The sequence below is a fragment of the Rhizocola hellebori genome (assembly GCF_016862955.1).
Taxonomy (GTDB): Bacteria; Actinomycetota; Actinomycetes; order Mycobacteriales; family Micromonosporaceae; genus Rhizocola; species Rhizocola hellebori.
The window spans coordinates 1-55,040 of record NZ_BONY01000041.1; the positions used below are offsets into that span (position 1 = coordinate 1).

The window sequence follows — 55,040 nt, forward strand, 5'->3', positions numbered from 1 at the left end:
CCCGGCGCCGCAGGTAGGGAAACTCGTCCCGGTCGCCCACCTCGCTGCGGCCCCCAGGCATCGCGGTGGCGACCAACTCCAACACATCGAGGGCTTCGTCGCACACACTCTCCTCGGGCCGCTGCGCGATCTGGGCGAGGAATCGCGGCAGCAGCGCGCCCGCCTCGGAAACCATGCCGTCGTCAACGACCGACTGTTGCACCTCTCGAAGCGCCGCCACGGCCTGCGGCGCGTAGACAGCCGGGTCGGCGGCGGTGGCGAGCAGGGCGGCCACTTCCTCGCCGCTGCGCCGCAAGGTGCGCACCTGCGCCCACGGCACGGTGTCCAGGCCCGTCATTTCCGTCACGGGCGCGATTATGGCAGAACGCGAAAGAACCTCCGTCAGAGTTTCCTGGGTGGTGGCAGAATGACGGCCTCCTCCTCACCGGGGTTGATCTCGTCGACTATTTCGACCATCACTCCGACCTGCCCACGCTGGATCTGATCACCGCCTCGGTTTCACAATGGCGGCCGGGCCGAAAGTTTGACCTGATCACCTGTGGGCACGGGCTGCACTATGCCGGTGACAAACTCGGCCTGATCTCACGGGCATTTGACCTGGTTGACGCCGAGCGGAAACGATCATCCACAGTAGACGATGGGTCGACCCGTCTTGGGCACCCGCATCGACGATCGCCGTACTATCCTCCTGCATCAGTGACCACCAATGCGGGAGGAAAGTGTGAAACGAACGGCGATCATGCCAGCCATGCTTGTCGACACGTCCGGCCGGCTGCGCATCGCCGATCGCCTCTGGCTTGGTGCCACCTCGGAACAGCGGGACCGGACGTGGCGGATTCTTTCCTGGTCCGGGCCTGCTGTCGTGATGGCGGTGCTGGGGTTCCTTGGCGCTTCGTCGCCGGGCCTGTGGGCCGATGAGCTGGCGACGTGGGCTCTGGCAACTGCCCCGCTCGATGACCTGTTGCGGGTGCTGAAAAACACCGACGCCAGCATCGGCCCGTACTACCTGTTGATGCATGGGTGGATCGAGGTGTTCGGCGACTCGGAGTTGGCCATGCGTGCGCCATCGATTCTGGCGATGACCGGTGCGACCGCGCTGACCGTTGTGTTGGGGAGTCGACTGGCCGGGCGGAGGGTGGGCGTGATCGCCGGGCTGCTCTTCGCGCTCATCCCGGGTGTTTCCCGCTACGCACATGAGGCAAGGCCTTACGCGCTGGCCGTCTTCTTTGCCGCGCTGGCGACGTACCTGCTGATCCGTGTCCTCGATCGCCCTAGCGCGGTCGGGCTGGTGTGCTACGCGCTGGCGGTGCTGCTTCTCGGCCTGGCGCATTTCGTGGCGCTCATGCTGCTTGCCGCTCACGGATTGACGGTGCTTTCCATGCGTCGCAATCTGATCTGGCGTTGGCTGGTGGCCACAGTGGTCGCGGTCGCGGCCATCACCCCGCTGTTGTATATCGGGCTGCGGCAACGAGGCCAGATCTCGTGGATTCCGGAGGTGGACGGCCTGCGCCTGCTCCAGACCCCGGTGGTGTTCACCGGTTCGCTTCTCATCGGTGGCATGCTGCTGGGTCTGGGTTTTCTGGCAATCTCCTGGCGTGTACCGGCACTGGTGTGGACGCTGTGGGCTGTGCTGCCGACGATCGGGCTGGGCCTGGTCTCCCTCGCCGTGCCGATGTGGCTGCCGCGCTACCTGCTGTTTACGCTACCGGCCTGGGCGCTGCTGGCAGCGACGGTGGTGTCACGCCAGCGGATCCTGCGCGGGACGGCCTTCCTGGCGCTCGTGGGGGTTCTGGTGGTCTACGACCACGTTCAGATCCGCGGCGCTGCCGGGCACACACAGGACTCCCGGGCGATCGGCACCGTCCTCAACCAGCATGCGTCGCCCTCCGACGCCGTCATTTACGGCAAGTTCGACGAGGACTTCACTCCCCGTCTGGCAGTGGCGCACTACACCGCTGCCGCCCACCTGCCCAACGACGTGCTAGCCCAGGTGGCGGTGACGGCCAACGGCAACTTCCGAGCGGTCGAATGCGCTGCGGCCGCCGAATGCGCCGGGAGTCCCGATCGGGTCTGGGTCATCCGGCCCGGCAACAGATCTGATGTTCTTGCCGGAATTGGCAAGGACCGGGAGACCCTGCTGAAAGCGGGCTATGTCACGGCGCAGACCTGGAACCTGACCGGCTTCACGATGGCGCTCCTGACCCGCAAAGCACCTCCGGCGGGATAGTCAATCGAACATTGGCAAGTATCGGTCTCATCCGCGTGGCTGGCGGCATAAGTCGGCGATCCTGCCCACGTCGATGTTCAGATCGTGTCGCGGGTCGAGGTGACGATCGCGGGTCGCCCGCCTTGCCGCCCGGCCGGGAGGCGGCGACGACCTGATCCGAAATCTCGCTCAGGCCCGGGTCGCCCGCCACGACCTCCTCGCCGACCGGTCCAATGCCGACCACGCCAAGCACCGTGAGAAGGACAACGAACAACACCAGCGCCATCCGGCTCCGGCTTGACACCTCTCTGCGCGCATACAACACGGCCCCGTCCTCCCCAACCACACGATCCGGTGGCGTCACCGTCGCGCCTTCGGCGTGGCAGCAACAGGAAGTTTGACCGGCAGCTTGGATGGCGAGGTTTGCCTTCGCCGTCAACGTCGGGGCGTGCTGAGCCGACGGTCAGGAGTTACGTCCATGCCCAAGGTATGTCAGGCATACGCGGTCACTGGCCTTGGCTGACATTGACCGCGTGTTGATACGCCACAGTCAGGTGACAGGGCTGCCGGCCGGAACGCGGCGGTGGAGCGAGGTCTTTGGCGATCGTCCCGAGGCCGTAGCGTGCAGTCGTGGGGAGTTCCAGTGCCCAAAGTGGATGATCAACTCGGCCGCGCGACGGCGAGTGGCACAGGGATGGGGATTCCCGCATTCGCGGCAGGTTTCGCTGTCGTCGCGGCGGTGTAGACCGAGCAGGTGTAGCCCCAGTGCGGCTTGAGCCGCCGCATAGCCTTTGAACGCCTCGTTAACTCTCGTGCGGTCCATCTCTCCCTCGCTTACGCTCCGAAGCCACGGTGTCAGCATCGTAGGGATGCCACGCCCGGGGGTAGTAGCCCGCGAGGTCTGGGCGGTCGCGCCAATGTCAAGTAATTCATGTTATCCGATGGCTGCCCGACGGCGCCGTAAGTTGGCACAGGCGTCATTGTTGGGCTCAGCCCACGGTGAACCGATGATGCCCGGACGGCCGCTGGCCGCCGGGCATCAGTACCCTGCCCAATTCGATCGGTCACGAGAATGGGTGGTTGCTCGTCTCGCGACCTGGCGCCGGAGGCGCAAGCAGGGTCACCGCCGCCAGCGGCGTCGGTGGTGGTGCTGTGTCGGAGTTTGTGGGGCACCCTTCATTGACTTGGCGTTGGATGAGGAGGACACCTGCCGCCTATGCCCATGCCCATGCCCATGCCCATGAGCTTGCCCACGGCCGGGGGTTCTCAGACAGCCCGGGTGTGCCAACTTTTCCAGTGAGCCCTACCCGTGGAGCGGTGGCGCAGTCGCTCGCCGCCGATGGTGCTCGTTGCCTGGTCTAGGCGTAACCTCAAGGCAGCACGGTCGCTCCAGAAACCTGGCGGCACATCGGAATTGATCACGATGTAGTCCTGGAGCCACGATGCGACCGCTTCACACCAGCACCCGTGCGCACCCGGCTCATTCGCTCGCCGCAATAGCGGGCGTGCACCGCACCCTATCGATCGGGTCGCCACGTATCCACGCCCGCGTATGGCTAAGGCACGCCCGCTACCACGTGTGGAAGCTTGTCACCGCCGTTGTGCTGGCATTCGGCGGATGGACTGGCTGACACCCGGTACATCGAGCCGGGCGGGCCGACGTTCACCACTTCAAGGGAGCAAGAAAAAATGAGACGCAAGACGCTTGATCTGCTATTCAGCATCGGCGGCGCGGTCATCGCCGGGCTGCTGCTCATCGCCGGCCTGGTTCTGTCGGCCAATGCCAGCTTCGCCACCACCTATGTCGCCGACCAGCTCGGCCAGCAAAACATTGTCTTCAAAACCGCCGACACGCTCACGGATGAGGAAAAGAAGGCACCATGCCTGGTGCAGTTTGCCGGGCTGCAACTGACCACCGGCAAACAGGCCGAGTGTTACGCCAACAATTTCATCGGATTGCACCTCAAGACCACTGCGGATGGCATGACCTATGCCGAGCTTGGTGTCCCGCAAAGTGACCTGCGGGCCAAAGTAGCCGCAGCGCAGGCCGCAAATGATCCAGCACTGACGGGCCTGCAAAAGCAGCTCGCTGATCTGAGCGCCTCACGTGAGACCGTATTCAAAGGAGAGACCCTGCGAGGGCTCTTGCTGACCACCTACGGATTCAGCGAATTTGGCACCAAAGCCGGCCAGGCAGCCACTGTGGCTTTCATTGCAGCGGCGCTGATGCTTCTCTTGTCCCTCGCCGGATTCGTCCACGCGGCCCGAACTCCGGCCACCGAAACCTTTGCCGCACCGCAACCCGCTCAGCCACACGACCGGCAAGCCGCCGCAGTCTGATCACCAATACTGGCTACAGGCATGCCTGAAGCCACCGATGAAACTGCGCCAGGCTGGACGGCCTAGGGCCAGATCAGACCACCCAGCGTAGGGTTGACCGCAAGAAGTACTTCATAGGGGCGCTGCCTGTCGGGCAGCGCCCGGAGTTGCCTCCCGCGCCTGGACCCTGCGGCCAACACGTGCTATGTGCGGCGTTTCATCAGAAACGCTTTGGTCTGCCACCCCACGTGGCGCATAGTCACGCCATCGGCACGGCCCGGATCCAATCCGCGGGCGCGTACCCGGCTGTAACGTGACGGAGTATGCATATCACAAGACTTCCCGGTGGCAGATATTCCGAACACCTGGAAGTTCCGGGATCTGTGGTGTGGCTGGATCTGTGCCGTCCAACCGCGGCCGACTTCTCTTCGGCCGGTTTCCTTCCTGCTCTACGGCCTGCTCGACCATCTGGTGGACGGCCACTTCCTCGCAGTGCAGCAACTTGACGATGGCATCGAACAACTCGAACCGGAAATGCTAAACACGTTGCTGCACAAAGATCTGACCGTTGTGGATGATTCGCGATCCTGTCCACACTGCTGTATATGATCTTCAAGCGCAAGGATTGGCTCTGACTCCACCGTGCAGATCCGACAAACGGAACCGCGTCGTGGCCGCAGGCATTGTCAGTTTCTTTGTTGGCATGACTGGGTGTCTGAGAACCGCCACGACGGGGCAAGACAGAGAGTATGGGCATAGGCATAGGCATCTTCCTCATCGCGCTTGGCGCGATCCTGACCTTCGCCGTCGACTGGAGTATCGAAGGACTCGACCTGAACACGGTCGGCTGGATCCTCATGCTGGTCGGTGTTGGCGGGCTGATCCTGTTCTTCTACTTCTGGAACCGGCGCCGGGTACCCCAAGCCGTTACCGCAATCCGGCAACGCCAAGTCGCCGACGCGCCGCGCACCTACGATGATCCCACCCCGCCGCCTCGGCCCACCGTGAGCGTCATGACGCCGCAGTCGCCAGCGCCGGCCACTATGTTCGTGCCACAGCCGCCGGCACCGGTCACCATGCTCGTGCCGCAGCCACCCCAGGCACCGGTCGCCACCGTGACCGCGACCGCCCCGGTCGTGCTGTCGTCACGGGCACGGCCAGACGGCGACTGAGCACAACCCTCAGACCTCACATGGATCCATCATCGAGGACAGTGATGCCCGGCAGACCCACGCTGCTGGGCATCACCGTGCGTGCTCCAACTATTGGTTAGAAAGCAACGCGCGCAAGACTTCCAGGGAGCCGCTCAGTAGCCGCGAAACGTGCATCTGGGAGATGCCAAGCTGTTTGGCGATTTCCCGCTGGGTGAGGTCATCAACGAACCGCAGGTACAGAATGGACCGTTCCCGGGCGGGCAGCTCAGCCACACACTGGGCCAACGCATGCCGGTCGGGCACCGCTTCCAGACGGCCATCCAGCCCGCCCAGCAGCTCGCCGAGTTCGCCTTCCTCGGCGTTGCCCGCCGGCAGGTTCAGTGACCGGGTTTGGTAGGCAAAGCGGCTGTGCAGACCATCAAAGGTGTCCTTTTCAGACAGTTGCAGGTGGATGGCCAGCTCCGGCACGGTCGGGGTGTGGCCCAGCAGCTGCGTCAAATCCGGGATCGCGCGGCTGGTCTGCAGGTGCAGCTCCTGCATCCGCCGGGTGACGTGCAAACTCCAGCCGCTGTTGCGGAAGTGTCTCTTGACCGCGCCGACAATGCACGGATAGGCGTAGTGGGCAAACGCCACCCCATGCGACTCGTCGAACCGGCCGGCGACCCGGACCAGCTCCAGCATGGCGACCTGCGTCAGATCTTCGGGTTCCATACCCCGCCCGGCGAACGAGCGGGCAATCCGCGTCGCCATCGACATATGCAAGGCGATCAGGTCGTCGCGCTGCCTGGCCAGGTTCTGGTCGGAGGCTGCCAGCTGACGGGCGCTGCTGCGCGTGGGCGACTGTGCCGCCGTGGTTGTTCGTGGTTTGCTACCGGAAACCGGCACAGGAGCAGCGCGGCGTCGTGGCACGGTGGAGCTGATCGGACCCATGATCTTCTCCCTAAAACGGGCACACGGTTAAGGGTGCCGTCAGGGTCCAGAACGACTGCCGTGTACTGCGAAGACTACGCCGATTTGCCCAGCGAAGGTGATCTATCGTGACGGCGGTCACCGCAGCGGGCGCTATTTTGGCGATGCGCTGGGAAGGCCGAAGTATGTCCCAAAGTTCCGCCGCCGCTGTTAGGACCCGATGCCCGGCGGGAATTACCAGACCATGAGAATTCTGGTTTGGCTTCTGGCCTTGGCCCTGGTCGGCTCCGGTCTGGTGTTAACGACGCGCAGGCGCATGTTCTGGGGAATCAGTCTCGTGCTCTTCGGAATGCTGGCCGGCATAGCCGCAGCCAGCACCGCCGCCTAATGGAAGTGCAGCCTGCTTGAGCCGCCCGTCATGCGGGCGAAGGCATGACGTACCAACAGATGCCACCCATCACTTCATCAAGGCGTCGTCAGACGACGGGCTGCCGCTGGTTCATGACCGGAAAGGCACGGATCGCCAACGATTTAGAGCCCGCGTCGGGTAGACGCGGGCCCCTCAACTATTCAGCCGGTCAGGAGGTGACGACCAGGTTGTTCTGCACGCTCGTGACGCCCGCCGCATTCCACGCGGTGTGCTCGGCCTGGCGGTACTCCGCGAAGGTGCGCACGTTGCCGCGAAGGACCAAGTCATGGCCGTTGACATCCACATTGATCGACTGCGGCTCAAGCTGCGCATTGCGCTGCAACGCGGCCATGATCGCGGCCTTCGCCGGAGTCGCCGCGGCCGTCTGGTCGAGAACGATTTCGTTCTTGACTGCGGTGATCCCTCTCAGGTTCGTCATTGCCTTGTGCGCTGCATCGCGCTGGTAGCCCCAGGCGACATGGCCAGAGAGGGTCGCTTTGTGATCACGAACAGCGACCTTGACCGAGCTGGCGGGAACGTCGATGCTCCAATCGAGCATGTGACGGGCGGCTTGGGTGATGTCAGCATCGGTGGCGTCGCCACTCACACCCGGGCTTCGCACTGTCATCTCATCGGAAATAGCCTTCACACCCCGCACCCGCATGGCCGACCGCTTCGCAGCCAGCTTCTCACGCAAGCTTGCGACCTCGCCCGAAAGCTTCACAGCTCCGCCCTCGGAAGTCACCTTGAGATGCCCACCCTGGCAGCTCGGGTCGTACAACAGCTCCTCAGTGACGTTGGCCTGAATGTCCTGGTCAGTTTGGTGCGTTGTCTGCATCATGAGTCCAACCATGGACCTCCGCCCACTAGGCACCAAGGGCAATTGGTACAAAACAAAATAAATATTTGAAAAATTAAAAATTGCTCATATTTATTGTGAAATCATCTCCCTAATACGCGTGCCACGATGCGGGCCTCGGGCTTGACTATCGAAATATGTACGCATTCAGTGTTACCTGTGGCAGCGCGGTCGCGTGTGCAGCATGTGACTGAGGCGGTAGCCGAGGATGAGTTCGAAGGTTTCTACGCGGCGCACTTCGGCGGCACCGTCGCGATGACCTATGGCCTCACCGCGAACATGGACGATGCCCGCGACATCGCCCAGGAAGCGTTCTGCCGGGCCTGGAAACAGTGGCATCACGTATCCGTCTACGACAACCCGGCCAGCTGGGTCAGACGGGTCGCCACCAATCTCGCCTTCTCCCGATGGCGCCACCTTCGCGTGGCGACCGTCCACCTGCTACGGCAGAGGGCGGACGACACCATGATGGCGCCCCCGAGCCTGGATTACGTCACGGTGGTCGCCGGGTTGCGCAAGCTACCGCGTGATCAACGCACAGTTCTCGTGCTCCATCACATGCTCGACCTTCCGGTGAAGGATATCGCCGAACAGCTGGACGTGCCTGTTGGCCGGGTGAAGATGTGGCTGCTTCGCGGCCGTCGCGCCCTCGCCGCCGAAATCGGCGATGCCCTCGGAGCTGAGATGCTGGTGACCGTTGAACCGATGGATCCCGCCATCCAAGATCGCGAAGATGCGAAGCGTACCCGCAAAATTGTCACCAAAGCGGTGGCGTTCGTGCTGGCGTTGCTTGCCTCGGCCATCGTCCTGGGCACGCAGCAACCAAGGCGCGGCCCTCAACCCGTCGAATCCTCAACGCCGCAACCAACACCATCCCACCTGCCCCCGCCGACGGCGGTGAAGCTGCAGCGGCAGGGCAGTCAGATCAACGTGAGCTGGAATGATCCATCCGATGGTCATGCTCAACCGATCGTGGTGGGCGGCCGGCAGAATGAGCCCTCGGCCCGAATGGCCGTCCCCAGCCTCGGGTCCACCGACGTGGTCCTTGTCAGTCTCAACCCGTCGTACACCTATTGCTTCAGCGTCATACTGGCCTACACCGCCGACGACATCAGCGAGTCCGAAGTTGTCTGCATCGAAGGCCAGTCCGGCGATCCTAGGTCTGGCTGAGCATCATCGCCGCCGCACCGGAAGCTGACCGGCCGACACGGCACGCGCGGGCCGTGTAGCACATCGCGTAGAGAGCGAAGATCACCAGCGGGTGGGGGTAGTACGTCTCCTGGATGAGCAGCTGTTCGGAGAGGCTGAGCACACCGAACGACTGGCCGGTCAGAGCGTGGATAAACCAGAACGGGGCGTGCTCGGCGAGCGCGGTGTCGTGCCCGGCCATGAAGTCGACAATGATCGCGATGTCGAGGACGGCCAGCCAGGCCACGAAGCCGGCTAGCACAGCGACCCATTCTCGGCGCCCCTGCGCCATCCGGCCCACGACTAGCAGCACCACGGGCAGCGCGGAAATCCATACCGCAGTGCCTACGGCGAACTCGTCGCGGCCGACGGCGGTGCCCATGCTGGTCAACTGTGTTGCGGATATGGAGAACGGGAGCAGGAACGCCAGCAGGACCGGACCGGCAATGACGCTTCGCCTTCCCCACCACCAGCCGACGGCGCCGGCGATGGTCAGCATGGCCGCCAGGAGCAGCCAGCGCTGCATGGGTGGTCGTCCATAGCCCAGGGCTATGCCCACCACGACAGCTGTCAGCACCAGCACGATCGGCCCGGCGACGATCGCCAGCGCTGTGCCCACGGTGCGCTTGGTCAACCCGATGACCGGCGCGTGCGCCGGGCGCACGAACGTCAGCCCGGCCGCGAAACGCAGCGCGTGCAGCGAGCGGCCTTGTGTGGCAAGGAAATCCAGCTCGGCCAGCCACTCCTGGCGTACCTGGCTGTCGGGCGGGAAACGGCGCGCGGCGCTGTTGACCAGGACCCGGCTGATGGCGGCGATCATGCGGGTTTCACCACCCTGCCGGTCACCGGGGCGGGCGCGGTGCTCTGGTGCAGCTCCGCCAGGCGCTGCCTCGCCTGCTCGGCCCCGTGCGGGGTGAGCAGGTAGTAGCGTCGCACCGGCCTGCCCAACTCGGTCGGGTCCTCCTGCTCCCATTCCGAGCTGACCCAGCCCGCGGCCTGCAGCTTCTGCAAGATCGGATAGATGGTGCCGCTACCCAACCCGGACTGCTCCATCAGATCCACGCCGTAGCGCGCATTGTCCACATCGGACAAGAAGACGGCGAGCACCCTCGCCACGTGAAGAGTCATTCTCACCGCTCCACTCTATCGGTTTTCGACATAGGGTCAAGTGAGGCTGCTGAGAGACGCATCCGGCTACGCCGTATCGATCGCCAGGGCGAAACTCAGCCAGAGGACGGCACCACAGGTTCCGGCTTATAGATCCTTGTCACCTTTCCCGCATAGCCCAGCTCCAACAGGCGTCCACAGCCCGGGCAGACCACCAATTCCGGGGGCCTGTTCTCGACCGACAGGAGGTCGATCAGCTGGCTCAATATTTGGCGATCTTCGTTATCCTCGAGCCCCCACAACAACGTCTGAATTTGCAATATCTCGTGTCGCAAAGGCATAGCAAGCTCGGCAATGTCACTCCTCGCGTTCATTACAGAGGCGGCTGCGAGGTCAAGTCGCGGCCTCATCCTATGAGCCTTTCAATTTGACGGGTACCGGTCAGGCGCTGCGGACCGCTTTCAAGGTGGCGCCACCCGCGCTCGCCGGTCCGTGCTGACTGCCTATGGCATAGTCCTGAGTATGCCGTCGGACGAGCTGCCGGACTGGTTGCCGGCTTGGTGTCTTGACCACCTGGGCGGCGAACCCACGGGTGTGCTGTTCCGGTCGCACCAGGTCTCGATGGTGTTCGGTCTGCGGTTGACCGGTGGCAGGGACGTCGTCATCAAGGCGCGCACCGATGATGGCCGGGCCGCGTCGTGTGTGTGGCGGCGCAGGCTCAGCTGGCCGAGCGCGGGTTCCCGTGCGCGCGGCCGCTCACGCCGGTGGTCAATGTCGGTGTGCTGGCCGTGCACGCAGAGGAATTCCGGCCCAGTGGCGAGGTGTTGCATGGCGACTCGCCGGACATAGCCATGCGCTGCGCGGAGATGTTCGCCCGGCTGATGACCGAACTCGCCGACGTGACCCTCGCGCCGCCGCTGCCGAATCCGCCCTGGGTGCGCTGGGACCACACCGATTCCGGGCTGTGGCCGGCGATCGGCTTTCTCGACCGCCGCGACCAGAGTGTGGTGTCGCAACACATTGTCCAGACGGCTGAGCGGGCCCGGCGGCGGCTGCTGGCCGCCGCATTGCCGTGCGTGCTCGGCCACGCCGACTTCGAGGCACAGAACCTGCGGTGGCATGGCAGTCAGGTGTGGGCCGTACACGACTGGGACAGCCTGGCATGGCAGCCGGAGGCGGCGCTTGTGGGAGCGGCGAGCGGGTCGTTCGCCAGTGCCGGGCCGCCCACGCTGGCACCGATCGAAGGCTCCGAGGCATTCCTGGTGGCATATCAAGACATTCGAGGGCGCTGGTTCGCGGCCGAGGAGCTGGAGATCGCCTGGGCGGCCAGCTTGTGGATGGCGGCGTACAACGCCCGGGAGATGGCGCTGTGCGATGGCCCTCAGGCGGGCGGCGATGCGCTGCGGGCGCAGGCCTCCGAACGTCTCCGCCGGGCTGATGCGTAACACTCTTGGCCAGCGGAACCCCCTACCGGAGTTCCGCCGCCTTTATCGATTTCGGCACGCTGTCAGCACGTGGTCCTTACCTCGCCAGATGCTCTGGTAAACGGCTTGTCACCAGCGGTGCGGCCGGTGGCGATCGTCCGATAGGTGTAGGTCCCCTTGCCGGTGCAGTCGTACCACACGGCGTACCACAACCCATCCCCATACATGGTGCGAGAGACGAGAGCCTCCCAGTAGAAACCGCGCCATCGTTGAAGGTGCACGCTGGCGATGATGTTTCCATTTCCACAGCCGTTGAAGCGCCCGCGACCAACCATTTCGTTGCCCGTTCTGTAAACCTGAACCTCGATACTGTTTGGTGTGCAATCGGCCATCGCGGGCGCGGCGGTCACAGCGTTGAAGCCCGCTGCCGCGAGCACCACGATGAGCCCGACAGCGATTTTCCGGTTGATGCCACGCAAGACGTTGCGCATACCCATTCCTTTCAGTCAGCGATCGAACAAAGTGGACGATGGGCCGGCTAGCAGGTCAGCCGGGCTTCCCGGAAGGTCACGACGGTGACGTCGCGGCGCAGGGTTGAGCGGTAGGTGTTGGTTCCGCTTCCCGTGCACACCCACGAGACGAGACTCGCGCAACCGGCGCACAGGGTGGCCTCGTCCAGAACTTCCCAGCCGGTCCCCTTCCAGCGCGAAAGCTGCAGCTTCCAGGAGCCGGCGCAGCCGGTCCCGATTTCGCCCAGTGCCTGTACCCGGTTTGCGGACCGGTGCGGGGCCTCCAGAATCGTGGTACAGGTAGCCGCTGAGGCCGGGGTCGTGGTGAGGACGAGGTTCACTCCCACCACGGCAAGCACAGCAAGCACCACGGCTGCCAACCGCCGTTTGAGTAACCCGTTCAATGAACTCCTCCATCTCTCCGGCCGACCCGGAGATCGCAGTTGGCCAATGTTGTCAAGCAGCGACTTCATTCCGGTTTCAGGCGCTGTAACCGGTCGCTCTTCGGCAACATCTGGCACCAGGGGACTGTCTTCGAGGCCACCGCCTTCGCGGTGCCGTTTCTGGTGGAGATTCTGGATGCGGCGGCCTGGGCAAGACACAAACGCGGTGCGCGAACAGCCGTTGTGGGTGGCGGCGGCCAGGACAGCTGTTGCCGCAGGCTTGCCCACCTATCTGCGTTTGCTGGCCGAGGACCCGGCTGAGGAGGTGCGAGCGGCTGCGGCGCAAACGATCGGTGCCATTGGCCGGTGGGCGCCCAACAACGACGCGACTTCCGTCTTTGAGGCATGCCGCCGCGGGCGACGACAGCGACGTCGTACGCGCGAGCGTCATCCTCACCCTCGGTGCGCTAGACCCGCATCCATCGAGGTGATCAAACGGCTGCCGTTGGCGGTGGACGACCCGCTCACCTGGATAATCAGCGGGCTGGAACCTCGGTGGGAGCTACAGATCCGGCTGCTCAAAGGATGGATGCGGCACCCGGTCGAAGAGGTACGCAGCAGCGCGGTCTACGCGGCGGAACTGCCCATGCGGAGGTGGCGGCCCGCGGCCGCTTCACTGGTGCGGGCCTTGGCAGGCGCACTGACGGATCCGTCCGTGGACGTGCGCAGGTGGGCGGGCCGGCTCCTGGCCGGTGCCGGGCGTGCGAACGCCACCATCGCCGACGAGCTGTGGAACGCCGTCGAGGGCGCACCGATGGGGAACCACACGCCCGGCGCTTCAGCCCTGATCGCACTCAGCCGCCTGCACGACCCCGGTGCCGATGCCGTCTTAATGAAATGACGGAAACCCGCCTTAGTTAGTAACTGGTCGTTCTGCCATAGCTGATGACGTAATCGGTGGTCGCCGCGTAGCCGTCCGCGTATGAAGTGACATTCGCGTCGTTGAGCATCGGGGTATAGCAACTGTAGGCGGCAAGATTGTTGCTCCACGTGGGATTTACGCAGTTGTACCACGCCCCGTCACTGTTGCGATTCACGTAGGCGTGAGCATTGTAGTCGTTGTAATACGCCACGATGCGGCCCCACACCGTCCGGCATGCCGTGCTGTACCTGAGCTGGATTTGACCCACGATGGTGATGCCGTCGTAGCCCCTGATATTCGCCAACCTCGCGGTGATGACCGACGATGCGCATCCACTCGCGATCGGGTCCTGCCCGTCGTATGTCGCCGCGTTGGCGGTACCTGGCACAAGAACCGCGGTCGCGGCAAAAGCCAGCGTGGCCACGGCCGCCACCAAGATCCTGCTTCGGATGAGTCGTCGACCGACCCACTTTCGGACCATAGGAATCACTCCTCACGCTTTGGATCCGCTTTCCTGGCCGAACAAAGAAGTGGAGACTTCTGTGGCGTCAGCATCCAACAGGGTGGAGAGTCACGACAAGGCGCTTCGGGTGCAACCGAATGGCACGTGTAGCACGATCACCCCGACGCCCGGCCAGGTCAACGCCAAACTTCACGAGCTCTGATCTTTCTGGTACGGGGAACGCCCCCACAAAATGGCCTGGGCCGCCTACGATGCATCGGTGGCACGCAACACACCTATACCTCCGCCGACCCAACCGCTGACCGATGAGCATGTGGTGTTGCGGCGGCGGCAAGAAGACGACCTCGACGCGATGGTGGCCGCCAGCCACGACCCCGAAACGCTGCGCTGGCTTGACGATCCGCCGATGGACGACGAGATCCGCCGCACCACACTCAGCCGTGCCGACGAGGCGTGGCGCAGCGGCAGGGCGGCACCGATGACAATCGCCGACGCGGCCACCGGCCGGGCGGTCGGCACGATTAACCTCACATTCCGTGAGGAGCAGGTGGCTTCGCTTGCGTACAGCGTCTTTCCCGCCTACCGAGGTCAGGGAATCGCGCCGCGAGCCGTGCAGCTGATGTCCGAGTGGGCACTGGGCGAGCTCGGCGTGACACAGCTGCTTCTGGAGGCGGATGCGGACAACGCCGCCTCCATCCGGGTGGCGGAGAAATGCGGATTTCAAGCGACCGGGAAGACGCCGGTCACCGACGCCGACGGCACCGTGCGCCACCGGCTGGTGTTCTCCCTTACCCCGCTGATGTGACGTCGCCGGCTCTCGGGCTCCCGTGTCCGGTCACTCTCCGATGAAGCTCACTGTTTCTGTCATGTCTGCGCGCCCTGTCCGTACCCAAGGAACGCCTTCCTTTTCGAATCCCACCGAGACACCGCAGTACAGCAAGAGCCCGTCATGTGCTCCGACTATCTGGCTGACTGTCTTTCTGTACATCGTCCACATCACCTGAGGGCAGCTGTGCAACCCTTCCGCCCTCAGCAACAGCATTACCGTCTGCAAATACATCCCTGCATCCCCCCACTGCCCGGGCCCCATCGTCCGGTCGAGGTAGCAGAACACTACGACCGGCGCACCGAACGCCTCCGAGTTCAAGGCGGCGATCTTCATGGGCCGCGCGGGGTCGTCTCGCTCGATTCCCAGCGCTTTGTACCGCTGGACAGCCGCAGCGGAAAACCGGTCCAGATAAGGCGAGACCAGGTCGGCCGGGTACATCGGATACTCCCGCTCATCACCCGGGTCTCCTGCCAGCGCCCTGGCCGTCGCGCGTCGCTTCAGCTCGGCCAACGGCTCACCTGTCACGACAAACACATGCCACGGCTGCAGATTCCCACTCGACGGAGCCCGCGTCGCTGCGGTCAGCACCCGCCCGAGCACGTCCTTGGGCACCGGCTCACCGCTGAACGCTCTTACCGCCCGGCGACTGTCCACCGCCTCATACACATCCACGCCCGCCATCTTCTCCCCGAACGCTTCACCAAATCTGCACCGATCCCGTGATGCCTTGCCTACCATCGCCGTTGACGGCGCCCTCCAAAGAAGAAGTGACAGCTCACAGCGGGGAGATGCGATGCGCAGAGTCCTGGCCTACACGACGATTCTGATCGTCATGAGCGCATGCGCGCTAGGCGAGCTATGGGCCGACTATGGCGATCCGGTCGACATGAAGCCTGCCGATCTCATAGGAACCTGGACCAGCGGCACAGACAGGTCAATCGTCTTCGGCGAAGATGGCACCTTCACCGCATCCAACCTTCCTTATGAAGCCTTCGACGACTTCGTCCCTGACGATTTCGACCCAACCAGCCAGATCGACGGTTCGGGGACGTGGGCACTGGAGTCGCCCGGGACAGTGGCACTGTCGTTCCTCCGCCTGGCCGGAAGCGACATCAGATCAGCCGGTCCGAGTCCCAATGCGCTGCGCCAAGACGACATCGTTTATCTCGTCTTCTTCTATGTCGGCACCGGAGGCAACAGCTGGACCGCCTACCTCAAGTAGCCAAGCATCCATTCGGCCATCGCGGCGGCGCGACGCGACCACGGCCTACGATCAGCCGCGCTCGCCCTGCGGTCTTGAGAAATCGATCAGCAGGTCCCATACCCGGTCCAGGGCCAGATCCGGGGTGTCCGGCGGCTCGTCACCGTTGTTGAGCGCCTTGGCAATGGTTTGTGCTAGTTGCGCACGGCTCGGCGAGACTCGCTGCATCGCTTGCACCAGTGTGCCTTTGGTGTTCAGACACGGGAGCACAGCCAGCCATTCGCCGATCGGGCCGGGCAGTGGGCCTGCGATGGTCGGCCAGCGGCGCTGCACTTCGTCGTTGAGCTGTGGCAGCTGCTCGATGCCGAGCCAGGTCGGATCGTAGGCGCCGAAGGCGAGGTGACCGACCCGGGCCACCACGGTGGCGCCCAAGCACATCGGGCAGGGGTGCAGTGTGGTGTAGAGCCGGGTGCGCCGGGCAAGCTCCTTGTCGTCGGGCATAGCGGCGAGTGCTTCCATCTCGGCATGGGCGAGCAGCCCGCGCGGTGCCGCCGTGGCGAAGCGCTGGTTGCGGCCACTACCCAGGACGGTGCCCGCGTCGTCGGTGACGACTGCGCCGACCGCCACTCCACCGTCGCGGTACGACTTCCAGGCCATCGCGATCGCATGCTGCCACGGCAGTTCAAGCGCCGACCACGCACGATGCGCAGTGAGTTCCGACATGCCGCGATCTTCGCACGGGCCTATTACGGCGGCTAGGATTCGCCCGTGGGTGATCTCTCCAAGCAGCCTCGCAGCGTCGAGATTGATTTTGGTGCGGGACCGGCGGTGCTCAACGCTGGGATCAAGGTCCTCGATTTGCGCGCGGGCAGGCACGGCATCGTGCCGGCCGACGGTCCGGTCAGGTGGGATGGGCTTGATGCGTTGCCGCAGCTGCTCACGGTGATGTGGGCTGGTCCCGGCCGCGGGATCGTCGAGGCTGTCGCGGCGCATCCGGGCATCAGGTTCCTGTACTGGTCTGATGCCGAAGGCGACATCGACCTCAGGGCGACGAGGCTGGGCACGGTGTGCGTCGACGGTCTGAAGCTGCGCAGTGTGCGCCTGCCAGCCTGCATCGAGTCGCTGTCGCTCGGGAGTGCGCGTGCGAATTTCGGTGCGGCGCCGCCCACCGCCACGGTGAGCGGGACGCTTCGCATCGACGCCCCGGATGCCGGTCATCGGCTGGATCTGCGGCTGTTCCACTATGGTGCCGACGTCGTCATTCCGCAGGGCGTGCGACGCGCGTCGAGTCTGTGGGTGTGGGTCGGCGGGGAGATCTCCGCGGCGGTGCTTTCTACGCTGACCGATCTGGAGACACTGACGATCACCTTCGATCATGCTCCGGGCACCATTACCGATCTCGAGGCCCTGGGAAGGCTCACCACACTGCGCAGTCTGCAGCTCGACGAGGCCTACGGCTTGACGGTGGAAGAACTCCCGGAGCTGCCGGCCCTTCAAACGCTGGAACTCAACGGCACCAGACGCACCACGGCGGCCGCGGTCAAGGCCCGATATCGCGGCAGTGCCGTCGGCGTTCGCGTGTCGGGTGCCAAGACCGATGAATGGCTTGCGCTACATATGGACAACCCCTTCCGCGATTGGATCGAAGATTCGAAAGGTTTCGGAAAGGCTGCCTGCTTGGCATACAACCGTGCACGGCAGGCAGCCGACGCGGAGCGCGCCTTGCGCGGGCTCGTCGCTGACCTCAACACCCTCCACGACAAGTACGAGATGATCGACACTCTTAGGCGCGAACAGGCTTGGGATGCCTACTGCGGCCTGGCTCGACAGCTCGAGGTGCCCGCTGAGCAGGCTGAAAGCTGGTTCGACGACGAGCGAAGATTTTAAAGAATCCGTCTTACAATGCTGCCGGGTTCATGTGAGATGCGCCTTCTGATCGCGGCGATGGCGGTGACCGCCGTCAAGACCCACAGCAGCGGTCCCCACGCCATGACGGCTGGGACCGTGAGATATCCGGTCCAGCCAAGGCTCACCACCATCGCGGCGGCGTGTCGCCAGGTGAGTTGCGTCGCCCGCAGCAGGTGAAACGCAGCGTAGGCGCAGGGCAGCAGCGACAGCATGGCCACCAGCACGGCCGTCCGGGCGGGGGTGGGCCAGGTGCTGGACCAGTTGTTGCTATAGACGCCCACGGCCACACCGAGCGTGAAGTAGGTCGCCGCGCCTATGAGAGATGCCGTGAGCGAAGGACGGCCAAGGAGCAGCCCCAGCAACCCGAGAGCCGTCACGGTGGCAATCGAAGCGCTTGGCCAGGCACCATCGAGCGTCAGCGTGAGGAACAGCGTGTAGCCGGCGCCGCCGCCGAGTGCCAGCCCTGAAGCTCGCGAAGCCGTGCCTGACTGCCTGGACAGCCAGGAAAGCATGGCGATCACGACACAGGTCGCCGTGACGACGTGCGCCAGCCTGCCAAATCGGGCCGCGGTCACATAATCGAGCCCGATCTGCCAGTTCACCGCGTCGATCGGCCCGAACCAAGCTGCCGGCACGGCCAGCAGCAGCGCGGCATAAAGATATGGCCGCCCGCGCCGCAGGGCCAGCGTCATCATCGCCAGAACACCCACTGCCACAACGATTCCGACGCGGGTCAGCACCGGCTGGTAGTAGCCCGGCAACGCTGGTTTGATCGGTGCGCACGTGACCGCGATGGCGGCGGCACTGGCCACGATGTTGAGCCGCTGCTCAGCCGTTGGCTTGAGCATGCCGCCGCAGGTGATGAGCCCCAACACGATCAGCGGGACGACTATCCATAGTGGAGGCCGCTCGGCGCTGGTCGACAGCGCGGCGAACGGGGCTATCGCGGTTATCGCGACGGCCATGGCGACGGCGAACCTCCTCGCCACCATGGCTGCCAGCACCCAGGCCGCATAGACCGCCGGGCCGACTGTCGGGATGAGCGGCTCCACCTGCCACCACACGAACGCCGAAATCCCGGCGGCGATGGCCAGCGCCCAAGGGGCCGCGATCGCGAGCCCAGCATCGAAGTCGGCGGTGACGCCCACCCGCCGCCGAGTCGCGTGGATGAGCAGATCAATGGCGTCGCGAAGCGTGGGGTAACGCTGGCCGGGGCGCGCTTCATCGAGCAGCGTCGACACGATCTCGTCCCCGCGCTCGGCCCGGTAGCCCGGCGGATAGGCCAGCAGCAGACGCCGACAGCGCCGCTCGAGTGGTGTCATGCGGGCCGCTGCTTAAGCCGAGCTGTCGCGGCCGCCGCGTTGTGGCTCAGCCGGCGAGCTTCATCCTCAAGCGCCGTGACGCCGTCATCCGTTAGTTCATAGAACCTGCGGAATCGTCCATCCACGATCTCCTCGTCCCCCACGGAGATGAGGCCCTGCTCGGTGAGCCGGTCCAAGGCGCCATAGAGCGTGCCTGGCCGCAGCTTCACGCGCCCGCTGGACAGCTCGGACACCTCCTGCATCACGCCATAGCCATGCTTAGGCCCGGCAGCCAGAGCGGTGAGGATCAGGAACGTCGGTTCTTGCATCCCCATATCGTACGGTCGCCGATATATAACGGCAATCTCTTGACAGCTATAGTACGTCTGCCGTTATATATCGCTATGCTGCTCGCACTGGCCGTCGGTCTCATCACCGCCATTGCCGTTCCCGTCACTCAACCCGGAATCGGCTGGCTCATCGGCTTCCTCGCCGTCGCCGCGCTGGTATTCCGCCGCCGCCGCAGCTGGTGGCTGATCCCTGCGCTGCTCCTTGCCCTGCTCGCACTGTGGCGCTCGGCTGGCTGGATATTCAGCCTGGCCATGATCGCGGCCTTCGGCCTGCTGGCCGTGACCGTCCGCAACGGACGGTCGCATCGGGAGATATGGAGCGCCCTGCCGCTGTGGCTCACCGCTGGGCTGAGGGCGGTGCCGGATGCCACCCGGGCGCTCGCATCCTCCGGTCACCGGGTGGGCCGGATGATGCGGGGCATCATCATCGGCATAGCGCTGCTAGGCGTGTTCGGCTGGCTGCTCGCCTCGGCCGACCATGTCTTCGCCGGCTATCTCCACGACCTCAAGCCCGACGTCACGCTGGGACGGCTCGCTGGCGGAGCCTTCGTCTTCCTCGTCACGGTCGTGGTCTGCGTGGGAATTCAGGCACCCGATCCGGCCGAGACCACTGCGGCCGAGCGCGCGCCGTGGCGGCTCTCGGACTGGGCCATCCCGCTGGGCTTGCTCAACACATTGTTCGTTGCCTTCTGCATCGTTCAATTCACCGTCCTGTTTGGAGGGCACTACTATGTGCATGACAACGGCCCTACCTATGCGCAGTATGCGCGCAGCGGCTTTCTTCAGCTCGGGCTCGTCACCCTGCTCACGCTCCTCGTGGTGGCCGTCATCATCAGCCGCCTCGACCCACGGCACCTTTGGCACGCAAGGATTCTCGGTGGAGTGTTGTGCTGCCTCACCCTGGTTGTCGTGCTATCCGCGCTGAGACGCATGCAGGTTTACACCCAGGCATTCGGCTTCACCCGAAGCCGCCTCCTGTCAACCGCGCTCATCGTCTGGCTCGCGCTCATCCTGATCGCCGTGGTCGCGGTCGGCTTCAATCGCTGGCGGCCGCTGTTGGCCCGCCTCGTTCTGGGCACGGGAGTGCTTGTGCTGTTCGGTCTGCTGGCGATCAACCCGGATCGCTACATCGCCGAGACCGTCATCGGCCGCTACGAGCACGATGGGCACCTCGACGCGCCGTACCTCACCAGCCTGTCGCCCGATGCGCTTTTTGAGCTCGACCGGCTACCGGAACCCAAACGGTCCTGCATCGCCTCACGCATCCTTTCCACAAGACATGATTCTTGGTACGCATTCAGCCCGCCCCGCGCCGCAGCACGCACACTCTCCATCAGCCGAGCAGCGGACTTCGACTGCGCGCGCTACTTGGCTGTGGGCTACCGCTACGAGGGCAACTGGGTCGATCCAAAGTGAGCATCGCCGGCCGCGACGTTGGTCACCGATTTCCTCGGCCCAATCGCGGGCAGTTGTGCTCGCGGGTCCACTGCAGCGCCTTTTCCACCGCTTCCGCGACATCCTGAACACCGGGCTCGCACGCCTGATGGCATTTGGTGCATTTGACACTCACGCTGGTCGCGTCGATCGCCATGGCTTTGTCGCTGAACAGGAATCGCAGATCCAGCCCGTCTTGCGCGGTCTGGAGCGTGGCCAGGCGAGCACGGCGCAGGCCGACGGTGCCGGGCCGCTCCCGGTGCACCGGCGGGACGAGGAAGCGGGGGCGGTTGAACCCGTTGACATAGACCTGCAGCGCGTACAAGGCCACCCCGACACCCACCACCCAGGTAAAGTTTCTCACGTCAACCGCGGCGACGATCACTCCTATGTAGATCCAGGTGATCGGCAGCAGACCGGTCAAATAGCTACGGTCGTGTATCAGGTACAGCGCCCTGAAGCCCAACCGCGAAGTCCAGGTCACCTCACCCCGCCAGACCCGGGGCACCTGCCACCACTTCCACCCCAGCCAGCCCACCGCGCCGAGCATCAGGATGCCTATCACTGGTTCCACATCTACCCCTCCCGAGTCCGATCGCCACCTTAACGAGACGACGCAACGGAAGGGGTCGACCCTTGTCGCGGATGCAGCGCCGCCCCGCGCAAAACGCGGGGCGGCTGTGTCCGTGAAGCGGCTACGGGGTCCAAGGGGCGGCGATCGCCCAGCTCACGTCGTCGCGCCAGAGGTTGGCGGAGTCGGTGGCCGCGGTGCCGCCGTTGAGGGAGATGTAGAGGTTGTTGTTGAAGTGGCGCACGTAGCGAGCGGGGAAGTTGGACGACCAGAATGAGTTGCCCTGGCCGTTCTGGCCGGCCTGGGCACAGAAGGTGGCATCGGAGGCGAAAAGGGCGGTGCCGTTGTTGCTGTGCATGAACAGCTGGAAGTTCTGATGCCGCAGGAAGTTGCCCGGGGTGTTGCGGGACTCGAACGAGCGGCAGGAGCTGTTGGCCAAGCCGGCCCGCACGATCCAGGTCGCGTTGGCTTTGGCTGTGGCTGAGCTGGACGCGGTGACGACCTGCGTGGTCACGGTCGCGCCCGAGTGGCTGAGGTAGCGGGTGGTGCAGCAGGCCGTGGTGGCCCGTAGCGAGATGGTCGAGCCGACCGCCGGCCCGGCATTGGGCAATGACGAGGGTTGGTATCCGGCAGCGACGATGTTGGCCTGGACGGCGTTCTCGGTGGCGTCCGACGGGTACCCGGCGGTCATCGCGCCCTCGTAGAAGGTGCCTGTGGCGCCGACGCTGTTGTCTCCGCCGATGCCCAGGATGATGGCGCCTTCCTTGCGCATGGGGTTATAGCCGGCGACGTTCGGGCGTGCGCCGTTGTAGAAAGTCGACAGGTTGCCCGACTGCGCGTTGCCGCCACGGATGGCCCAGTGGTTCGGTTCCCCCTTGACGATGGCGGTCAGGAACCGGTGGCTGATGCTCGGGTCGGCGGTGTTCTGGCGCGGGTTGGCACCCGAGAACAGGCCGTTTTCGAGGTCGGCCATGATCCACGGGCCGTTGCCGGAGCCGAAGCCCCACACCGTGTTGTTGCCGAAGTAGATCGCTTCCATCCGCCCGTTGCCGTTGTCGAGGCTGTTGGTCTCGGCGTTGCCATAGTCAAAACAGCAGCCGTTGTTGAAGTGCTGGCCGTTGAAGATGGCGTACATGCCCTCCGGCTGGTCGCCTGTGGCGATGCCGTTGGTGGAGTTGTCGCGGTATCCGGTGCCGGGTGCGATGAAGACGCCGTAGGCTCTGTTGCCGTTCAAGGTGACCGGCGCCGCGACGGCGTTGGCCAGGCTGTCGTTCCCGCCCGGAGCCGGGCCCGGGAACCCACCCGGCGGCGCCTGGGTCAGGTGGTTACCGCGTCCTGATTGGTCATAGATGATGGAGATAAGGCAGCTTGTGTTGGCGCAGAACGAGTCCTGCGCCGCAGCGTTGGCGACGCCGCTCGCGGCCAGAACGCCGATGTTTTGGGTGGCGTTGTCCGACGCTCGCCGGACCTGGTAAAGCGAACCGGAGTAAGAGCTGAGAAGCGCCCTGGTGGTGCTGTGCGCGGCCACGCAGGGCGTCCCTCCGGCCGCGTAGATGTCGCAGGGTCCCGTTGGGGCCGCAACTGAGGTGCCGACGCCCACGAGGACACTCGTGACCAGGGTGCCGACGGCGGTGACCGCCAGGATGGTGGTGCGTAGGCGTTGATAGCGCAGCGGTGATGCCATGGTCGACCTTCTTCCTGTGCGTAGGGCGGCTCGGTCGGACCGTCGCCGGGCACGAATCCACCGGCGCGTCGACCGGGCGGCCCGCAGGCAAAGCCAACTCATCCGTCAACACGGGGGACCTGACGGCGCAAAACATCAATGAATGAACGACCGGCGACCGAACCTCTTTCCATTAAGGGACAAACGAGTCCGTCTATGTTAGCGCTAACATAGACGAAACAATCGCCGCCCACAATGGCCCGAGTCGCCTACCGCGGCCCAGCATCCGTCGCTGCCGCTGGAAGGCCGCCAACGCGAAAGTCAGGGCCCATGGCGGATCCTGCTGACAAGGGTGTCGTCAGGACGGGCGTGGGCTACCGGCAGCACCTCGGTGACCAGTGGACGCAGTTCGGCGCGGTTCTCCTCGACGCGCATGATCATCAGAGCTGCGCGGCCTTGCCAGCTGCGCCGGGCCTGACGGTCGTTGCGCTGCTCACCGGACGGCCGTTCCGGCGGTATGAGACCGAGCAGGTCGAGCACCTCATCGAGGCAGCTGTCATAACGCTCGAACCGATTCTCGTCCACCATCGAACTCCACTGTTGGCAGGGCCACCACTCAAACCCGTGATCCGTTGCGGCGCAACCATCTTGGTTGGTTCTCCGATGGCCGGTATGATGGCCGGTGGCGTGCGTCCGCGCCGAACCTCCGGCGACCCGCCCCAGCCGGGTCACCTCAGGAGGCAAAGGGAGGTCCACCTCTCGGCCGGGTTTATTGTCGATCGTGTGGCCGCCGCACCGGTCGCTGGGGGATCTGCGACGGCACGCAGGAGACGACTATGACCAAGAAGGCCGATTTCAAACAGCGCGTGCGCGCCCGAATGATCAAGACAGGCGAGTCCTATGCGACCGCCCGCAGCCATCTCGTTGCCGGGCAGGCGGGTCTTCCGGCCGCCTCAGCGATGCTGGCAGCTCTGCACGTGAGCAATGGTGATTGCACGGACCTGCCGGGGACAGGGCTGGCGTCCCAGGTGGTGTACTGGCGTGACTCGCTGCACGAGGGGCCGGTGCCAGCGGTAGGCCCCGAGGAGCTTCGCCAGATCAGAGCCGCCTTTCTGGTGGGGGCGCGGGTGGACGACCGCGCGGAGGGCATGGAAATGTTCGCCGAGCGCGACCGCGTTCTGGCGGCCAACCGCGGCGGCGAGTACGTGCTGTGGTTTGAGGCGGATCTGTATGACCAGCTGCAGATCATTCAGATTCTCGCTCGGCTCGCCGGCCTCGGGGTGCCGGCACAACGGATCACCCTGATCTGCATCGGGGAACATCCCAGCATCGCCCGCTTCGGCGGTCTGGGCGAGCTGACCGCCGAGCAGCTACGCGAGCTGCCAGCCACGAACGCACGCATCCAGCTGACCGGTGCCGCGTTGCGGCTGGCAACCGACGCATGGGCCGCATTCTGCGCGCCGACACCCGAAGGCCTGCGCGCCATCGCCGAGAGCCGGTCAAGGGAGCTGCGGTTTCTGGGCGAGGCGTTCGACCGCCTCAGCAGGGAGTACCCGTCGGCTCGCGACGGGTTGTCGCTGACCGAAAGGCGTATCCTGGCCGCGGTCGCCGACGGCGCAGGCAACGCCGGTGCGGCGTTCGTTCGCGCCGCCGCAAGGGAAACGCGCCCCTACCTTGGGGACTCGTGGTGCTTCGCCATGATGGAACGCATGGCGCAGGCCAAAGTCCCGCTCCTTCACACCGAGCCGCCGCAACCACCGGTTGGTCGCGAAACCAGCCTGCGCCTGACAGAAGCAGGAGCACAGGTGCTCGCCGGCACGGCCGACCACGTCACGCTCAACGGCGTCGACCGGTGGATCGGCGGGGTGCACCTGCAAGGCCACCAAATACCTTGGCGCTGGGACGATGCCACCGAAACCATCACCAGCACTCGAAAGCCCGGTGTCTGAAGCCCGTCAACACCGTCTTGGAGCTGTGGCGAGACGGTGTTGACGGGCAAGCCAGTCATCGAATTCGTTTCCCGAGGCTAGTTTGTGTCGTACTTCCAGCCCGAGCAGGTGTCGACCACAGGCCACCACTTGTCATCGACGCAGACCCTGTACTGGATGGCGAAATGGCCCGAGTCCAGGTTCTTGCCCCACGTGGTGGTGCAGCCACCGTCGTTGTAGAACGTCTTCTGATCGGCGACCGTGCCGTCTTGGATCGTGATGTACTCGATGTAGACCTCGTGGTTGTCGCACTTGGCATCGTAGAGATCGAACCACGCGTGACCGCCGTGTGAAGCGGCGCTGCGGTTGAACCAGGCCTCGCCGGCCCGGGTCTTGTCCGTGTAAGTGACAGCGTTGGAGCTCGCGGCGAAAGCCGCCTCACCTGAGCCGAGCAAGGCCATGATGGCCAATGCGGCCACCGCACAAACCCGTGTCAATGCGTTTCTCACAACCATGTCACCTCAACGATTCTGTACGCCTGGGGCCACACGTATCGGGCCACAGCCCGCCGCTCACGCAGGCCCGGTAAGTGATGCTGTCCCCTGTTTCATTGAGGTTGAAGCCACGGGTGGTGCCGCAACCACCATCGTTCTTGAGGCCGTAGGTGTGATCGAGATGCCCACTCCACGAGACGGTGATGGAGACGTACACAAAGTGGCCATCGCACTTGGCGTCGTAGAGGTCGATCCAAGGCAGGTCGGCATGAGTGCCCGCGACGGGCCGGTTGTACCAGGCCTCACCCGCCCGGCTTCCGTCGGTATTGACGACGGAGTAGGAGCTCGCGGCTTGCGCCGCGCTTGGGATGAGGACAGCCAGCCCCAATGCTGCTGCCCCAACCGCTGCGCCCCGTAATGCGCTTCGCATGCGGTTCAACGAATCTGGTTCCTTTCAAGGGGTAGTAAGAATTCGAATTATGGCATGGGAGGTTCAACGCCATGGGGCGAAGTGACTAGTGCTCAGAATCACGGTATCCAAAGTAGACACAGTTTCCCCGGCGGCGAGAAGCGCAGCATGCCTGGGACGCGGGTATGCCGCGTCCCAGGCTGGGATGGTTGTCGTGGTTAGACGGAGCAGCCGACGCTCACCACCTGGGTGAGCACACCAACCTCGTGACGCACGCCGAAATCATCGATGCCGATGAGGAAGGCAAAGCCTTGATACCCGAGGCCCAGGGCGCAAGGCACCGGGTTCGAGTTGCACGGAAGGTAGAAGGTCGACGGAGCCTCACAGGCGTTGTCGCCACCGGGCACCACACTCAGGTAGCCGCCGCGGTAGCTGAACAGTCGCATCTCCGTACGCAATAGCAATGGAATGCCGTTGTAGCACTCGATTGACATACTAAAGTAGACACTGTTCCCACCGACCGGGTTGCCGATGTAGTAGTAGCAGACAATGGCGGTCGCTTCGGTTTGCGCACTGTCGAGGCCGACGGCGGCCTTCTTCGGCAGCACAAGCTTTCCAGCCGGCTTACGCGCGTTGATCTCGTCGAGGTCCGGGGCGCCGGCCCGCTCGGTCACGGTGATGGCCGTACCGGCCGTCTCGGGCTTGCTCACGGCTTGCTGGCTGGCGCTGGCCGGAGTCGTGAAGGCAAGCACGGTGGCGAACGTGGCGAGCACCATCGCGCCACCACGCATCAGGCCACTCAGGGTTCCTGTCATCGTTCCTCCTCGCTGGTTCGGCCCAGCCCGATGTGGGCCAATGCCGACCGCTGGGTTTCAGCGGCCAGACCCAAAGGTAGAAACATAGGCAGTTGTCACCATCAGTAGATCTACGCAACTTTCCTACCTATATCGCGCCCCGGTTCACCACACCGCTGGTCAGCGTGCCCTGACGTTGTCGGCCGCGGCACAAGGCCTGGATGGTGGTTATTCTCGGTTGCCTGGCTGTCGGCTGAGAGGTGCTGTGGTGAAGGGTGAGTTCCGGTTAGCGCGGCAGACTTCCAGTTGGGCGCAGTTCGCCCTCGTTGAGGTCGATGTCGTGCCGGCCGGCCGTGACGGTATGACGCTTGCCGATGATCGAACTGTTGCAGCGGTTGGACAGGCGGCAACGATCGCGGCATGGGTCGCGTTGGGTACGTTGCCAGGGAGCAACCACATTACGATCGCCTCAATCCTGACATCATCGGTGGACACCAACTGCAGCGACGTTTTCGAAGCGACGTTGAAAGCCGTGTGGTGTGCGTATGGCATGCCCGATCACGATGTGAGCCTGCGCCACCCGTGGCTGGCGGAGCAGGTGTTTGCCGAGTTGCGCGGCCGGACGCTCCTAGGGGTGACCGCAGGTCGCTACTGGTTCAAAGGCCGCCTATTTGGCGAAGTAAACATTTGGCTGCACTTCGCATACCAGGCCCCGATCCGGCTCGACGTGGACCCCCTCGGCGCGACGATGGCGATGACCAGAGACGCTCCATACCAAACCCGCGCCGCAGGCAGCTCTGGCGAGTTACGAGTCGGCCCCGCGCAACCGCCGGATCCTCTGGCAACCATTGTCGGGGGTCAATTGTTGTCCAGCACGGTGTTGGCAGCGCCGACCACGCCACCAGATCGTTATGGCGCGATCATGCTTAGTCTGACGACCGGCCAGGTTTTGATCGGCGTGGACGGCGACCGTTTGGTGGTTCACCCTTGCCCGACACGTTGATGGTGCGGGTTCAGGCGACCTCGTAGGCGATGCGCACGCGGTCCAGGTGGGTTTGTTGGAGATCCTCGTCGGGCACGAGGAAGGCGATGCGCACACATTCACCCCAGGCGGTGCCCTGCTCGGCTTCCACCTGCAGGAGCGGACGCAGCTGCGGGTGCGGCGGGTAGTAGCCGTCGCCGAGCCATCCCAGGACTTGGTGCGGGGTGTGTGGCACGAGGTCGCTGATCCGCGAGAGCACATCCAGCGTCCCGAGCGGGTCGGCTGTCATGCTGCTGGACAGCTCGCCGGCCCCCATTTCTGGCAGCGACCAGCATGGCGTCGCGGTGAGCGGCAGCTGGGGGATGACCACGGTGTCGGCTGGGGCCTGGCGCATTGGTGCGTGGCCGTTCACGTGGACGACTCGGGCCGCCTGTTCGTCGGCGCCCAGGGTGGCGTCGTCGTAGAAGAACAGCAACGTTCCCTGGTCGGGCAATGTCCATGCCGGGCCGAGTACACCGCTGAGGACTGCGCAGTCGAGCTGGGCGAGAAGGGTCAGTGGCTGTCCACTCCGATGCGGCCACTCGACGTCGGCTGGCAGCGCAGGCAGGCCGCCGTAGGCGCCCGCGTGCGGGCCAGCATCGTTGACCGTCAGCTGCGCCGAAGGACACGCCAGCGAAAGCACTGTGTCGACGATCGGTGCAAGCTGCGGCGGCAGCGAGTTGTCGAGGGCGGCGCGCAGTTCGTCAAGGTCCACGCCGCCAAGTCTTTCACCGCAGACCTGACGGCCAACGACGCAGACGCCATGAGGGCGGCAAGCTCCTAAAGCCGCTCTCCGGTGCCCGCGGTTGACTTTCTCCCCTTTTGGCGCCGTCGTGCTCGGTAGAACCAGGCGAGGACGCCGACGACCGTGGTGGCGATGGCTGACCAGGTCGCCCAGTTGGTGAAGACCTCGTGGGCGGTGTACGAGACGGTCCGGCGGACCTGCAGCCTTAGCGGCAATTGGCCCGCTATGACATAGCCGTTGTCAAGCGGCACCTCAAGATAGGCCATGAACAACAGCGCCTTGGTCGGGTGGAATGGATGCACCGTCCACGTCCAAAGCATCTTGATGTCGCTGCCGGCGGAGGCGTCCACAGACTCCGAGGGCACGATACTCACATCGCCAGGATCAGCGCGCAACGTCACCCTCACTTTTGGTCCAACCTGGACCGGTCCTGCGGCCACCGATGTCGTGGTGTTTTCCAGGACCTCGTTGATTTTCTTGGAGAACTCGGATCCGGAACCGACGCTTAGCCCGAGCCGCGCCGTTTCGCCGGCATTCAATACAGAGGGCACCTGCCAGTGTGAATCTGCCGTGACGAGCCCGGCTGTGTCCTGCTCGACCTTGCCGAAGTTGGGAGATGGTCGAGGCGTGGGCGATGCCGAGGAAGGCTGGCTCGAAGAGGACGTCGCAGGACTTGGCGTAGCAGCGGCGAGGCTGCTGGGTGTCGGGCGGGGACTCGGGGCGGCCTCCACCCGCATGTCCTGCGGATGCAGCGAGAAGAAAACAACATCCGCGAACATCAACCCGGCGACACTGACCAGAACGGCAATCGCCGCAGCAAGCCAAGCGAAGCGCATCCTGCGTCTCTTGTCCATGGCTACCTCCCCGGGGCATTCCTATCTGGATCGTTGCTGGCCCAGCAGCAGTTTTCCACTCGCAGTCAGCTCATGATGTCGTGGTGACGACAGCCAGAAATTTGGCATGATCAATACCAACGGCGAACCAGCCGTCCTCGCAAGGATCGAGGGGACAGCGCCGCAACGCCGCGCTGGTTACAATCGTGATACTCCCCTCCTTCTTTGTCGCCCGGAGTTTGGCCGCCGCTCTATGAAATTTTTCAACGTCAATGGTGTACGGATGCCGGTGGCCATCTCCGGCACGCCAGGTGCCCGGCCGCTAGTGTTGCTGCACGGCGGCAGCACCACACATACCGTCTGGGACCATCTGGTCACCTCGTTCGCCGCGACCCATGAGGTATACGCCGTCGACCAACGTGGCTACGGCGCGGGCAGTCGCGATGGGGACTACTCGTTCGAGCTCATGCGCGATGACGTGCTGGGACTATTCGACGCGATCGGCGCGGACAGGGTTGATCTCATCGGTCATTCGATGGGGGCCACCGTGGCCTGGCTCGTCGCCCAGGCAGCCGCGAATCGAGTGGCACACCTGGTCGTCGTGGACACGCTGCCGCCCAGGCCCCGACCAGAACCCGTGGCCATGCCACCACGCCCCACCGGAGAGCTGGACTTCGACTGGCGGGCGCTGCAGGCAGTCATGGCCCAATTCAATGACCCAGACCCGAGTTGGTGGGAGCTTTTGCCGACGGTCGTTGGACCGGTCCTGATCCTGTCGGGCGGTCCGGCCTCACGCACCTCGAAGCAGGCATTCGAGCAAGCACGATCGATGCTGCGCAACGCGCAGCTTGTGGAAATCCCCGTTGGACACAACATTCATAGCGATGCCCCACAGGAATTCCTTGCCGCCGTGGTGCCATTTCTGTCCACCTGAGTCCTCACGCGGGCGCCGCAGTCCGATGCCCGGGCTTGCGCTCAAGTGCGGTTGAGCTCCTACCGTCGGCTCATGACCTACGTGATCGCACTGCCGTGCGTGGATGTGATGGACAAAGCATGCGTGGACGAGTGCCCGGTGGACTGCATCTACGAGGGCGAACGGATGTTGTACATCCATCCTGACGTGTGCATCGACTGCGGTGCCTGCGAGCCGGCGTGCCCAGTCGAAGCCATCTACTTCGAGGACGACCTTCCCGACGAGTTCATCGGATACACCGCCGTCAACGCCGCGTTCGTTGCCGCGATCGGTTCTCCTGGTGGGGCCCGGAGAATAGGACCCGTTGCGGGCGACCACGCGCTCGTGGCGGCCCTGCCGCCACAGATCCGCGACGACGCCCGGGCTTGAGATCACGCGGGATCGATGCACTCGCTGGACTCGTGCAGGCGCACCGGTCCCTGGCCGCGTGTGCGAAGCCGGTCATCCGGGTTGAGCAGATCGCACAGTTTCATCGACAGGCAGCCGCATCCGATGCAGGCGGTGAGCTGTCGCTCGAGATTCATGATGTACCGTCGCCTGTCCTCCAGCTGGCGCTTCCACTCACGAGACACCCGCACCCAGTCCCGGTGGCTGGGCGCTTCGTCGGCCGGCAGCGTCGTGAAGATCTCCGCGACGTCGGCGAGCGGGATGCCCAGCCGCCGTGCCGCGAGAATGAGCGAGATGCGCCGCAGCATGTGCCGCCGGTACAGCCGCTGATTGCCGCGGTTACGCTCGGTCGTGATGAGCCCATGCGCCTCGTAGAACCGCAGTGCGGACGGCGCCACCCCGGTACGGGCGACGACCTCCCGAACGGTGAGCAGGTCGTTCGGGTGCGCGAACGGCTCCAATGACACCCGTGGATCGTAAAACCTCAACCTGGGTTTAGATCAAGCCCGATCGTCCAACGTCGCATCCATTCACCCCGCAGATAGGGTGGGTACGTGCGCTCAGCAGTTGATCTTCGGTTGCGGTGGCTTGGGATGTTGCCACGGTTCGTCACACGACCCGGCATGTACGCCGCCGACGGGCGTGCATACGACGTCCAAGCGCGTACTTTGCTGGCCGATCTATGTTTCCTGGACGAACGCGAAGCCGATCAAGACAGTGTCGACCAGGTGATAGACGGCTACGGCAAGTTCGGGGTGGTCGGGCCATTTACCGCGTTATTCGGCAGCGAAGGCCGCTATGTGGAAGAGGTCGCATCGGTGTTCGCCGAGCAATTCCACCGCCTGGGCTACCTCGCCGTGGACAGGACGTTAAGCAAGGATGCCTGGAGCGAGCTCATGGCCGGGGTGCGAGAGCGGTTCAACGAACACGACGTGCGTCGCAGTGAGGTCGACGCGATGTACGGGACGCCAAGCCTCATTGTCGGCCAACGCGTGCTTTGTTATGCGCCAGATGATGGCAGCGCGTGGGTCTTCTTCGACTGCTTCGCCGAAGCCGTCCGCCGATACGAGCCTGCGACCGGCGCATACACCTTCGAGCCAGATCACGATCCCTTGGTGCGTTGCGTACGCACGCCCGCCAAGACGTTCGACGCCGGCCTGATCCTCACCGTCTACGGCAAGGTGCTGCGATGGGGTCCGGGATGGTGGCTCCGCCACGCCGAGCGCCTCTCGCCCGAACAAAAGGCCGTGGCGGCGCAGCTGCGCGAGGTTGAGGCAGAGGACCCATCGACCGCCCTGCGAGCGAGGCCAGCAGAGCCGTTCGGGTAAGGCGCGCCGTTGGCACCAGCACGAAGCCGAAGGTGCAGGCGTCGTTCCACAACGGAACATTTGTATTGTCTAAATAGGACTGCACGGCGTCATTGGTGTTGGGCGTTCCCAATGTGTCGATATCCGGGTCATCGGACCGCCGATTACATACGGTGTCTATTGGGTATCAGCCCAACTCAAGGAGATGAAATGGCAACGCCGCAGCAAGTGACAATGACATTGGCAGCCCTTGCTACCACTAACGCCGCACCGCATCCGCCTGGCGAGGACCCAGATGAGCATGCGGCCCGGATTTTTGCTGGGATAAATAGCTATCTGACCGACTCAGGCCTCGCCACAAGTGGCACGTGGGCACCGGTGTGGCTCGCATTGACTTCGGATAGCGCAAACCTGTGCTATATCGCGAAGAACTCCGCCGCCGGAAAGAACGAGTTCGCGGTCGCCATCCGCGGCACGAGCGCTTCGGTGCTCGACATTCTCCAGGATTTCGAAGTGGGCACGGTTGTCCCGTTCACCGCGGGCGGATCGCCTAGCCCCATTTCGGTCTCGAAGGGCGCGATGGACGCGTTCACCGAGATCGTCAACGCGCAGTCGCCGCAGACCGCAAATTGCGGAAACTATCCCGGCACCACTTTGATTCAAGCGCTTAACAGCATTCTGGGTTCGGCGCCAACCACGCCGCGGCCCACCGTCTACGTCACTGGCCACAGCCTTGGCGGCTGTGTGGCGACCATGGTGTCGCTTTACCTTCAGGCGCAATCCTGGACCAACACGCCTGCCTTCGCGGTATACACATTCGCCGCGCCCACTGCCGGCCTGGACAGCTTCGCCCAATACTTTATGTCGGTGAAGTGGGCGGCCTACCAACGCACAGTCAACGCCTACGACGTGGTGCCACAGGCATGGGTCAAGGCTGACCTCAATGCGGTCACCGGCTGGTATCCATCGCCGGGGCCTGCGGCGACCGATGAGGTGAAGGCAACCATCGAGCTGCTCATCGGCTCTGCGCATGGCAACGCCTACGTCCAGCCGGGCGTTGCGGTCCTGCTCAATGACGACCCAGCGCATCCGTATCAGCTCTACGACCCGAATCTGGTCAACAAGACGTTCAAGGATTTTCTGGGGCAGATGGGTTTCCAGCATGCCAACAATACCTATCTGACCCTGCTGGGCGCACCAGTCATCCCGGCTGAGCCAGCCATGACCGCTGCGGGCAGCCGCGCCCGCCGGTGACGTTCAGCGGATTCACGGTGGGGCCAAGGTCGCGCGGGGCGGGACCTTCGGCCCTGCCGGCCGGCCAGCGCCACAGGTGCAATGGGGGTAGGGAGGAACCACTCTTTCACCGGCGCACCACGGCGAAGGGTCCTGTCATGAACGAGACCGTGCAGCAGGTTCTATACGATGCAGCCCGCCTTGCGCTGGCCGCCCCATCGATATTCAACACTCAGCCATGGCTGTGGGCGGTCGGACCCGACCGCCTCGAATTGCGCGCGGATCGGACCAGACAACTGCGTGTCGTCGACCCGGATGCCCGGCTGTTGACGATCAGCTGCGGGGTTGCGTTGCACCACGCCACGACCGCCCTCGCCGGCAACGCCGTCGACACGGTGCTGCTTCCCGATCCAGCCGACCGTGACCTGCTGGCTGTGTTGCACCTGTCCGGCGAGGCCGCCAGCGGACGCACGCTAGCCCAGCTGCGCCGAGCAATCACCACGCGGCGCACTGATCGCCGGCCGTTCAGCCAAGCACCCGTTCCCGCCCACACGCTCGACCGGCTCGTCGCCGCGTGCGCGCAGCAAGGCGCACACCTGTACCAGGTGCCATACCAGCACCTGGCCACGCTGGCCCTTGCCGCGGTCGCGGCCGGTGCGCTACATCTGTCCAATCCGGACTATCGCGTCGAGCTCGCCGATTGGACTCATCGTCCACTGTGGAGCGGTGATGGGGTACCCGTCGAGACGGCAGTGGAAGCGAGCGCCCGGCGCGTCCCGGTCCGAGACTTCGCGCCGTTCGGTGGCGACACCTTGCCCGCCGGTTCCGACAATGACTTCGGCGCGCTTTACGCGATCGTCTACACCGACACCGATTCCACAGGGTCTTGGCTAAGCGCGGGCATGAGCTTGTCGGCCATCCTGCTCACCGCGACCGCCGCTGGGCTCGGCACGGCACCCATCAGCGACGTGACCGAGGCTGGCGCCATCCGCGAGCAGCTTCGCCAGATATTGCCAAGCGGGTACCCCCAGGTCGCCGTCAGACTCGGACACCCGCAGACCGGCGAGCCACCAGCAACGCCGCGACGGCCACCGGAGGAGGTCATCAGCCTGGTGCGGGCATAGCGAGCGGCCTCATGACCCGGCTGTAGAGCGATGGGCGAGGCCGCTCATTTTGACGGCGGTGTACACGGCGGCAGCCAGTGCGACATCCGACAGCAGCATCAGCCCGATGGCGTAGGACCCCTCGACGCCGTATACCCAGCCCATGATCAACGGTGGGACGAAGCCACCGAGGCCGCCGGCGGCGCCGACAACGCCGGTCACACTGCCGACCTTGTCTGCGGGCGCAAGTTTGCCGACGAGGGCGAAGACTGCGCCGCTGGCGGCTCCGAGCAGGGCGGCCATGCCGAGGAAGGCCATGGTGGCCAACGGGATCAGCGGCGGCTGGAACGCTTGGACCACGGCCAGGAGCGCGACCCCGGAGAAGCTCCACACCAGCACGGCAACCGGGTGGAATCGGTCCGAGAGCCAGCCGCCGGTGGGCCGGGCGATGACGGCGAGCACGACGAAGCCGGCGGTCCGCAAGGCGGCATCGTTGGCACTAAGGCCATAAGCGGTTTTGAGGTAGGCGGGTAGGTAAACGCTGAACGCGACGAATCCGCCGAACCCGACGGCATAAAGGAAACACAATTGCCAGGTGATGGCGAGCCGGCCGACGTCGACGGTGCGGGCCCACGCCGAACCGGTGGGACGCGGGCGATTTGGCGCGTCGCGGATGAACAGGAACGCCACGACCGCGTAGACGACCAGGATCGCTGCCACGATGAGGAATGGGGCGTCCGGGCCGTAGGTGTCGGCGAACTTGACCGTGGTGAAGTTGGCGATGGCGGTGCCGCCTGTGCCGATGCCGAACACGCCGAGGGCGAATCCTTTGCGCGCCGGTGGATACCAGCCGGAGACCAGCGGCACCCCGACAGCGAAGGTGGTGCCGCCGAGGCCGAGGAAGAATCCGGCGACGATCAGTGCAGAGTAAGAAGACACGACGCTCAGCGTGAGGACGGGCACGACCGTGGCGAGGCTGACGATCGGGAACATGATCCGGGCCCCGTACCGGTCGGTGAGCGCGCCGACCGGGATCCTGCCGAGCGAGCCGACCAATACGGGTACCGCCACCAGAAGGGATTGCGCGGCAAAGCCGAGGCCCAGGCGTTCCTTGACGCCGGGGGCGAGCGGGCCGAGCAGTGCCCAAGCCCAGAAGTTCACGGTGAACCCGATCGTGGCCAGCACCAGATTGCGGGTCGCGCCCCCGCGCGGCGTCGTGCTCATCGTCTCACCTCGGAAAGTTAGGGCCGGCGTTGTCGGCGTTGGGCATCAGTCGCGGTTGCGGGTGGGCAGTTGCGGCGGGCCTTCCCAGCCGGGCCGGGTGGGGCGCAGGCCGGGACGGGGATCGCGGCTGCGGTAGACCACGTACGGGCGGGTGAGGTAACCGACTGGGGCGCTGAACGCGTGGACAAGGCGGGTGAAGGGCCAGAATGCGAACAGCGCGAAGGCGGCGATGATGTGGATCTGGAAGCCGACCGGGACGCCCGCCATAACCTCAGGGTCGGGGCTGAGATAGAACAGCGACCGGAACCACGGGGCAACGGTTTCCCGGTAGTCGTAGCCTTCGCCGGCGACATTGGCCCGCACGGTCGCCCACAGCCCGAGCACGATGACGGCTGCCAGAACGACATACATGGCCTTGTCGTTTTTGGTGGTGGCCGCGAAGACCGGTCCGGTGAGACGGCGCCGGGCGATCAGGATGGCCATGCCGATCAGTGTGCTGAAGCCGGCTATCGTCCCGATGAACACGGCCATCAGGTGATAGGCATGCTCGGTGATGCCAACAGCTTCGGTCCACGATTTGGGGATGAGCAACCCGCCTATGTGTCCAATCAGGACCATCAGCACGCCGAAGTGGAAAAGCGGGCTGCCCCAGCGCAGCACCGAGGTTTCGTAGAGCTGGGAGGACCGGGTCGTCCAGCCGAACTTGTCGTAGCGGTAGCGCCAGATCAGCCCGCCGGCAAGCACCGCCATGGCCAGATATGGGTAGACCACCCAGAGCAGAACGTTCATCGACGGCCTCCGGTGGTGTCGACGAAGGCGAATGGTTCCAGGCCGACCTGCTCCACCGGCGGGCCGGAGCGAGCCAGGCGAATTGCCGCGGCGATGTCGCCGGGTTGCGCCGGTGGCAGCATCCCCCGGACCGCCTCGATGACATGCCGGTAGGCGGAGTTCTCGGCGGTCAGCGCATCGGCCAGCAGGTCGAGGCCGACGCGGTTCTCGCGCAGCAGCCGCCAGCCACCGTCGTCCATGGCGGCCAGATCCAATACGGCCGGCAGATAGTCGGGCAGCTCACCGTCCAGAACCTGCAGACCGGCCGCCTTGTACGCGGCGGCGAAGATGACGAGGGCTTCGCCGCGTTTGCGGGTGTCACCCGCCGTGTAATAGGTCAGGTGCAGGCAGCAGCGGCGGCGGAAGTCGAACAGCTCGACGTAGGCGGTGGCGAGGTGGGCCGGATCGTGGCTCGCCCGGTGCTGGGCAGCCAGCCGCAACGGCTCGGCCACCGCCACCGGAAGGGTTTCCAGCGCCGCCGTCAGCGTCGGCAACGCCGCAAGGGCTTCGCCGTCCGGGTAGCGCATCAGCAGCGACGCCGCTCGGGCGGCGACAGGACGCCACGCATGCTGGGTCACGCTTCGCCTCCATCGGTCTTTGGCGGGAAGAGGCCTTCGGGCCGGCCCTTGCCGTCCCAGTTGAGCAGGTTGACCCGGGTGGCCTTATCGTCGGGCGCGGCCGACGAGTCGGCGGTCTGGCGGTTGCGCAGCATGTGAAAGTTCTCCACGTCGATGGGTGCCGGGGTGCCGGAGGACTCGCCGAACGGTCCTGACCCGCCCATGCCGGGTCCGCCTTCGTAGTCCAGGCTGCACTCGGAGCCCAGCTGTTCCAGGCGATGGGCCTGCTCGGCGTGGGCAGCCGGTATGACATAACGGTCCTCGTATTTGGCGATGGCCAGCAGCCGGTACATGTCGTCGATCTGCTGACCGGTCATGCCAACGGCCTCGGCGATCGTCTCATCCGGCTGTTCGCCGAGGTTGATGCGGCGCTGGTAGGCGCGCATCGCCGCGAGCCGGCGCAGCACGGCGGTCACCGGAGCCGGGTCACCTGCCGTGAACAGGCCGGCAAGATAATCCACCGGGATGCGCAGGGCGTCGACCGCGCCGAACAGGTTGTCCATGTCCTCGCCGTCGTGGCCGGTGTCGCGCAAGATGTCGACGACCGGCGACAGCGGCGGGATGTACCAGACCATCGGCATCGTGCGGTATTCCGGATGCAGCGGCAGCGCCACCTCGTACCTCATGATGAGATCCCAGATCGGCGACAGCTGCGCCGCGCCGATCCAGTCGTCGGGGATGCCGGCAGCGCGGGCGGCGGCGACCACCTGCGCATCGTTGGGGTCGAGGAACACCGAACGCTGCGCCGCATACAACTCGTGCTCATCCTTGACCGCAGCTGCTTTTCCGACCCGATCGGCGTCGTAGAGCATCAGCCCGATGTAGCGCAGCCGCCCGACACAGGTTTCCGAACAGATGGTGGGCTGGCCGATTTCGATGCGGGGAAAGCAGAACGTGCACTTTTCGGCTTTGCCGGTGCGGTGATTGAAATAGATTTTCTTGTACGGGCAGCCGGTGACACACATCCGCCAGCCGCGGCACCGGTCCTGGTCGACAAGCACGATGCCGTCCTCGGCCCGCTTGTATATCGCCCCGGACGGGCACGACGCGGCGCACGACGGGTTGAGGCAGTGTTCGCAGATGCGGGGAAGGAAGAACAGGAACGCCTTCTCGTATTCCTGCCGCACGGTGTCGGAGATCTTGGCCAGAATCGGGTCGCCCGCAGCGATTTCGTTGCCACCGGCCAGAGAGTCGTCCCAGTTCGCCGACCAGGTGACTTTGGTGTCCTTGCCGGTGAGCAATGATTTGGGCCGGGCCACGGGAGTGTCGTCACCCGCAGGTGCCGTGAGCAGATGCTCGTAATCGTAGGTCCAGGGCTCGTAGTAGTCGGCCATCGCCGGCAGCTTCGGGTTGGCGAAGATACTCAACAGCTTTTTGAGCCTGCCACCGGCTCGTGGCTTGAGCCGGCCGGAACGGGTGCGCGTCCAGCCACCCTGCCACCGGTCCTGGTTCTCGTAGGTGCGCGGATAGCCCTGCCCGGGGCGGGATTCGACGTTGTTGAACCACACATACTCCACACCGGAACGGTTCGTCCACGCTTGTTTGCAGGTGACCGAGCAGGTGTGGCAGCCGATGCACTTGTCGAGGTTCATCACCATCGCCATCTGAGCCATCACGCGCATCAGTACTGCACCTCCTGGGAGCGGCGGCGGATCACGGTGACCTCGTCGCGTTGGTTGCCGGTCGGGCCGAGGTAGTTGAAGGCGAATGACAGTTGCGCGTACCCGCCGATGAGATGGCTTGGTTTGATGAGCAGCCGGGTCAGCGAGTTGTGGATGCCACCGCGGCGGCCGTTGGTCTCGGCTTTCGGCACATCGATGACCCGCTCCTGGGCGTGGTACATGTATACGGTGCCTTCGGGCATCTTGTGGGTCACCACGGCCCGGCATACCACGACACCGTTGCGGTTGACCGCTTCTATCCACTCGTTGTCGGCAACGCCGATCTTCGCCGCGTCGGCCTCGCTCATCCACATCGTCGGGCCTCCACGCGACAGGGTGAGCATGATGAGGTTGTCCTGGTATTCGGAATGGATCGACCATTTCGAATGCGGCGTCAGGTACCGCACGGTCAGTTCCAGCTCGCCGTTGCGGCCCAGTCTGGGCTCGCCGAAAAGCTTGTGCATGTCCAGCGGCGGCCGGAAGACCGGCAGTTCCTCGCCCAGCTCCTGCATCCAGTCGTGGTCGAGATAGAAATGCTGCCGTCCGGTCAGGGTGTGCCAGGGTTTGAGCCGCTCCACGTTGATGGTGAAAGGCGAATAGCGCCTGCCGCCGTGTTCGCTGCCCGACCATTCCGGGCTCGTGATCACCGGCACCGGCCGCGACTGGCAGTCGGCGAAGCGGATCTGTTTACCCTCATGCTCTGCGGCCAGATCGGCGAGCCGCTGCCCGGTGCGCCGCTCGAGAAACTGGAAGCCTTCGGTGGCGACGCGGCCGTTGGTTGTCCCGGAAAGGGCCAGAATCGCCTCGCACGCTCGGATGTCGGTGTCCAGCCGGGGCCGCCCGTCGGCAGCGCCACCGCGAACAGTGCCATTGACACCGCGCAGATACTCGACCTCCGGTTGGACGTCGACAGTGACGGCTTTAGTGGTGGTGCCGAGCCGGTCCAGCAGCGGGCCGAGCGCAGCCATCTTCTCCGCGATCGCGCCGTAGTCGCGTTGCACCACAACGAATTTGGGCATTGTTTTGCCGGGTACCGCTTCCGCCTGGCCGGTTTTCCAGTCGCGCACCACACCCCCGGGCGTGGCGAGGGCGTCGGGCGTGTCGTGTAACAGTGGCGCGGCCACCATGTCGTTGCGCACGCCAAGATGTGGTCCGGCGAGTTGCGAAAACGCCTGGGCGATGCCGTGGAAAGCGGTGAAGTCGGTGCGGGTCTGCCACGGCGGCGCGATGGCCGGGGTGAACGCGTGGATGAACGGGTGCATGTCGGTGGTGTTCAGGTCGTGCTTCTCGTACCAGGTGGCGGCCGGCAGCACCACGTCGGAGAACAATGTGGTCGACGTCATCCGAAAGTCCAGTGACAGCAACAGATCCAGCTTGCCCTGCGGGGCTTCCTCGTGCCAGACCACGTCCTGGGGCCGTTTCTCCGGCGACGCCTCGTCGGCGCGCAGCGAGGAATCTGTACCCAGAAGATGGCGCAGGAAATACTCGTTGCCTTTTGCCGACGAACCCAGCAGGTTGGCCCGCCACACCGTCAGCACCCGTGGCCAGTTCTGCGGCGCATCCGGGTCGGTGCAGGCGAATCCGAGCTTGCCATCTACGAGCGATTGCGCGACATGGGCGGCCGGATCGTCCGGATTGGACTTTAACGCTTCGTCGGCGACGTCGAGCGGGTTGCGGTCGAAGGTGGGCATCGATGGCATCCAGCCCAGCCGTGCCGACTTGGCCAGCAGGTCCGCGGTGTGTTTGCCGGCGAACTCGCCCCGGGCCAATGGTGACGCCAGCACGTCGGAGCCGTAGTGGTCGTAGCGCCACTGGTCGGTGTGCAAATACCAGTAAGCGGTGCCGATCATCTGCCGGGGCGGGCGTGACCAGTCCAGCCCGAAGGCCAGGTGCGCCCAGCCGGTGACCGGGCGGCACTTCTCCTGCCCTACGTAGTGCGCCCACCCGCCGCCGTTGACGCCCTGGCATCCGGTCAGCGTGGTCAGGGCCAGCATCGCGCGGTAGGTGGTGTCGGAGTGGAACCAGTGATTGGTACCGGCCCCCATAAGAATCATCGACCGGCCACCCGATCGCTCGGCATTGTCGGCGAACTCGCGGGCGATGCGGGCCACCGCCACGGCCGGCACGCCCGTGATCGGCTCCTGCCAGGCCGGGGTGTACGGCTGCGACGGGTCGTCGTAACCGCTCGGCCATTGGCCGGGCATGCCGGGCCGCGACACCCCGTACTGCGCGAGCATCAGGTCGTAGACAGTGGTGACGAGCTTCCCGGCAACCTGAGCGGTCGGCACACCACGGCGGGTCAGACTCGGCAGGTCGTTGTCGAAACGCGGCAACACCACTTCGGCCGGTGCGCCGCCGGCACAGCTCAGCCTGGGCACGACGGCACCCAGGTCGAGGTTCCATCTGCCGACACCCGCCTCGGCGTAGCGGTGCCCCAGCGACCCGTTGGGCACCACGGGCGTGTCGCTGGCGGAATCCCACACCACCGGGCGGAACGCGGCCTCCGCATCGGTCTCGCCGAGATCGGCGGCGTTGACGAACTTGCCCGGCCGGTATCCCCCACCGTCCAACGGCTCCAAGGCGATCAGGTAAGGCAGATCCGTGTAGCGCGAGACGTAGTCGGCGAAACGCGGCGTGCTCTTGTCGACGAAGAACTCTTTGAGGATGACGTGGCCCATCGCCATCGCCAGCGCGCCATCGGTTCCCGGCTGGGCAGGCAGCCACTCGTCGGCGAACTTCACGTTGTCGGCGTAGTCCGGCGACACCACGACGACCTTCTGGCCGCGGTAGCGGGCCTCGGCCATCCAATGCGCGTCGGGGGTGCGGGTCACCGGCACATTGGAGCCCCACATCACCAGATAGGAGGCGTCCCACCAGTCACCGGACTCCGGCACGTCGGTCTGGTCGCCGAACATTTGCGGTGAGGCCACGGGCAGGTCGGCGTACCAGTCGTAGAAAGAAAGCATCGACCCGCCGATCAGGCTGATGAACCGGGCGCCAACGGCGTGCGACACCATCGACATCGCCGGGATCGGGGAGAACCCGGCGACCCGGTCCGGCCCGTACTCCTTGATGGCGTGCACATGCGCGGCCGCCACGATTTCCTGCGCCTCGTCCCACGAGATGCGCACCAGGCCGCCCTTGCCCCGCGCCCGCTGGTAGGCCCGCCGCCGCTCGGGATCGGCCTGAATGTCGGCCCACGCCGCCACCGGATCGCCAAGACGTGTCTTCGCCTCGCGATACATCTGCACCAGCACCCCGCGCGCGTACGGGTAGCGCACTCTCGTGGGCGAATACGTATACCAGGAAAACGCCGCCCCGCGCGGGCAGCCACGCGGCTCGTACTCCGGCCTGTCCGCCCCGACGCTGGGATAGTCGGTCTGCTGCTGCTCCCAGGTGATGATCCCGTCGCGAACATACACCTTCCAGGAACACGACCCGGTGCAGTTCACCCCGTGCGTGGAGCGCACCACCTTGTCATAGGACCACCGGTCCCGGTAGAACGCGTCGGCCTCCCGGCCACCGATCTGGTGCAGCGTGCGCCCGTCCGCGGAAACCTCGGCGCGGCGCACCAGCCCGCCCACGGCCAGCAATGCCCGTCCCGCCTGTTCTGCCGCGCGCGACATAATCGCCATCCCCTCGTTTTCAGACCTCGACGACCGGTGCCCGTCCGGTGAGGACGGGACCAGTCAAACACGCGAGTATGCGTTAGCTGTGCTGAAACTTCGACGCACCTATCGGGACAGCACGACTTTGAGCGCGCCGGTCTGCGCCGGGCGGGAAAACACGTCGTAAGCCTCGAGGATGTTTTCCAACGCGAATCGGTGCGTCACCATCTGCGCCGAGCCGAGCTGGCCCGCAGCGACCATTCGCAGCAGGGTCGGCGTGCTGAAGGTGTCCACCAGCCCGGTGGTGATGGTGATGTTGCGGATCCACAGGTCTTCCAGATGCAGCGTGGCCGGTTTGCCGTGCACTCCGATGTTGGCGACGTGGCCGCCGGGGCGAACCAGCTTGGTGCACAGCTCGAAAGTTTCCGGAACGCCGACCGCTTCCATGACGACATCTGCACCCACGCCACCGGTGACCGCGTTCAGGATCTCCGCCACGTCTTCGGGTGTGGCGGTGATGTCGGCACCGATCTGCTTTGCAGCCTCGCGGCGGCTTTCGGCTTTGTCGACCGCGATGATGTGCAATGGCGAATACAGGCGGGCGGTGAGGACGGCGGCCAGACCGATCGGCCCGGCGCCCACGATCACGACCACGTCCCCGGGTTGCACCTGCCCGTTGCGGACGCCGACCTCGTAGGAGGTGGGCAGGATGTCGGCGAGCAGCACAGCTTGTTCATCGCTGACCGTTGCCGGAAGCTTGTGCAAAGACATGTCGGCGAACGGGATCCGGGCGAATTCGGCTTGCACGCCGTCGATGAGGTGACCCAGGATCCATCCGCCGCCGCCACGGCACTGGCCGTAGCTTCCTTTGCGGCAGTATTCGCAATGGCCGCATGCTGAAATGCATGAGGCAAGAACCCGATCGCCGGGACGGAATCCGTCCACGGCCGAACCGACCTCGACCACGGTGCCGACCGCTTCGTGGCCCAGAATCCGGCCCGGCGTCACGGTGGGCACGTCGCCCTTGAGGATGTGCAGATCTGTGCCGCAGATGGTGACCGCGTCGACCCGGATGATGGCGTCGGTGCTGTCGCGCAGCACCGGGTCAGCGACCTCGGTCCATTCTTTGTTGCCTTCTCCTTGGTACACAAGGGCCTTCATGACACTCTCCAATGGTTTGATGGGATGGGGCCGGACCGTCCAGAGCCCGGCCCCATCTCGTGGGCTAGCGCAGCCAGCGCAGTCGACGCACTAGCCCGGTCATCTTTCTTACTGGTAGACCACTTCCTGCAATGGGCGACGGGGGGTGCTGGGCGGGTCGCCTGCCGGGGCATGTCCGACTCGCACAGCCAGTTGCGGCACACCGATTCCGGCCAGAAGGTGGCGCAGTCTTTCGCGAGTGACGGTCAGCTCGGTGACATCGCTCATCGGTGCGGTGCCTAAGCCTTCGGCGGTGGCGGTCAGCAGCGCTGCGGAGAGAGCTTCACCGCAGCGAAGCCAGTCCGCAGGCGTGTCCTGATCGGTGAAGATCACCGCATAGAGCGCGCCGTGATCTGTCTGCGGGCCGGGTTCCATCGCCGGCCCGCCGAAAGGGGCGAAGTCGCGTACCGGGACCGCGCGAGGCGAGGTCTGCACGGCGGTCGTGGTCGGGACGCCATCACGGCTCCACGGCGGTCGATGGGTCCACCGCATCAGTTCCCTGCGGTACTCCGGATCGGCGAGCTGACAGGCGCCCGCCTGCGCGGCCGCCATCGCCAGCTGGGCGACCTCGTCACGGCGCACGAGGTGCAGATGGGCTCCCTCGGATTCGGCGGCGTCCACCAGGCCGTAGGCGAGGCTTTCGGCCACGGGCTCGGATCCGAAGGCGCGACGGTCGGTGCGCCGGCGCGCGATGGCGTCGTGAAGCAAAAGGTCCCGCAAGGTTGGCTGGCGCGCGCCGGCCAGTTCGATGATGGCGAGCAGGTCGGGGTCGGCCGGGTCGGGCAGGCGCCGTACCACCACCTCATAACCAGAAGCGGCAAGCGCGATGCGGGCGTGGTGAAGTGCGACCCCGCAGCTGATCGTCAGCAGCCGCCCATCGGGGTCGGCGACCATCAGCTGGCGCTCATGATCAGCCCACAGCTTCAGGCTTCGGCCGATCTGCCAGCTCCAGGGCTGGGTGTTGAATATTGACGGCGCGGCGCCGGCGGCACCCGCGGCCGCCCGCAGCGCCTGCTCTCTGGTCTTGTCATCGGCTGGCATGCCCTCACCATGCGCTCAGCGCAGGCAGCCACGTCAGTGCCAGATGTCGCGAGGCCACGTGCCGCCCGGCCCGCCCATGACGGGCCTTAGGTCCCTGTGCCCGCTCTGCCAGGTGGGGCAGACTACAAAGGTGATCCGTGTTTTCCTGCTTGACGACCACGAGGTGGTCCGCCGCGGCCTGCGCGAGCTCCTTGAGAGCGAAGGCGACATCGAGGTCGTGGGCGAGTCCGGGTCGGCGCAGGAGGCCATCGCCCGGATCCCGGCGCTTCGCCCGCAGGTAGCGGTGCTCGATGCCCGGCTGCCCGATGGCAGCGGAATAGACGTGTGCCGGGAGATCCGCTCGGTCGATCCCACGATCCAAGGGCTGATCCTCACCTCTTTTGAAGACGACGAGGCTTTGTTCGCCGCGATCATGGCCGGTGCTGCGGGCTACGTGCTCAAGCAGATCCGGGGAAGCGATCTGGTCAACGGGGTGCGGCAGGTAGCCGCCGGCAGTTCGCTGCTCGATCCTGCTGTCACGCAGCGGGTGCTGGAACGCATCCGCAATCCGCAGCACATGCCGGATCAGCTCAAGAACCTTACCGAACAGGAGCGCAAGATCCTTGGCTACGTGGCCGACGGGCTGACCAACCGCCAGATCGCCGCGCAGATGTTCCTCGCCGAGAAGACGGTGAAGAACTACGTTTCAAGCCTGCTAAGCAAACTCGGGCTGGAGAGACGCACTCAGGCAGCCATTCTCGCGGTCAAGCTGAAGGATCACCCGTAACGGCCGCAGGTCCTTGCCAGGCGAGCATTGCGACCCTATCCGCCACCGGGACGCCGGCGCGACGCTGGCAGTATGGCCAAAGTAGAACTCAGCGGGCTAAGCAAAGTCTTTCCCGGCGGCACCATCGGTCTCGACGATGTCGACCTGACCGTCAACGATGGCGAATTCATCGTGCTGGTGGGGCCTTCAGGATGCGGCAAGTCGACGTTGCTGCGCATCGTCGCCGGTCTGGAAGAACCCACGAAGGGCACTGTCGCCATAGCTGGAGTGACAGTCAACGACCTGGCCCCCCAACTACGTGACATCGCGATGGTGTTCCAGAACTATGCTCTCTACCCCCACATGACGGTGGAGGAGAATCTCGGATTCAGCCTGCGCGTGCAGCACCATCCCAAAACCGACGCCGCACGAGAAGTCAATGAGGCCGCCCATGTGCTGGCGCTGGAGCCGCTGCTGGAACGCAAACCGAAAGCGCTCTCCGGCGGTCAGCGGCAGCGTGTCGCGATGGGGCGAGCTGACCGCGATGTGGACCGCACACGCCACACCCGATGCCGCAGTCACCGCAGGACGGGCGGGCAAGGGTCAAAGGTCCTATGCCGAGTGTGCTCCTAAGTCCTGCCGAGACAGGACTTGTACACCTGACGCCACCCCTTGCCGCGGCCGCATGCTGATGTCAACCAAAACGGCGCAGTCATCCTAAGAGGAGAAGCATCATGAAGCGCAGGACATTGGACATCCTGTTCAGCATCGGCGGCGTCGCCATCGCGGCTCTGCTGCTCGCCGCCGGCATCGTGTTGTCGGCCAACGCAAGCTTCGCCACCACCTATGTGGCCGACCAGCTGGCCCAGCAACACATCACCTTCAAGACCGCCGACACCTTGACCGAAGAGGAAAAGCAGGCCCCGTGCCTCGTCGAATACGCCGGTCAGGCACTGACCACCGGCAAGCAGGCCGAGTGCTACGCCAACAACTTCATCGGCCTTCACCTCAAGTCGACCGCCGGCGGCAAGACCTACGCAGACCTCGGCGTGCCGCAAGCTGAACTGCGCACCCAGATCGCGGCCGCCCAGAAGGCCGGCGAGACCGCCAAGGTCACCGACCTTCAGAAACAGCTCGCCGACGTCACCGCCCAGCGGGAAACCGTCTTCAAAGGAGAGACCCTGCGCGGCCTGCTGCTGACCACCTACGGCTTCAGCGAGTTCGGCACCAAGGCCGGCCAAGCCGCCACCGTCGCCTACCTCGCCGCCGCGCTGATGTTCCTGATGGCCCTCGCCGGCTTCGTGCACGCCTTCCTCACCCCCAAGACGGTCCCCTTCGCCGCCGTCGAACCCCAGGTCCGCCCGACACCCGTCGCCGCATGACCGCCATCCGCTGGGCCGGATCCGACAGGGATCCGGCCCAGCGTCGTCCTGTGTCTGGTTTCATGCCGTATCGCACTGACACAGCAGACGTAGGGCGTGAGAATGTGGGCATGAGTTCCTCGCAGCCCGCCGCCGGGCCTTCCCCGGACCATCGGTACCTGCTCGACAACGCCAGGGTCGAGGCGGGCGAGCGGTTCACCTGGCTGGCCGAGTTGTTCGATGGTGTCACGCGTGGGCATTTCGACCGGCTCGGGTTGAGGGCGGGCTGGCGCTGCTGGGAGGTTGGCGCCGGAGGCCCCAGCATTCCCGAGGCGCTCGCCACAGCCGCCGGGCCTACCGGTTACGTGCTGGCCACCGACATCAATCCGGCCTGGTTGGATCCGCATGCCGGGTACGAGGTGCTCCGCCACGACATCGTCGCGGACCCGCCGCCGCAGCCAGGCACGTTCGACCTGGTACACGCGCGGCTCGTGCTCGTTCACGTGCCCGACCGCGCCCAGGCGCTGGCCACGATGGTGGCGGCGCTGCGGCCCGGCGGCTGGCTACTGATAGAAGATGCCGACACCGAGCTGCAGCCGCTGGCCTGCCTCGACGAGGTCGGCGAGCCGCAGCAACGCGCCAACCAGCTGCGGCGCGCCGTCCGGGAGCTGATGACCCGCCGCGGCGCCGATCTGCGCTACGGCCGCACGCTGCCGCGGGCGTTGCGTGCGGCAGGCCTGGTCGATGTCACGGCGACCGGCTGCTTCCCGGTCGGCGCGACGGCCTGCAACCGGCTGGAGACCGCGACGGTGCGCATGCTCCGCGCCGAGTTGCTCGCCGCAGGGCTGACCGACGACGCCGAGATCGACGCGCACCTGGCCGCCGTCGACGCCGGCGAGCTCGACCTCACGCTCGCACCGCTGATCTCGGCATGGGGACGCCGCCCGGGCTGATACGAACGTGCTGCCCGGGCCATGGTCAGCGAGGAGCAGGGCTTTCGGCCCTGTTGAGGGAGTGTGCGGCCAGGCCATGGTGGGTGGGTAACAACCCGCCAGCCGACAGGGGGCGACAGCGTGGACACCTCGATCAGTCACCGCAACCAAAACCCGGCAAAGCCACATTTGAAGGCATGGAACGCTCTCACCCGCTGGATCCTGCACGTTCCTTTGCTGCGCACCATGGCCGACCGCCAGGTGTGCGAGCTGCACTTCGCGGGCATCCGCAGCGGCAAACCCATCACCCTGCCAGTCATGTACGCCCAGCAAGGCGACACGATCGTGATCCTGGTGGGCGCTCCCGGGACGAAGCTGTGGTGGCGCAATTTCGCCCAGATCCATCCGGTCTCGGTGTGGCTGCACGGCGTCTCGCGCACCGGCAGCGGCCACGCTGTCGGCCCGGGCGCACCGGGGCGAGCGCGGGCCGCCGGCATATACACAGCCAAATTTCCCGACCTGCCCGTTGAGAATGATCCCTTGGTCGTCATCACTCTTGACCCCTACGCGGCAAATCCATCGTCCAGATCGGAGTGAGGGATCAGCGTGGGATCAGGTGTCTGATCGGCTCGAAGGCCTCGGGCTGAAACTCAAGCTGCATATGGAACAGACGCGCGACGGCACGATGACCGAAGCGCTGGAAAAGTTGCGGCAAAATGTCGAAGCCGCTGGAAACGCGGTCAAGGACGAGGCTGTCCGAGCCGACGTGCGTGAGGTTGGGCAACTGCTCGCCGACGCGGTGTCGACAACCATGGCCAAGGTCGAGCAGCACGTGCGCGACGCGGTGAAACGCACACCCTGATGCCGCCGCGAACCCCACCGCATCGCTAGCGGAACAGGCGCACTGAGTGGTGAACTAGCTGTTGATCGGAGGTGTCAACGTGACAGATCTGGGTCAAGTGCCCATTGCGGCTCTGGCTCCCTTGGTCGTTGCCGCTTTGGCGTTCGTGGCATATTGCTTGTTCGATCTGACTCGCAGCCAGGTGAGGTACCTGCCGAAGTGGGTGTGGGCCGTCATCTGCGTGGTGTCCATCCCGGTGGGCGGGATCGTCTATCTCCTGATCGGCAGGCAACCACAATGATCGTGCAGACCCGCGACCTGACGAAGTTATACGGCGGTCACACGGCTCTATCCGCTGTGGACATCAACGTGCCCGACCGCTGCGTCTACGGATTGGTGGGGCCCAATGGCGCAGGCAAGACCACATTGCTGGCGATTCTTGCCGGGCTTCGGCGTCCCACGAGCGGGGAGATCCTCCTCGGCGTGGCGCGCCATCGAATGGCTGTGCTACCCGACACCCCTCAGTTTGATCCGTGGCTGACCGGCCGGGAGGTGGTCGCCCTGGCCGCTCGCCTCGCCGCGCCCGGCGACACCGAGGAGCGAGTGGAGCAGACCCTGCGCGACGCCGGATTGGCAGATGCCGCTCAGCGACGCGTCGGCGGGTACTCGCGCGGAATGCTGCAGCGTCTGGGAATCGCCTGCACTCTCGTCGGTGAGCCGAGCCTGTTGCTGCTTGACGAGCCGGCCTCGGCTCTGGACCCGGCCGGGCGCCGCGAGGTGCTTGACCTGATTGCCCGTCTGCGCGGCCATGCCACGGTAATCATGTCCAGCCACATCCTCGCCGATGTTCAGGAGGTCTGCGACTCCGTGGGCATTCTGCGCGATGGCCGGCTGCTGTTTGAGGGACGGTTGGACAGCCTGCTGGTCGGCCGCGCAGTGCCGGCCTACCGGATCCACCTGCGTTCCGGTGCCGAGTCGGCCACGGAAGCGTTACGCAGCCAGGATTGGGTCATCGGCGTCGATCCGCTGACTGCGAACCGGCTTCATCTGAACGTGCGCTCGCTGGCCGAGGCGGAGGCAAGCTTGCCAGCCGTGCTGGCCGGCTGCGGGGCACACGTGATCAGCATGGCGCCGGAGGCCGCCGATCTGGAAGACGTCTTCCTGGAGCTGACCTCATGACCCTATGGCGCCTGGAATGGCTGCGCCTGACGCGCACCCATCGCCTTCTGATACTGGTCGGCGTGTACCTGTTCTTCGGTTTCACCGGTCCGCTCACCGCGCGCTATCTGAGCCAGATCCTGGATCGGCTTGGCACTGAAGGCATGAAGGTGGAGTTCCCCGCGCCGCAACCGGCCGACGGCATCGCCCAGTTCGTCAGCAACGCCTCCCAGATCGGGCTGCTGGCCGTCGTGTTGGTCGCCGGCTCCGCGATGGCCTTCGACGCCAGACGGGAGATGGCGGTATTCCTGCGAACACGGGTCAACACCGTTCGCGAAGTCATCCTCCCGGCCTATCTGCTGAACACCGCCGCGGCCGTCGCTGCTCTGACGATCGGCACATTGACGGCCTGGTACGAAACCGCAGTGCTCCTAGGTCCGCTGCCACCCTGGCGCATGGCGGCAGGAGCAGCGTTCGGAGCACTTTTCATGGCTTTCGTTGTCGCCGTAACGGCGTTGATGGCCTCCATCGTCAAAAGCACAGCGGGGACCGTTGGGCTCACTCTGGGCGTTCTGCTCACGATGGCGCTGCTGGGCAACCTCGGCGGGTTGGGCCGGTGGCTACCCACCAACCTGTCGGCCGCGATAGTCGGCCTCGTCAGCGGCCACAGCCCAGGAAGCTACCTGCCCGCCACTGCCGTCGCCTTGGCGGGATGCGGTGCCGCGGTTGCCGGAGCCATCGCGCTGAGCGCCCGCCGCGAGCTGTAGAAACTTTCGCGCTGCCAGCGGTTTGAGGCACGTCGGCGCACGCCTGTCCGACTCCCAACCTCGGGCCGCAACCCGAGGTTTGCAGGCCTTTAGTCCTGGCCGGTTCGGGTCCAGCGGATCTGACCTGCGCAGGCCCCTACCGGGTGCACTTGGGGTATGCAGGAGCCAACGAGCCTTCGGTTTCTCGGTGCCGCCCAGACGGTCACGGGCAGCACATTTCTGATCCAGGGTCATGCCGGCAGGGTGCTGATCGACTGTGGCATGTATCAGGGCAGCCGCGAGTTGCGGCGCCGGAACTGGGCGACGTTTCCGGTGGCGGGTCATGACATCGACGCCGTCGTGCTCAGCCACGCCCACCTGGACCACTGCGGGTGGCTGCCCCGGCTGGTGCGGCGCGGGTTCAATGGGCCTGTCCACTGCTCGCCGTGGACGGCCAAGGTGGCCGCGATCGTGTTGCGAGATGCCGCGCATCTGCAGGAGGAGGAGGCCGAGTACGCCGCGTTGCGTGGCTACAGCAAGCGCCGTCCCCCGCTGCCCCTGTTCGACACCACCGATGCCGAGCGGGCGATTTCCCTTTTCCGCGAGCTTGACCACGGCGCCTTGAAGCAGATCGCACCGAGGTTGTCGGTACGGTTGCATCGCGCCGGGCACATTCTTGGATCGTCCACTGTGGAGGCTCAGGCCGCCGGGCGAACGGTGGTGTTCTCCGGCGATCTGGGCCGGGACAGTCATCCGCTGCTCAACCCGCCCGACCCGCTGCCCGAGGCCGACGTGGTGGTGGTCGAGTCGACCTACGGCGATCAGGTGCACGGGCCGCGCCGGGCTGACGACATTGCCGAGCCGATCCGCAGCGCGCTGGCGGGCGAGCTGCATCTGGTACCCGGCAAAGAAGAATCGAAACGGCTCAACCAACCGCACCGGCCGAGCATCATCGCGACGACCTCATCTCCTGGCTCAAATCAGCGCCGCAGGCTCCGCAGACCTGCTACGTCGTACACGGCGAGCTGGAAGCCGCCAACGCCCTGTCCCACCGCATCCACGCCGAGCTTGGCTGGTGCGCCGTCGTTCCTCAGCACGCCGAGCGCGTTCTGATCTAAGGAGTAATGCGAGATGACCGACATGCTGAGCGCAGACGGCAGAATCATGCGGTTGCGGGAAGTGACCGCCGACGACGCCGGCAGCCTGCTGGACCTCTACCACAACAGCAGCGACGACAGCCGTTACAAGCGTTTCCTTTACCTGGGCCGCGCCGCGGCGCAGGAGGAGGTCGACCGGCTCACCAGGGCGCCCGGGACCGACCATTTCGCGATCCTGGCCGAAGATCAAGGCCAGGTGATCGGTGCCGCCTCGTATGAGCGCCTGGAGGAGGGGTTCCGGGCCGACTTCGCGGTCATGGTCGGCGACCAGTGGCAGGGCCACGGTGTCGGTACGCTGCTGGTCGAGCAGCTGGCCGCGCACGCACGCCAGCACGGCGTGCAGGAGCTCGTGGGAGACGTCCTGGCCGTCAACAGCAGCATGCTGCGCGTAGCCGCGGGTATCAGCCCGGGAGCGCCGGTGGAGTATGACGGCACCGTTTCCAAGGTTCGTATCGCTACCGCCTTCGACAGCGCCGCTCTGGCGGCGATGGACGCCCGGGAACGCAGCGCCGAGGAGCATTCTCTGCGACCTATGCTGGCCCCGCGCAGCGTCGCGGTGGTCGGGGTGGGCCGTAAGCCGGGCGGGGTGGGGCGGGAGCTGCTGGCCAACATTCTGGGCCACGGCTTCACCGGCCGCGTCTACGCTGTGAATCCGCACGCCGATGCCATCGACGGCTGTCTGACCGTGCCCACCGTGGCGCAGCTGCCAGAGGCCGTCGACCTGTTGGTGGTGGCCGTCCCGGCCGCGGCTGTGGCCGAAGTCATTCGTGAAGCGGGCGTTGTCGGGGTGCGCGCGGCAGTCATCGTCACCTCAGGCTTTACCGAGTCCGGTGCCGACGGCAGGGCAGCGCAGCGGGAGGTCCTCGACATCGCCCGCAGGTGCGGGATGCGCTTGCTCGGCCCGAACTGCCTCGGGCTCATCAACGCCGATCCTGCGATCCGTTTGGCGGCAACGTTCGCCGCCGATCTGCCAGATGCTTTTGGCGGGCTGGCCGTGGCCGCGCAATCCGGTGCCGTCGGCATCGCTGTTCTGGATCACGCCAAGCGCCACGGGCTGGGCATCGCCTCGTTCGTGTCGCTGGGCAACAAGGCCGATGTAAGCGGCAACGACATGCTCTCCTACTGGTTCGACGACCCGGCAGTGCGCGCGGTCGCGCTTTACCTTGAGTCGTTCGGCAACCCACGCAAGTTCGCCCGGATCGCCCGCGCGGTCGCCAGGCGCAAGCCGGTGCTGGCCGTCAAAGGCGGCCGTTCGACCGGCGGGCAGCGGGCGGGTGCGTCGCACACCGCTGCCGCCGCCGCCCCGGCCGTCGCCGTGGACTCCCTGTTTGCTCAGGCCGGTGTAGTCCGCGCCGACTCGCTTGGCGAGATGCTCGACGCGGCAAGGGTTCTGGTCGACCAGCCGCTGCCCGGCGGCAACCGGGTGGGGCTGGTGGGCAACGCCGGCGGGCTCAACGTGCTGGGCGCTGACGCCGCCGAAGCGGCCGGGCTGACCGTTCCCGACCTGCCGGAGCACTGCGGCAACCCCAACGATCTGGGTGCTGGAGCGAGCCCGCGGGCGATGGGCGAGGCGATCCGGGCGATGGCGGCGTCCAGGCAGGTCGACATGATCGTGGCCATCTTCGCGGCGACCCGGTCCAACGAACCCGGCACGGTGATGCTGGAGATCGCGGCAGCGGCCGACGAGTTCCCCGACCTCGCCTTCGCCGTCGTCATCGTCGGTGCCGACGCGCCGCCCACCCAGCTGGGCAAACGGCGGGCGCCCGTGTTCGCCCTGCCCGAGCAGGCGATGCGGGCGCTTGGGCACGCCGTGCGATACGCGGCCTGGCGCGAGCACCCGCTGGGTAATCGCCCCACACTGCCTGACATCGAACACGACCGAGCACAGTCTATTGTGGACACTGCGCTGGCCGGTGGCGAAGGCTGGCAGTCGTGGAATGTAGCCGCCGATCTGCTTTCCTGTTATGGGGTAACGGTTCTTCCCAGCGCAATCGTGGAAAGCGCTGACGAGGCCATCGCGGCCGCCGAACGGCTCGGCTACCCGGTCGCGTTGAAAGCCGCCGACCCGAACCTGGTGCACAAGACCGAACTGGGCGCCGTCCACCTGCGCTTGGCCGACGCCGAAGCGGTGGCGCACGCCTATCGCGCGATCGGCATCGCGCTGGCGAACCCTCAGCCGCCGGTGGTGGTGCAGCCGATGCGCGGCGGCGGCGTCGAAATGGTCGCCGGTGTTGTGCACGATCCCCTGTTCGGTTCGCTGCTGATGACCGGGCTCGGCGGAGTCCACACCGATCTGCTCGCCGACCGGTCGCTGCAACTGCTGCCGGTCACCGACCGCGACGCCGAGGCCATGTGGAAACGCCTGCGCGGCGCGAAACTGCTCACCGGCTACCGCGGATCGCCCGCCGTCGATACCGAGGCGTTGCAAGACGTCCTGCTGCGCCTGGGACGGCTGGCCGAGGACTTCCCGCAAGTCGCCGAGCTGGACCTCAACCCGCTGCTGGTCTTCCCGCACAGCGTTACCGCTGTCGATGTCAAACTGCGCCTGTGCCCGGTCGGCACCGAACTCGATCCTTCCCTGCGCGCGCTGCGCGCCCAATGAGGCGAGGAAACATGAATCCCTGGAAAGTCGAAGACGTCATGAGCAAGAAGGTCGTCTCGGTGCGGCTGAACACGCCGTACGGAGAGATCGTCAGCACGCTGGCCAAGCACAAAGTCAGCGCCGTGCCGGTACTCGACCGGTTCAGCCGCGTCGTGGGCATCGTCTCCGAGGCCGACCTGCTGCACAAGGTCGAATTTCTCGGCCAGGACACCGAGCCACAGTTCCTTGAGTGGGGTACCAGAAAAGTCAACCGCAGCAAGGCAAACGCTGACACCGCCGAGCAGCTGATGACCAGCCCGGCCGTCACCACCCAGCCCGGCGTGTCAGTGATCGCGGCCGCCCGGCGGCTGGAGGAGAAACACGTCAAGCGAATGCCGGTCGTCGACGCGTTCGGGCTCCTGCTCGGCATCGTGTCGCGCACCGATCTGCTCAAGATGTACCTGCGCCCCGACCACGAGCTGCGCCACGAGGTCGTCGAAGACGTGTTGCGCCGCACGCTGCACATCGACGCGCTCACCATCGAGGTCGAGGTGGTCGACGGCGTGGTCATCCTCAACGGGCACGTCGACCGCAGATCGATCGCGGAGATCGCCGTGAACCTCACCAAATCTGTCCCCGGCGTGATCCGTGTCGTCGACCAGATCCTGTGGAGCCGCGACGACGTCACCGTGCCCGCCCTGCTAGCAGATTGCAGGTGACCATCGATGTTGCTGCAGGATTTGGCAGAACTGAACTGGTTTCCCATGGCAGGACCGGCAATCCGCACCGAGGAGCAGCGCGATGGCGACCGCTTCCTCGTGCGCGCCGAGCTTCCTGGAATCGATCCCGGCAAAGACATCGCCATCACGATCACCGACGACAATCTTCGCTTGGTCGTCGTCCGCCTGCCCGATGTCGTCCGTGGAGCCCGCACCCAGTTCCGCTATGGCACCTTCCAACGACTACTCAAGCTTCCTCCCGGCACCCAGCACAAGTACACCCTG

60 protein-coding genes and 2 pseudogenes (1 of these 62 running past the window's edge) are annotated in these 55,040 nt (G+C 65.3%); 34 read left to right on the plus strand and 28 right to left on the minus strand.

The annotated features are described in order from the left end of the window. Positions 1-346 (minus strand): hypothetical protein (locus tag Rhe02_RS29130; protein ID WP_203911596.1); only part of this gene is annotated, 346 nt, incomplete at its 3' end. Positions 347-748: 402 nt separating this feature from the next. Here Rhe02_RS29130 and Rhe02_RS29135 point away from each other — a divergent pair. From Rhe02_RS29135 to Rhe02_RS50790, 4 genes are all read left to right on the plus strand, one after another. Next, positions 749-2,227 (plus strand): glycosyltransferase family 39 protein, encoded by a 1,479-nt coding sequence (locus tag Rhe02_RS29135; protein ID WP_203911597.1) that lies wholly within the window; start codon positions 749-751, stop codon positions 2,225-2,227. 1,668 nt (positions 2,228-3,895) lie between these two features. Next, positions 3,896-4,546 (plus strand): hypothetical protein, encoded by a 651-nt coding sequence (locus Rhe02_RS29140; protein WP_203911598.1) that lies wholly within the window; start codon positions 3,896-3,898, stop codon positions 4,544-4,546. A gap of 324 nt (positions 4,547-4,870) precedes the next feature. Next, the gene (locus Rhe02_RS29145) at positions 4,871-5,134 is read left to right on the plus strand and encodes a hypothetical protein (RefSeq protein ID WP_203911599.1); all 264 of its coding nucleotides are present in this window, start codon (positions 4,871-4,873) and stop codon (positions 5,132-5,134) included. A 140-nt stretch (positions 5,135-5,274) separates the two neighbouring features. Beyond that, on the plus strand, positions 5,275-5,697 hold the full coding sequence (locus Rhe02_RS50790; RefSeq protein ID WP_203911600.1) for a DUF6458 family protein: 423 nt from the start codon (positions 5,275-5,277) through the stop codon (positions 5,695-5,697). 90 nt (positions 5,698-5,787) lie between these two features. Here Rhe02_RS50790 and Rhe02_RS29155 read toward each other — a convergent pair whose 3' ends face one another. Beyond that, positions 5,788-6,609, minus strand: coding sequence for a sigma-70 family RNA polymerase sigma factor (locus tag Rhe02_RS29155; protein WP_203911601.1), 822 nt, complete (start codon positions 6,607-6,609; stop codon positions 5,788-5,790). Between the two features lie 223 nt (positions 6,610-6,832). Here Rhe02_RS29155 and Rhe02_RS29160 point away from each other — a divergent pair, with 223 nt between their 5' ends. Further along, on the plus strand, positions 6,833-6,976 hold the full coding sequence (locus Rhe02_RS29160) for a hypothetical protein (RefSeq protein ID WP_203911602.1): 144 nt from the start codon (positions 6,833-6,835) through the stop codon (positions 6,974-6,976). 190 nt (positions 6,977-7,166) lie between these two features. Here the strand turns inward: Rhe02_RS29160 and Rhe02_RS29165 are convergent, their stop codons facing one another. After that, positions 7,167-7,850, minus strand: coding sequence for a BON domain-containing protein (locus tag Rhe02_RS29165; protein WP_308442028.1), 684 nt, complete (start codon positions 7,848-7,850; stop codon positions 7,167-7,169). Positions 7,851-7,964: 114 nt separating this feature from the next. Between Rhe02_RS29165 and Rhe02_RS29170 the strand changes: the two genes are divergently transcribed. Next, the gene (locus Rhe02_RS29170; RefSeq protein ID WP_203911604.1) at positions 7,965-9,026 is read left to right on the plus strand and encodes a sigma-70 family RNA polymerase sigma factor; all 1,062 of its coding nucleotides are present in this window, start codon (positions 7,965-7,967) and stop codon (positions 9,024-9,026) included. On the opposite strand, the gene Rhe02_RS29175 is transcribed toward Rhe02_RS29170, so the two are convergent. Together Rhe02_RS29175 and Rhe02_RS29180 are read right to left on the minus strand one after the other, a co-directional pair. After that, complete coding sequence (locus tag Rhe02_RS29175) at positions 9,013-9,864, minus strand: hypothetical protein (RefSeq protein WP_203911605.1); 852 nt, start codon at positions 9,862-9,864, stop codon at positions 9,013-9,015. The genes Rhe02_RS29170 and Rhe02_RS29175 overlap by 14 nt on opposite strands. After that, positions 9,861-10,172 carry a PadR family transcriptional regulator gene (locus tag Rhe02_RS29180; protein WP_308442029.1) on the minus strand — a complete coding sequence of 104 codons (312 nt, stop codon included), beginning with the start codon at positions 10,170-10,172 and terminating at the stop codon, positions 9,861-9,863. Before Rhe02_RS29180 ends, Rhe02_RS29175 begins: the two co-directional genes overlap by 4 nt. A gap of 683 nt (positions 10,173-10,855) precedes the next feature. On the opposite strand from Rhe02_RS29180, the gene Rhe02_RS29185 reads away from it, so the two are divergent. Beyond that, complete coding sequence (locus Rhe02_RS29185; protein ID WP_239124116.1) at positions 10,856-11,596, plus strand: aminoglycoside phosphotransferase/kinase family protein; 741 nt, start codon at positions 10,856-10,858, stop codon at positions 11,594-11,596. A gap of 62 nt (positions 11,597-11,658) precedes the next feature. Here Rhe02_RS29185 and Rhe02_RS29190 read toward each other — a convergent pair whose 3' ends face one another. Then, the gene (locus Rhe02_RS29190; RefSeq protein WP_203911607.1) at positions 11,659-12,066 is read right to left on the minus strand and encodes a hypothetical protein; all 408 of its coding nucleotides are present in this window, start codon (positions 12,064-12,066) and stop codon (positions 11,659-11,661) included. 47 nt (positions 12,067-12,113) lie between these two features. Further along, the gene (locus Rhe02_RS29195) at positions 12,114-12,488 is read right to left on the minus strand and encodes a hypothetical protein (protein WP_203911608.1); all 375 of its coding nucleotides are present in this window, start codon (positions 12,486-12,488) and stop codon (positions 12,114-12,116) included. A 175-nt stretch (positions 12,489-12,663) separates the two neighbouring features. On the opposite strand from Rhe02_RS29195, the pseudogene Rhe02_RS51015 reads away from it, so the two are divergent. After that, a pseudogene (locus tag Rhe02_RS51015) lies at positions 12,664-12,822 on the plus strand (HEAT repeat domain-containing protein); the annotation flags it as partial. Positions 12,823-12,954: 132 nt separating this feature from the next. Further along, positions 12,955-13,368, plus strand: a complete 414-nt coding sequence (locus Rhe02_RS50070; protein ID WP_239124117.1) for a hypothetical protein — start codon at positions 12,955-12,957, stop codon at positions 13,366-13,368. 16 nt (positions 13,369-13,384) lie between these two features. Here Rhe02_RS50070 and Rhe02_RS29205 read toward each other — a convergent pair whose 3' ends face one another. Further along, the gene (locus Rhe02_RS29205; protein ID WP_203911610.1) at positions 13,385-13,822 is read right to left on the minus strand and encodes a DUF2690 domain-containing protein; all 438 of its coding nucleotides are present in this window, start codon (positions 13,820-13,822) and stop codon (positions 13,385-13,387) included. A 289-nt stretch (positions 13,823-14,111) separates the two neighbouring features. Between Rhe02_RS29205 and Rhe02_RS29210 the strand changes: the two genes are divergently transcribed. Then, positions 14,112-14,657, plus strand: a complete 546-nt coding sequence (locus tag Rhe02_RS29210) for a GNAT family N-acetyltransferase (RefSeq protein WP_203911611.1) — start codon at positions 14,112-14,114, stop codon at positions 14,655-14,657. Between the two features lie 30 nt (positions 14,658-14,687). Here Rhe02_RS29210 and Rhe02_RS29215 read toward each other — a convergent pair whose 3' ends face one another. Continuing rightward, positions 14,688-15,353, minus strand: coding sequence for a nitroreductase (locus Rhe02_RS29215; protein WP_203911612.1), 666 nt, complete (start codon positions 15,351-15,353; stop codon positions 14,688-14,690). Positions 15,354-15,474: 121 nt separating this feature from the next. On the opposite strand from Rhe02_RS29215, the gene Rhe02_RS29220 reads away from it, so the two are divergent. After that, a complete protein-coding gene (locus Rhe02_RS29220) occupies positions 15,475-15,903 on the plus strand; it encodes a hypothetical protein (protein WP_203911613.1) in 429 nt (142 codons plus the stop codon). 51 nt (positions 15,904-15,954) lie between these two features. Here Rhe02_RS29220 and Rhe02_RS29225 read toward each other — a convergent pair whose 3' ends face one another. Continuing rightward, positions 15,955-16,605: a nucleoside deaminase gene (locus Rhe02_RS29225; protein WP_239124118.1), complete on the minus strand. Its 651-nt coding sequence runs from the start codon at positions 16,603-16,605 to the stop codon at positions 15,955-15,957. Positions 16,606-16,650: 45 nt separating this feature from the next. On the opposite strand from Rhe02_RS29225, the gene Rhe02_RS29230 reads away from it, so the two are divergent. Continuing rightward, positions 16,651-17,769, plus strand: coding sequence for a hypothetical protein (locus tag Rhe02_RS29230; RefSeq protein ID WP_203911614.1), 1,119 nt, complete (start codon positions 16,651-16,653; stop codon positions 17,767-17,769). On the opposite strand, the gene Rhe02_RS29235 is transcribed toward Rhe02_RS29230, so the two are convergent. After that, entirely contained in the window at positions 17,766-19,112 is a 1,347-nt protein-coding gene (locus Rhe02_RS29235; RefSeq protein WP_203911615.1) for a hypothetical protein, read from the minus strand. The two genes, Rhe02_RS29230 and Rhe02_RS29235, sit on opposite strands and share 4 nt — an antisense overlap. Next, the gene (locus Rhe02_RS29240) at positions 19,109-19,420 is read right to left on the minus strand and encodes a PadR family transcriptional regulator (protein WP_203911616.1); all 312 of its coding nucleotides are present in this window, start codon (positions 19,418-19,420) and stop codon (positions 19,109-19,111) included. Before Rhe02_RS29240 ends, Rhe02_RS29235 begins: the two co-directional genes overlap by 4 nt. 75 nt (positions 19,421-19,495) lie before the next feature. On the opposite strand from Rhe02_RS29240, the gene Rhe02_RS29245 reads away from it, so the two are divergent. After that, a complete protein-coding gene (locus tag Rhe02_RS29245) occupies positions 19,496-20,857 on the plus strand; it encodes a DUF4153 domain-containing protein (RefSeq protein WP_203911617.1) in 1,362 nt (453 codons plus the stop codon). Positions 20,858-20,879: 22 nt separating this feature from the next. Here the strand turns inward: Rhe02_RS29245 and Rhe02_RS29250 are convergent, their stop codons facing one another. The 3 genes from Rhe02_RS29250 to Rhe02_RS29260 all read right to left on the minus strand — a co-directional run bounded on the left by Rhe02_RS29250 (position 20,880) and on the right by Rhe02_RS29260 (position 23,697). Beyond that, positions 20,880-21,449, minus strand: coding sequence for a hypothetical protein (locus tag Rhe02_RS29250; protein WP_203911618.1), 570 nt, complete (start codon positions 21,447-21,449; stop codon positions 20,880-20,882). 121 nt (positions 21,450-21,570) lie between these two features. Next, the gene (locus tag Rhe02_RS29255) at positions 21,571-23,130 is read right to left on the minus strand and encodes an alpha-L-arabinofuranosidase B (protein ID WP_203911619.1); all 1,560 of its coding nucleotides are present in this window, start codon (positions 23,128-23,130) and stop codon (positions 21,571-21,573) included. A gap of 300 nt (positions 23,131-23,430) precedes the next feature. Continuing rightward, positions 23,431-23,697 (minus strand): hypothetical protein, encoded by a 267-nt coding sequence (locus tag Rhe02_RS29260; protein WP_203911620.1) that lies wholly within the window; start codon positions 23,695-23,697, stop codon positions 23,431-23,433. Between the two features lie 248 nt (positions 23,698-23,945). On the opposite strand from Rhe02_RS29260, the gene Rhe02_RS29265 reads away from it, so the two are divergent. Further along, positions 23,946-25,058 carry a hypothetical protein gene (locus Rhe02_RS29265; RefSeq protein ID WP_239124119.1) on the plus strand — a complete coding sequence of 371 codons (1,113 nt, stop codon included), beginning with the start codon at positions 23,946-23,948 and terminating at the stop codon, positions 25,056-25,058. A 77-nt stretch (positions 25,059-25,135) separates the two neighbouring features. Here Rhe02_RS29265 and Rhe02_RS29270 read toward each other — a convergent pair whose 3' ends face one another. The 3 genes from Rhe02_RS29270 to Rhe02_RS29280 all read right to left on the minus strand — a co-directional run bounded on the left by Rhe02_RS29270 (position 25,136) and on the right by Rhe02_RS29280 (position 26,755). Then, positions 25,136-25,546 (minus strand): hypothetical protein, encoded by a 411-nt coding sequence (locus Rhe02_RS29270; RefSeq protein ID WP_203911621.1) that lies wholly within the window; start codon positions 25,544-25,546, stop codon positions 25,136-25,138. 7 nt (positions 25,547-25,553) lie between these two features. Then, positions 25,554-25,961 (minus strand): hypothetical protein, encoded by a 408-nt coding sequence (locus Rhe02_RS29275; RefSeq protein ID WP_203911622.1) that lies wholly within the window; start codon positions 25,959-25,961, stop codon positions 25,554-25,556. Between the two features lie 197 nt (positions 25,962-26,158). Continuing rightward, positions 26,159-26,755, minus strand: a complete 597-nt coding sequence (locus tag Rhe02_RS29280; RefSeq protein ID WP_203911623.1) for a hypothetical protein — start codon at positions 26,753-26,755, stop codon at positions 26,159-26,161. Positions 26,756-27,002: 247 nt separating this feature from the next. Between Rhe02_RS29280 and Rhe02_RS29285 the strand changes: the two genes are divergently transcribed. Next, positions 27,003-27,737 carry a hypothetical protein gene (locus tag Rhe02_RS29285; RefSeq protein ID WP_203911624.1) on the plus strand — a complete coding sequence of 245 codons (735 nt, stop codon included), beginning with the start codon at positions 27,003-27,005 and terminating at the stop codon, positions 27,735-27,737. Positions 27,738-27,747: 10 nt separating this feature from the next. Here the strand turns inward: Rhe02_RS29285 and Rhe02_RS29290 are convergent, their stop codons facing one another. After that, the gene (locus Rhe02_RS29290) at positions 27,748-28,470 is read right to left on the minus strand and encodes a DUF1963 domain-containing protein (RefSeq protein ID WP_203911625.1); all 723 of its coding nucleotides are present in this window, start codon (positions 28,468-28,470) and stop codon (positions 27,748-27,750) included. Positions 28,471-28,535: 65 nt separating this feature from the next. After that, positions 28,536-29,354, minus strand: coding sequence for a hypothetical protein (locus Rhe02_RS29295; protein WP_203911626.1), 819 nt, complete (start codon positions 29,352-29,354; stop codon positions 28,536-28,538). Positions 29,355-29,586: 232 nt separating this feature from the next. On the opposite strand from Rhe02_RS29295, the gene Rhe02_RS29300 reads away from it, so the two are divergent. After that, positions 29,587-30,267 (plus strand): alpha/beta fold hydrolase, encoded by a 681-nt coding sequence (locus Rhe02_RS29300; RefSeq protein ID WP_239124120.1) that lies wholly within the window; start codon positions 29,587-29,589, stop codon positions 30,265-30,267. Positions 30,268-30,339: 72 nt separating this feature from the next. Continuing rightward, on the plus strand, positions 30,340-30,675 hold the full coding sequence (gene fdxA / locus Rhe02_RS29305; RefSeq protein ID WP_203911627.1) for a ferredoxin: 336 nt from the start codon (positions 30,340-30,342) through the stop codon (positions 30,673-30,675). A gap of 2 nt (positions 30,676-30,677) precedes the next feature. Here fdxA and soxR read toward each other — a convergent pair whose 3' ends face one another. Further along, entirely contained in the window at positions 30,678-31,160 is a 483-nt protein-coding gene (gene soxR / locus Rhe02_RS29310) for a redox-sensitive transcriptional activator SoxR (protein ID WP_239124121.1), read from the minus strand. Between the two features lie 156 nt (positions 31,161-31,316). Between soxR and Rhe02_RS29315 the strand changes: the two genes are divergently transcribed. The 3 genes from Rhe02_RS29315 (at position 31,317) to Rhe02_RS29325 (ending at position 34,357) form a co-directional block, all read left to right on the plus strand. Continuing rightward, positions 31,317-32,021, plus strand: coding sequence for a hypothetical protein (locus tag Rhe02_RS29315; RefSeq protein ID WP_203911628.1), 705 nt, complete (start codon positions 31,317-31,319; stop codon positions 32,019-32,021). A 189-nt stretch (positions 32,022-32,210) separates the two neighbouring features. Continuing rightward, complete coding sequence (locus tag Rhe02_RS29320) at positions 32,211-33,254, plus strand: lipase family protein (RefSeq protein ID WP_203911629.1); 1,044 nt, start codon at positions 32,211-32,213, stop codon at positions 33,252-33,254. A gap of 137 nt (positions 33,255-33,391) precedes the next feature. Next, positions 33,392-34,357 (plus strand): nitroreductase family protein, encoded by a 966-nt coding sequence (locus Rhe02_RS29325; RefSeq protein ID WP_203911630.1) that lies wholly within the window; start codon positions 33,392-33,394, stop codon positions 34,355-34,357. A gap of 9 nt (positions 34,358-34,366) precedes the next feature. On the opposite strand, the gene Rhe02_RS29330 is transcribed toward Rhe02_RS29325, so the two are convergent. From Rhe02_RS29330 to Rhe02_RS29360, 7 genes are all read right to left on the minus strand, one after another. Then, a complete protein-coding gene (locus tag Rhe02_RS29330) occupies positions 34,367-35,560 on the minus strand; it encodes an MFS transporter (RefSeq protein ID WP_203911631.1) in 1,194 nt (397 codons plus the stop codon). A 45-nt stretch (positions 35,561-35,605) separates the two neighbouring features. Further along, positions 35,606-36,349, minus strand: a complete 744-nt coding sequence (gene narI, locus Rhe02_RS29335; RefSeq protein ID WP_203911632.1) for a respiratory nitrate reductase subunit gamma — start codon at positions 36,347-36,349, stop codon at positions 35,606-35,608. Beyond that, complete coding sequence (narJ, locus tag Rhe02_RS29340; RefSeq protein WP_203911677.1) at positions 36,346-36,915, minus strand: nitrate reductase molybdenum cofactor assembly chaperone; 570 nt, start codon at positions 36,913-36,915, stop codon at positions 36,346-36,348. Before narJ ends, narI begins: the two co-directional genes overlap by 4 nt. A 47-nt stretch (positions 36,916-36,962) precedes the next feature. Continuing rightward, positions 36,963-38,627 carry a nitrate reductase subunit beta gene (narH, locus tag Rhe02_RS29345; protein ID WP_203911633.1) on the minus strand — a complete coding sequence of 555 codons (1,665 nt, stop codon included), beginning with the start codon at positions 38,625-38,627 and terminating at the stop codon, positions 36,963-36,965. After that, entirely contained in the window at positions 38,627-42,292 is a 3,666-nt protein-coding gene (locus Rhe02_RS29350; protein WP_203911634.1) for a nitrate reductase subunit alpha, read from the minus strand. The genes narH and Rhe02_RS29350 overlap by 1 nt, the downstream gene beginning before the upstream one ends. A gap of 108 nt (positions 42,293-42,400) precedes the next feature. After that, positions 42,401-43,435 carry a zinc-dependent alcohol dehydrogenase family protein gene (locus tag Rhe02_RS29355; RefSeq protein ID WP_203911635.1) on the minus strand — a complete coding sequence of 345 codons (1,035 nt, stop codon included), beginning with the start codon at positions 43,433-43,435 and terminating at the stop codon, positions 42,401-42,403. A gap of 108 nt (positions 43,436-43,543) precedes the next feature. Then, positions 43,544-44,515, minus strand: a complete 972-nt coding sequence (locus tag Rhe02_RS29360) for an Acg family FMN-binding oxidoreductase (protein WP_239124122.1) — start codon at positions 44,513-44,515, stop codon at positions 43,544-43,546. Between the two features lie 130 nt (positions 44,516-44,645). On the opposite strand from Rhe02_RS29360, the gene Rhe02_RS29365 reads away from it, so the two are divergent. From Rhe02_RS29365 to Rhe02_RS29425, 14 genes and pseudogenes are all read left to right on the plus strand, one after another. Further along, entirely contained in the window at positions 44,646-45,281 is a 636-nt protein-coding gene (locus Rhe02_RS29365) for a response regulator (RefSeq protein ID WP_203911636.1), read from the plus strand. 72 nt (positions 45,282-45,353) lie between these two features. Continuing rightward, the gene (locus Rhe02_RS29370; protein WP_203911637.1) at positions 45,354-45,893 is read left to right on the plus strand and encodes an ABC transporter ATP-binding protein; all 540 of its coding nucleotides are present in this window, start codon (positions 45,354-45,356) and stop codon (positions 45,891-45,893) included. 101 nt (positions 45,894-45,994) lie between these two features. After that, on the plus strand, positions 45,995-46,642 hold the full coding sequence (locus tag Rhe02_RS29375; RefSeq protein WP_203911638.1) for a hypothetical protein: 648 nt from the start codon (positions 45,995-45,997) through the stop codon (positions 46,640-46,642). A gap of 110 nt (positions 46,643-46,752) precedes the next feature. Beyond that, on the plus strand, positions 46,753-47,574 hold the full coding sequence (locus Rhe02_RS29380) for a methyltransferase domain-containing protein (protein WP_239124123.1): 822 nt from the start codon (positions 46,753-46,755) through the stop codon (positions 47,572-47,574). A 120-nt stretch (positions 47,575-47,694) separates the two neighbouring features. Next, the gene (locus tag Rhe02_RS29385) at positions 47,695-48,150 is read left to right on the plus strand and encodes a PNPOx family protein (protein ID WP_203911640.1); all 456 of its coding nucleotides are present in this window, start codon (positions 47,695-47,697) and stop codon (positions 48,148-48,150) included. Positions 48,151-48,169: 19 nt separating this feature from the next. Continuing rightward, positions 48,170-48,415: a hypothetical protein gene (locus Rhe02_RS29390; RefSeq protein ID WP_203911641.1), complete on the plus strand. Its 246-nt coding sequence runs from the start codon at positions 48,170-48,172 to the stop codon at positions 48,413-48,415. A gap of 79 nt (positions 48,416-48,494) precedes the next feature. Continuing rightward, positions 48,495-48,695, plus strand: coding sequence for a PLDc N-terminal domain-containing protein (locus Rhe02_RS29395; RefSeq protein WP_203911642.1), 201 nt, complete (start codon positions 48,495-48,497; stop codon positions 48,693-48,695). Beyond that, a complete protein-coding gene (locus tag Rhe02_RS29400) occupies positions 48,692-49,573 on the plus strand; it encodes an ABC transporter ATP-binding protein (protein WP_203911643.1) in 882 nt (293 codons plus the stop codon). The genes Rhe02_RS29395 and Rhe02_RS29400 overlap by 4 nt, the downstream gene beginning before the upstream one ends. Continuing rightward, complete coding sequence (locus tag Rhe02_RS29405) at positions 49,570-50,319, plus strand: hypothetical protein (RefSeq protein ID WP_203911644.1); 750 nt, start codon at positions 49,570-49,572, stop codon at positions 50,317-50,319. Before Rhe02_RS29400 ends, Rhe02_RS29405 begins: the two co-directional genes overlap by 4 nt. 261 nt (positions 50,320-50,580) lie before the next feature. Further along, a pseudogene (locus tag Rhe02_RS50075) lies at positions 50,581-51,051 on the plus strand (MBL fold metallo-hydrolase); the annotation flags it as partial. Between the two features lie 212 nt (positions 51,052-51,263). Next, positions 51,264-51,416: an MBL fold metallo-hydrolase RNA specificity domain-containing protein gene (locus Rhe02_RS50080; protein WP_239124126.1), complete on the plus strand. Its 153-nt coding sequence runs from the start codon at positions 51,264-51,266 to the stop codon at positions 51,414-51,416. Between the two features lie 13 nt (positions 51,417-51,429). Further along, entirely contained in the window at positions 51,430-54,057 is a 2,628-nt protein-coding gene (locus Rhe02_RS29415) for a bifunctional acetate--CoA ligase family protein/GNAT family N-acetyltransferase (RefSeq protein ID WP_203911645.1), read from the plus strand. Between the two features lie 11 nt (positions 54,058-54,068). Beyond that, complete coding sequence (locus Rhe02_RS29420) at positions 54,069-54,755, plus strand: CBS domain-containing protein (protein ID WP_203911646.1); 687 nt, start codon at positions 54,069-54,071, stop codon at positions 54,753-54,755. 6 nt (positions 54,756-54,761) lie between these two features. After that, on the plus strand, positions 54,762-55,040 hold the 5' portion of the coding sequence (locus Rhe02_RS29425) for an Hsp20/alpha crystallin family protein (protein ID WP_203911647.1). It continues 75 nt past the right edge of the window; only the first 279 of its 354 coding nucleotides appear in the window; it begins with the start codon at positions 54,762-54,764; its stop codon lies beyond the right edge, outside the window.

Coding starts and splice junctions, on each gene's coding strand:
- Rhe02_RS29135 (WP_203911597.1), top strand. CDS start 749: ATGCTTGTCGACACGTCCGGCCGGCTGCGCATCGCCGATCGCCTCTGG.
- Rhe02_RS29140 (WP_203911598.1), top strand. CDS start 3,896: ATGAGACGCAAGACGCTTGATCTGCTATTCAGCATCGGCGGCGCGGTC.
- Rhe02_RS50790 (WP_203911600.1), top strand. CDS start 5,275: ATGGGCATAGGCATAGGCATCTTCCTCATCGCGCTTGGCGCGATCCTG.
- Rhe02_RS29155 (WP_203911601.1), bottom strand. CDS start 6,609: ATGGGTCCGATCAGCTCCACCGTGCCACGACGCCGCGCTGCTCCTGTG.
- Rhe02_RS29160 (WP_203911602.1), top strand. CDS start 6,833: ATGAGAATTCTGGTTTGGCTTCTGGCCTTGGCCCTGGTCGGCTCCGGT.
- Rhe02_RS29165 (WP_308442028.1), bottom strand. CDS start 7,850: ATGGTTGGACTCATGATGCAGACAACGCACCAAACTGACCAGGACATT.
- Rhe02_RS29170 (WP_203911604.1), top strand. CDS start 7,965: ATGCGGGCCTCGGGCTTGACTATCGAAATATGTACGCATTCAGTGTTA.
- Rhe02_RS29175 (WP_203911605.1), bottom strand. CDS start 9,864: ATGATCGCCGCCATCAGCCGGGTCCTGGTCAACAGCGCCGCGCGCCGT.
- Rhe02_RS29180 (WP_308442029.1), bottom strand. CDS start 10,172: ATGACTCTTCACGTGGCGAGGGTGCTCGCCGTCTTCTTGTCCGATGTG.
- Rhe02_RS29190 (WP_203911607.1), bottom strand. CDS start 12,066: ATGCGCAACGTCTTGCGTGGCATCAACCGGAAAATCGCTGTCGGGCTC.
- Rhe02_RS29220 (WP_203911613.1), top strand. CDS start 15,475: ATGCGCAGAGTCCTGGCCTACACGACGATTCTGATCGTCATGAGCGCA.
- Rhe02_RS29225 (WP_239124118.1), bottom strand. CDS start 16,605: ATGTCGGAACTCACTGCGCATCGTGCGTGGTCGGCGCTTGAACTGCCG.
- Rhe02_RS29235 (WP_203911615.1), bottom strand. CDS start 19,112: ATGACACCACTCGAGCGGCGCTGTCGGCGTCTGCTGCTGGCCTATCCG.
- Rhe02_RS29240 (WP_203911616.1), bottom strand. CDS start 19,420: ATGCAAGAACCGACGTTCCTGATCCTCACCGCTCTGGCTGCCGGGCCT.
- Rhe02_RS29245 (WP_203911617.1), top strand. CDS start 19,496: ATGCTGCTCGCACTGGCCGTCGGTCTCATCACCGCCATTGCCGTTCCC.
- Rhe02_RS29255 (WP_203911619.1), bottom strand. CDS start 23,130: ATGGCATCACCGCTGCGCTATCAACGCCTACGCACCACCATCCTGGCG.
- Rhe02_RS29260 (WP_203911620.1), bottom strand. CDS start 23,697: ATGGTGGACGAGAATCGGTTCGAGCGTTATGACAGCTGCCTCGATGAG.
- Rhe02_RS29265 (WP_239124119.1), top strand. CDS start 23,946: ATGACCAAGAAGGCCGATTTCAAACAGCGCGTGCGCGCCCGAATGATC.
- Rhe02_RS29275 (WP_203911622.1), bottom strand. CDS start 25,961: ATGCGAAGCGCATTACGGGGCGCAGCGGTTGGGGCAGCAGCATTGGGG.
- Rhe02_RS29280 (WP_203911623.1), bottom strand. CDS start 26,755: ATGACAGGAACCCTGAGTGGCCTGATGCGTGGTGGCGCGATGGTGCTC.
- Rhe02_RS29295 (WP_203911626.1), bottom strand. CDS start 29,354: ATGGACAAGAGACGCAGGATGCGCTTCGCTTGGCTTGCTGCGGCGATT.
- Rhe02_RS29300 (WP_239124120.1), top strand. CDS start 29,587: ATGAAATTTTTCAACGTCAATGGTGTACGGATGCCGGTGGCCATCTCC.
- fdxA (WP_203911627.1), top strand. CDS start 30,340: ATGACCTACGTGATCGCACTGCCGTGCGTGGATGTGATGGACAAAGCA.
- Rhe02_RS29315 (WP_203911628.1), top strand. CDS start 31,317: ATGTACGCCGCCGACGGGCGTGCATACGACGTCCAAGCGCGTACTTTG.
- Rhe02_RS29320 (WP_203911629.1), top strand. CDS start 32,211: ATGGCAACGCCGCAGCAAGTGACAATGACATTGGCAGCCCTTGCTACC.
- Rhe02_RS29325 (WP_203911630.1), top strand. CDS start 33,392: ATGAACGAGACCGTGCAGCAGGTTCTATACGATGCAGCCCGCCTTGCG.
- Rhe02_RS29330 (WP_203911631.1), bottom strand. CDS start 35,560: ATGAGCACGACGCCGCGCGGGGGCGCGACCCGCAATCTGGTGCTGGCC.
- narI (WP_203911632.1), bottom strand. CDS start 36,349: ATGAACGTTCTGCTCTGGGTGGTCTACCCATATCTGGCCATGGCGGTG.
- narJ (WP_203911677.1), bottom strand. CDS start 36,915: ATGCGCTACCCGGACGGCGAAGCCCTTGCGGCGTTGCCGACGCTGACG.
- narH (WP_203911633.1), bottom strand. CDS start 38,627: ATGCGCGTGATGGCTCAGATGGCGATGGTGATGAACCTCGACAAGTGC.
- Rhe02_RS29350 (WP_203911634.1), bottom strand. CDS start 42,292: ATGTCGCGCGCGGCAGAACAGGCGGGACGGGCATTGCTGGCCGTGGGC.
- Rhe02_RS29355 (WP_203911635.1), bottom strand. CDS start 43,435: ATGAAGGCCCTTGTGTACCAAGGAGAAGGCAACAAAGAATGGACCGAG.
- Rhe02_RS29360 (WP_239124122.1), bottom strand. CDS start 44,515: ATGCCAGCCGATGACAAGACCAGAGAGCAGGCGCTGCGGGCGGCCGCG.
- Rhe02_RS29370 (WP_203911637.1), top strand. CDS start 45,354: ATGGCCAAAGTAGAACTCAGCGGGCTAAGCAAAGTCTTTCCCGGCGGC.
- Rhe02_RS29375 (WP_203911638.1), top strand. CDS start 45,995: ATGAAGCGCAGGACATTGGACATCCTGTTCAGCATCGGCGGCGTCGCC.
- Rhe02_RS29380 (WP_239124123.1), top strand. CDS start 46,753: ATGAGTTCCTCGCAGCCCGCCGCCGGGCCTTCCCCGGACCATCGGTAC.
- Rhe02_RS29400 (WP_203911643.1), top strand. CDS start 48,692: ATGATCGTGCAGACCCGCGACCTGACGAAGTTATACGGCGGTCACACG.
- Rhe02_RS29405 (WP_203911644.1), top strand. CDS start 49,570: ATGACCCTATGGCGCCTGGAATGGCTGCGCCTGACGCGCACCCATCGC.
- Rhe02_RS29415 (WP_203911645.1), top strand. CDS start 51,430: ATGACCGACATGCTGAGCGCAGACGGCAGAATCATGCGGTTGCGGGAA.
- Rhe02_RS29420 (WP_203911646.1), top strand. CDS start 54,069: ATGAATCCCTGGAAAGTCGAAGACGTCATGAGCAAGAAGGTCGTCTCG.